This window comes from Pseudomonas syringae (assembly GCF_001698815.1).
Taxonomy (GTDB): domain Bacteria; phylum Pseudomonadota; class Gammaproteobacteria; order Pseudomonadales; family Pseudomonadaceae; genus Aquipseudomonas; species Aquipseudomonas syringae_A.
The window spans coordinates 57,672-113,271 of the sequence record NZ_LGSI01000016.1 but is presented as its reverse complement, the minus strand read 5'-3'; the positions used below and the strand labels follow the sequence as shown (position 1 = coordinate 113,271).

General features: G+C 59.5%; 58 protein-coding genes and 1 riboswitch (2 of these 59 only partly in view). Of the genes, 37 read left to right on the top strand and 21 right to left on the bottom strand.

What is annotated here, in order from left to right:
• From relA to AFK24_RS04330, 3 genes are all read left to right on the top strand, one after another.
• On the top strand, positions 1–47 hold the 3' end of the coding sequence (gene relA, locus AFK24_RS04340) for a GTP diphosphokinase (RefSeq protein WP_065832067.1). It extends 2,197 nt beyond the left edge of the window; only the last 47 of its 2,244 coding nucleotides appear in the window; its start codon lies off the left edge, out of view; the stop codon is at positions 45–47.
• 114 nt (positions 48–161) lie between these two features.
• Complete coding sequence (gene mazG, locus AFK24_RS04335) at positions 162–995, top strand: nucleoside triphosphate pyrophosphohydrolase (RefSeq protein ID WP_065832066.1); 834 nt, start codon at positions 162–164, stop codon at positions 993–995.
• A gap of 30 nt (positions 996–1,025) precedes the next feature.
• Positions 1,026–1,565 (top strand): DUF2058 domain-containing protein, encoded by a 540-nt coding sequence (locus tag AFK24_RS04330; protein ID WP_065832065.1) that lies wholly within the window; start codon positions 1,026–1,028, stop codon positions 1,563–1,565.
• Positions 1,566–1,628: 63 nt separating this feature from the next.
• Here AFK24_RS04330 and AFK24_RS04325 read toward each other — a convergent pair whose 3' ends face one another.
• The 4 genes from AFK24_RS04325 to purM form a co-directional block, all read right to left on the bottom strand.
• On the bottom strand, positions 1,629–1,808 hold the full coding sequence (locus tag AFK24_RS04325) for a hypothetical protein (protein WP_020289123.1): 180 nt from the start codon (positions 1,806–1,808) through the stop codon (positions 1,629–1,631).
• A 508-nt stretch (positions 1,809–2,316) separates the two neighbouring features.
• Complete coding sequence (locus tag AFK24_RS04320) at positions 2,317–3,030, bottom strand: DUF3108 domain-containing protein (protein WP_065832064.1); 714 nt, start codon at positions 3,028–3,030, stop codon at positions 2,317–2,319.
• A gap of 8 nt (positions 3,031–3,038) precedes the next feature.
• Positions 3,039–3,689, bottom strand: coding sequence for a phosphoribosylglycinamide formyltransferase (purN, locus tag AFK24_RS04315; RefSeq protein ID WP_065832063.1), 651 nt, complete (start codon positions 3,687–3,689; stop codon positions 3,039–3,041).
• Positions 3,689–4,747, bottom strand: coding sequence for a phosphoribosylformylglycinamidine cyclo-ligase (gene purM, locus AFK24_RS04310; RefSeq protein WP_065832062.1), 1,059 nt, complete (start codon positions 4,745–4,747; stop codon positions 3,689–3,691). The genes purN and purM overlap by 1 nt, the downstream gene beginning before the upstream one ends.
• 346 nt (positions 4,748–5,093) lie before the next feature.
• On the opposite strand from purM, the gene AFK24_RS04305 reads away from it, so the two are divergent.
• From AFK24_RS04305 to AFK24_RS04280, 6 genes are all read left to right on the top strand, one after another.
• On the top strand, positions 5,094–6,161 hold the full coding sequence (locus AFK24_RS04305; protein ID WP_065832061.1) for a DUF2066 domain-containing protein: 1,068 nt from the start codon (positions 5,094–5,096) through the stop codon (positions 6,159–6,161).
• A gap of 52 nt (positions 6,162–6,213) precedes the next feature.
• Positions 6,214–7,287, top strand: a complete 1,074-nt coding sequence (locus AFK24_RS04300) for an AI-2E family transporter (protein WP_065832060.1) — start codon at positions 6,214–6,216, stop codon at positions 7,285–7,287.
• 218 nt (positions 7,288–7,505) lie between these two features.
• Positions 7,506–8,210 (top strand): DnaA regulatory inactivator Hda, encoded by a 705-nt coding sequence (gene hda, locus AFK24_RS04295; protein ID WP_065832059.1) that lies wholly within the window; start codon positions 7,506–7,508, stop codon positions 8,208–8,210.
• Complete coding sequence (locus tag AFK24_RS04290; RefSeq protein WP_065832058.1) at positions 8,204–8,968, top strand: NAD-dependent deacylase; 765 nt, start codon at positions 8,204–8,206, stop codon at positions 8,966–8,968. The genes hda and AFK24_RS04290 overlap by 7 nt, the downstream gene beginning before the upstream one ends.
• A 74-nt stretch (positions 8,969–9,042) precedes the next feature.
• Positions 9,043–9,723 carry a C40 family peptidase gene (locus AFK24_RS04285; RefSeq protein WP_080482035.1) on the top strand — a complete coding sequence of 227 codons (681 nt, stop codon included), beginning with the start codon at positions 9,043–9,045 and terminating at the stop codon, positions 9,721–9,723.
• A gap of 94 nt (positions 9,724–9,817) precedes the next feature.
• Complete coding sequence (locus AFK24_RS04280; protein WP_065832056.1) at positions 9,818–10,354, top strand: C40 family peptidase; 537 nt, start codon at positions 9,818–9,820, stop codon at positions 10,352–10,354.
• A 108-nt stretch (positions 10,355–10,462) separates the two neighbouring features.
• On the opposite strand, the gene AFK24_RS04275 is transcribed toward AFK24_RS04280, so the two are convergent.
• Positions 10,463–11,782, bottom strand: a complete 1,320-nt coding sequence (locus AFK24_RS04275; RefSeq protein WP_065832055.1) for a PQQ-dependent sugar dehydrogenase — start codon at positions 11,780–11,782, stop codon at positions 10,463–10,465.
• A gap of 107 nt (positions 11,783–11,889) precedes the next feature.
• Positions 11,890–12,110, top strand: a riboswitch (cobalamin riboswitch).
• Positions 12,111–12,209: 99 nt separating this feature from the next.
• Between AFK24_RS04275 and cobO the strand changes: the two genes are divergently transcribed.
• The 12 genes from cobO to AFK24_RS04215 all read left to right on the top strand — a co-directional run bounded on the left by cobO (position 12,210) and on the right by AFK24_RS04215 (position 23,303).
• On the top strand, positions 12,210–12,821 hold the full coding sequence (gene cobO, locus AFK24_RS04270; protein ID WP_065832054.1) for a cob(I)yrinic acid a,c-diamide adenosyltransferase: 612 nt from the start codon (positions 12,210–12,212) through the stop codon (positions 12,819–12,821).
• Positions 12,818–14,113: a cobyrinate a,c-diamide synthase gene (locus tag AFK24_RS04265; RefSeq protein ID WP_065832053.1), complete on the top strand. Its 1,296-nt coding sequence runs from the start codon at positions 12,818–12,820 to the stop codon at positions 14,111–14,113. The genes cobO and AFK24_RS04265 overlap by 4 nt, the downstream gene beginning before the upstream one ends.
• Positions 14,110–14,760 (top strand): 5,6-dimethylbenzimidazole synthase, encoded by a 651-nt coding sequence (gene bluB, locus AFK24_RS04260; protein ID WP_065832052.1) that lies wholly within the window; start codon positions 14,110–14,112, stop codon positions 14,758–14,760. The genes AFK24_RS04265 and bluB overlap by 4 nt, the downstream gene beginning before the upstream one ends.
• The gene (cbiB, locus tag AFK24_RS04255; RefSeq protein ID WP_020289138.1) at positions 14,757–15,665 is read left to right on the top strand and encodes an adenosylcobinamide-phosphate synthase CbiB; all 909 of its coding nucleotides are present in this window, start codon (positions 14,757–14,759) and stop codon (positions 15,663–15,665) included. Before bluB ends, cbiB begins: the two co-directional genes overlap by 4 nt.
• On the top strand, positions 15,658–16,662 hold the full coding sequence (gene cobD / locus AFK24_RS04250) for a threonine-phosphate decarboxylase CobD (RefSeq protein ID WP_065832051.1): 1,005 nt from the start codon (positions 15,658–15,660) through the stop codon (positions 16,660–16,662). The genes cbiB and cobD overlap by 8 nt, the downstream gene beginning before the upstream one ends.
• Complete coding sequence (locus tag AFK24_RS04245) at positions 16,659–18,119, top strand: cobyric acid synthase (RefSeq protein WP_065832050.1); 1,461 nt, start codon at positions 16,659–16,661, stop codon at positions 18,117–18,119. The genes cobD and AFK24_RS04245 overlap by 4 nt, the downstream gene beginning before the upstream one ends.
• 177 nt (positions 18,120–18,296) lie before the next feature.
• A complete protein-coding gene (gene cobU, locus AFK24_RS04240; protein ID WP_065832049.1) occupies positions 18,297–18,818 on the top strand; it encodes a bifunctional adenosylcobinamide kinase/adenosylcobinamide-phosphate guanylyltransferase in 522 nt (173 codons plus the stop codon).
• Positions 18,815–19,867, top strand: a complete 1,053-nt coding sequence (gene cobT, locus AFK24_RS04235) for a nicotinate-nucleotide--dimethylbenzimidazole phosphoribosyltransferase (RefSeq protein WP_065832048.1) — start codon at positions 18,815–18,817, stop codon at positions 19,865–19,867. The genes cobU and cobT overlap by 4 nt, the downstream gene beginning before the upstream one ends.
• Positions 19,864–20,436, top strand: a complete 573-nt coding sequence (gene cobC, locus AFK24_RS04230; protein WP_065832047.1) for an alpha-ribazole phosphatase family protein — start codon at positions 19,864–19,866, stop codon at positions 20,434–20,436. The genes cobT and cobC overlap by 4 nt, the downstream gene beginning before the upstream one ends.
• Before the next feature lies 1 nt (position 20,437).
• Positions 20,438–21,163, top strand: a complete 726-nt coding sequence (locus AFK24_RS04225) for an adenosylcobinamide-GDP ribazoletransferase (RefSeq protein ID WP_065832046.1) — start codon at positions 20,438–20,440, stop codon at positions 21,161–21,163.
• Between the two features lie 141 nt (positions 21,164–21,304).
• Complete coding sequence (locus AFK24_RS04220; RefSeq protein WP_065832045.1) at positions 21,305–22,513, top strand: MFS transporter; 1,209 nt, start codon at positions 21,305–21,307, stop codon at positions 22,511–22,513.
• A 238-nt stretch (positions 22,514–22,751) separates the two neighbouring features.
• Positions 22,752–23,303, top strand: coding sequence for a glutathione peroxidase (locus tag AFK24_RS04215; protein WP_065832044.1), 552 nt, complete (start codon positions 22,752–22,754; stop codon positions 23,301–23,303).
• Positions 23,304–23,391: 88 nt separating this feature from the next.
• On the opposite strand, the gene AFK24_RS04210 is transcribed toward AFK24_RS04215, so the two are convergent.
• The 4 genes from AFK24_RS04210 to AFK24_RS04195 all read right to left on the bottom strand — a co-directional run bounded on the left by AFK24_RS04210 (position 23,392) and on the right by AFK24_RS04195 (position 26,608).
• On the bottom strand, positions 23,392–24,666 hold the full coding sequence (locus tag AFK24_RS04210; RefSeq protein ID WP_065832043.1) for an OmpP1/FadL family transporter: 1,275 nt from the start codon (positions 24,664–24,666) through the stop codon (positions 23,392–23,394).
• Between the two features lie 150 nt (positions 24,667–24,816).
• Positions 24,817–25,296, bottom strand: a complete 480-nt coding sequence (locus AFK24_RS04205) for a hypothetical protein (protein ID WP_044901118.1) — start codon at positions 25,294–25,296, stop codon at positions 24,817–24,819.
• A 294-nt stretch (positions 25,297–25,590) separates the two neighbouring features.
• Entirely contained in the window at positions 25,591–25,815 is a 225-nt protein-coding gene (locus tag AFK24_RS04200; RefSeq protein ID WP_020289155.1) for a hypothetical protein, read from the bottom strand.
• Positions 25,816–26,299: 484 nt separating this feature from the next.
• Positions 26,300–26,608: a hypothetical protein gene (locus AFK24_RS04195; protein WP_065832042.1), complete on the bottom strand. Its 309-nt coding sequence runs from the start codon at positions 26,606–26,608 to the stop codon at positions 26,300–26,302.
• Between the two features lie 530 nt (positions 26,609–27,138).
• On the opposite strand from AFK24_RS04195, the gene AFK24_RS04190 reads away from it, so the two are divergent.
• The 4 genes from AFK24_RS04190 to AFK24_RS31795 all read left to right on the top strand — a co-directional run bounded on the left by AFK24_RS04190 (position 27,139) and on the right by AFK24_RS31795 (position 30,470).
• Positions 27,139–27,561, top strand: coding sequence for a tetratricopeptide repeat protein (locus AFK24_RS04190; RefSeq protein ID WP_065832041.1), 423 nt, complete (start codon positions 27,139–27,141; stop codon positions 27,559–27,561).
• 236 nt (positions 27,562–27,797) lie between these two features.
• A complete protein-coding gene (gene rmuC / locus AFK24_RS04185) occupies positions 27,798–29,162 on the top strand; it encodes a DNA recombination protein RmuC (protein ID WP_170826284.1) in 1,365 nt (454 codons plus the stop codon).
• 50 nt (positions 29,163–29,212) lie between these two features.
• A complete protein-coding gene (locus AFK24_RS04180; protein ID WP_065832039.1) occupies positions 29,213–30,142 on the top strand; it encodes a DMT family transporter in 930 nt (309 codons plus the stop codon).
• A gap of 196 nt (positions 30,143–30,338) precedes the next feature.
• The gene (locus AFK24_RS31795; protein WP_276204929.1) at positions 30,339–30,470 is read left to right on the top strand and encodes a PA1414 family protein; all 132 of its coding nucleotides are present in this window, start codon (positions 30,339–30,341) and stop codon (positions 30,468–30,470) included.
• Between the two features lie 80 nt (positions 30,471–30,550).
• Here AFK24_RS31795 and AFK24_RS04175 read toward each other — a convergent pair whose 3' ends face one another.
• From AFK24_RS04175 to speB, 4 genes are all read right to left on the bottom strand, one after another.
• Complete coding sequence (locus AFK24_RS04175; protein ID WP_065832038.1) at positions 30,551–30,853, bottom strand: hypothetical protein; 303 nt, start codon at positions 30,851–30,853, stop codon at positions 30,551–30,553.
• Positions 30,854–31,071: 218 nt separating this feature from the next.
• Complete coding sequence (locus AFK24_RS04170) at positions 31,072–32,595, bottom strand: purine-cytosine permease family protein (RefSeq protein WP_065832037.1); 1,524 nt, start codon at positions 32,593–32,595, stop codon at positions 31,072–31,074.
• Between the two features lie 44 nt (positions 32,596–32,639).
• Positions 32,640–33,026 carry a YybH family protein gene (locus AFK24_RS04165; protein ID WP_065832036.1) on the bottom strand — a complete coding sequence of 129 codons (387 nt, stop codon included), beginning with the start codon at positions 33,024–33,026 and terminating at the stop codon, positions 32,640–32,642.
• A gap of 115 nt (positions 33,027–33,141) precedes the next feature.
• On the bottom strand, positions 33,142–34,092 hold the full coding sequence (gene speB, locus AFK24_RS04160) for an agmatinase (RefSeq protein WP_065832035.1): 951 nt from the start codon (positions 34,090–34,092) through the stop codon (positions 33,142–33,144).
• A 273-nt stretch (positions 34,093–34,365) separates the two neighbouring features.
• Between speB and AFK24_RS04155 the strand changes: the two genes are divergently transcribed.
• Both AFK24_RS04155 and AFK24_RS04150 read left to right on the top strand, forming a co-directional pair.
• Complete coding sequence (locus tag AFK24_RS04155) at positions 34,366–35,259, top strand: LysR family transcriptional regulator (protein WP_065832034.1); 894 nt, start codon at positions 34,366–34,368, stop codon at positions 35,257–35,259.
• A gap of 26 nt (positions 35,260–35,285) precedes the next feature.
• Entirely contained in the window at positions 35,286–35,876 is a 591-nt protein-coding gene (locus AFK24_RS04150) for a tRNA-uridine aminocarboxypropyltransferase (protein ID WP_065832033.1), read from the top strand.
• A 3-nt stretch (positions 35,877–35,879) separates the two neighbouring features.
• On the opposite strand, the gene AFK24_RS04145 is transcribed toward AFK24_RS04150, so the two are convergent.
• Entirely contained in the window at positions 35,880–36,092 is a 213-nt protein-coding gene (locus AFK24_RS04145; protein ID WP_065832032.1) for a DUF6316 family protein, read from the bottom strand.
• Between the two features lie 159 nt (positions 36,093–36,251).
• On the opposite strand from AFK24_RS04145, the gene AFK24_RS04140 reads away from it, so the two are divergent.
• The gene (locus AFK24_RS04140) at positions 36,252–37,214 is read left to right on the top strand and encodes a DMT family transporter (RefSeq protein ID WP_065832031.1); all 963 of its coding nucleotides are present in this window, start codon (positions 36,252–36,254) and stop codon (positions 37,212–37,214) included.
• Between the two features lie 23 nt (positions 37,215–37,237).
• Here the strand turns inward: AFK24_RS04140 and AFK24_RS04135 are convergent, their stop codons facing one another.
• Positions 37,238–37,852, bottom strand: coding sequence for an NAD(P)H-dependent oxidoreductase (locus AFK24_RS04135; protein WP_065832030.1), 615 nt, complete (start codon positions 37,850–37,852; stop codon positions 37,238–37,240).
• Positions 37,845–39,239 carry a class II fumarate hydratase gene (locus AFK24_RS04130; RefSeq protein ID WP_065832029.1) on the bottom strand — a complete coding sequence of 465 codons (1,395 nt, stop codon included), beginning with the start codon at positions 39,237–39,239 and terminating at the stop codon, positions 37,845–37,847. The genes AFK24_RS04135 and AFK24_RS04130 overlap by 8 nt, the downstream gene beginning before the upstream one ends.
• Positions 39,240–39,417: 178 nt before the next feature.
• On the opposite strand from AFK24_RS04130, the gene AFK24_RS04125 reads away from it, so the two are divergent.
• The 7 genes from AFK24_RS04125 to AFK24_RS04095 all read left to right on the top strand — a co-directional run bounded on the left by AFK24_RS04125 (position 39,418) and on the right by AFK24_RS04095 (position 47,321).
• Positions 39,418–39,942, top strand: coding sequence for a DUF2059 domain-containing protein (locus tag AFK24_RS04125; RefSeq protein WP_065832028.1), 525 nt, complete (start codon positions 39,418–39,420; stop codon positions 39,940–39,942).
• Between the two features lie 24 nt (positions 39,943–39,966).
• Complete coding sequence (locus AFK24_RS04120; protein ID WP_065832027.1) at positions 39,967–40,260, top strand: BolA family protein; 294 nt, start codon at positions 39,967–39,969, stop codon at positions 40,258–40,260.
• A gap of 134 nt (positions 40,261–40,394) precedes the next feature.
• Positions 40,395–41,348 carry a rhodanese-related sulfurtransferase gene (locus AFK24_RS04115; protein WP_020289174.1) on the top strand — a complete coding sequence of 318 codons (954 nt, stop codon included), beginning with the start codon at positions 40,395–40,397 and terminating at the stop codon, positions 41,346–41,348.
• A gap of 36 nt (positions 41,349–41,384) precedes the next feature.
• Complete coding sequence (locus AFK24_RS04110) at positions 41,385–41,987, top strand: DsbA family protein (protein WP_170826282.1); 603 nt, start codon at positions 41,385–41,387, stop codon at positions 41,985–41,987.
• Positions 41,980–43,800 (top strand): ABC transporter ATP-binding protein, encoded by a 1,821-nt coding sequence (locus AFK24_RS04105; RefSeq protein WP_065832025.1) that lies wholly within the window; start codon positions 41,980–41,982, stop codon positions 43,798–43,800. Before AFK24_RS04110 ends, AFK24_RS04105 begins: the two co-directional genes overlap by 8 nt.
• A gap of 235 nt (positions 43,801–44,035) precedes the next feature.
• Entirely contained in the window at positions 44,036–46,498 is a 2,463-nt protein-coding gene (locus AFK24_RS04100; protein WP_065832024.1) for an EAL domain-containing protein, read from the top strand.
• Positions 46,499–46,535: 37 nt separating this feature from the next.
• Positions 46,536–47,321 (top strand): TenA family transcriptional regulator, encoded by a 786-nt coding sequence (locus AFK24_RS04095; RefSeq protein WP_065832023.1) that lies wholly within the window; start codon positions 46,536–46,538, stop codon positions 47,319–47,321.
• A 3-nt stretch (positions 47,322–47,324) separates the two neighbouring features.
• On the opposite strand, the gene AFK24_RS04090 is transcribed toward AFK24_RS04095, so the two are convergent.
• From AFK24_RS04090 to AFK24_RS04070, 5 genes are all read right to left on the bottom strand, one after another.
• Positions 47,325–48,266 carry a GGDEF domain-containing protein gene (locus AFK24_RS04090; RefSeq protein WP_065832022.1) on the bottom strand — a complete coding sequence of 314 codons (942 nt, stop codon included), beginning with the start codon at positions 48,264–48,266 and terminating at the stop codon, positions 47,325–47,327.
• A gap of 233 nt (positions 48,267–48,499) precedes the next feature.
• Positions 48,500–49,240 carry a YciK family oxidoreductase gene (locus AFK24_RS04085; RefSeq protein WP_065832021.1) on the bottom strand — a complete coding sequence of 247 codons (741 nt, stop codon included), beginning with the start codon at positions 49,238–49,240 and terminating at the stop codon, positions 48,500–48,502.
• A gap of 160 nt (positions 49,241–49,400) precedes the next feature.
• Complete coding sequence (gene mupP / locus AFK24_RS04080; RefSeq protein WP_065832020.1) at positions 49,401–50,072, bottom strand: N-acetylmuramic acid 6-phosphate phosphatase MupP; 672 nt, start codon at positions 50,070–50,072, stop codon at positions 49,401–49,403.
• 3 nt (positions 50,073–50,075) lie between these two features.
• Entirely contained in the window at positions 50,076–50,774 is a 699-nt protein-coding gene (gene ubiG / locus AFK24_RS04075) for a bifunctional 2-polyprenyl-6-hydroxyphenol methylase/3-demethylubiquinol 3-O-methyltransferase UbiG (protein WP_065832019.1), read from the bottom strand.
• A 69-nt stretch (positions 50,775–50,843) separates the two neighbouring features.
• Positions 50,844–52,184, bottom strand: a complete 1,341-nt coding sequence (locus AFK24_RS04070) for a TRZ/ATZ family hydrolase (RefSeq protein ID WP_065832018.1) — start codon at positions 52,182–52,184, stop codon at positions 50,844–50,846.
• Positions 52,185–52,303: 119 nt separating this feature from the next.
• On the opposite strand from AFK24_RS04070, the gene mtnA reads away from it, so the two are divergent.
• Positions 52,304–53,380, top strand: a complete 1,077-nt coding sequence (mtnA, locus tag AFK24_RS04065; RefSeq protein ID WP_065832017.1) for an S-methyl-5-thioribose-1-phosphate isomerase — start codon at positions 52,304–52,306, stop codon at positions 53,378–53,380.
• Between the two features lie 305 nt (positions 53,381–53,685).
• Positions 53,686–55,600, top strand: partial view of a DNA gyrase subunit A gene (gyrA, locus tag AFK24_RS04060; protein ID WP_065832016.1) — the 5' portion only. 890 nt of this gene lie beyond the right edge of the window; the window shows 1,915 of its 2,805 coding nt (coding positions 1–1,915); its start codon is at positions 53,686–53,688; its stop codon lies beyond the right edge, outside the window.

Below are 55,600 nucleotides of genomic sequence, written 5' to 3'. Positions count from 1 at the left end.
CGCAGTTGCCGAATATTATCGAGACGCGGCGTAATCGGACGCCTTGAGTCATATGAGCGGCCCATTCGCGAGCAAGCTCGCTCCCACAGAAATCACCTGGCACCTGTGGGAGCGAGCTTGCTCGCGAAGGACGTTCAATAAATAAAGACCTGGAAACCCCAATGCACACTCTCGACGACCTGCTCCACCTCATGGCCCGGCTGCGCGATCCGCAGTTCGGTTGCCCGTGGGACGTGCAGCAGAATTACGCCAGCATCGTGCCGCACACCCTTGAAGAAGCCTATGAAGTGGCCGACGCCATCGAGCGCGGCGACTTTGATGATTTAAAGGGTGAACTCGGCGATTTGCTATTTCAGGTGGTGTATTACAGCCAGCTGGCCAGGGAAGAAGGGCGCTTCGAGTTCGCCGGTGTGATCGATGGCATTACCCGCAAACTGATCCGCCGCCATCCCCATGTGTTTCCTACCGGCGATTTGTATGCGCCGCTGGAAACCCCGCGCTTGAGTGAAGATCAGGTCAAGCAACGCTGGGAAGAGATCAAGGCTGAAGAGCGCGCCGACAAGGCCGCAGCACCCGAGCAGCTGTCCTTGCTCGATGACGTGCCAGCGGTGTTGCCAGCCTTGTCACGTGCCGCGAAGTTGCAAAAGCGCGCCGCGCGGGTCGGTTTTGACTGGCCTGCCGCATTGCCGGTGGTCGACAACGTTCGCGAAGAGCTGGATGAAGTTCTTGAAGCCATGGCCAGCAACGACGCCGAGGCGATTGCCCAAGAAGTCGGTGATCTGCTGTTTGCCGCCGTCAATCTGGCCCGGCATTTGAAGGTCGATCCAGAAAGTGCGTTGCGTTCGGCCAATACAAAATTCGAGCGTCGCTTCCGATTTATCGAACAGGCATTGCGCCAGACCCATCGTCCCATCGAAGATTGCACCCTCGAAGAATTGGACGCTCTCTGGGGCGAAGCCAAACGTCAGGAAAAGAACGCGCCCAGCTGTGGCTGAGCCCGGTGTATCTGCATAAGTGAGTAGACAATGAGCCTTTCCCTTCGCGACCAGTTGCTCAAGGCAGGTCTGGTCAACCAAAAGCAGGCCAAACAGGTCGGCAAAGACAAGCAGAAAGAACAACGTCTGGCCCACAAAGGCCAGATCGAGATCGACGACTCGCAAAAGCGTGCCGCCCAGGAAGCCATGGCCGAAAAGGCCAAGCGCGATCAGGAGCTCAATCGCCAGCAGCAGGAGAAGGTCGAGCAGAAGGCCCGTGCCGCACAGATCAAGCAATTGATCGAAGTGTCACGCCTGCCGAAGCTGACCACCGAGGATTATTACAATTTCGTCGATGACAAAAAGGTCAAACGCCTTTCGGTCAACAGCCTGATGCGCAGCAAGCTCAGCAGCGGCTCGCTGGCCATCGTGCATCATGCCGGCGGCTACGAAGTCATTCCCCGGGAAGCGGCGCTGAAGATCCAGGAACGCGATCCACGGCGCATCGTGCTGCTCAGTGAACCGACCGAAGAAGCCGATGGCGATGATCCGTATGCGGCCTACAAGATCCCTGATGATCTGATGTGGTAAATGCAAAACAAACAAAACCCGCCAAGTGCGGGTTTTGTTTTGAAGCGATTCTGAAAGTGCGTCTTACTGGTTGCGTCTGCTTTCCAGTTCTTCGAGCTCAGCCTTGTAACGCTGGGCGTCGGACTCGACATGAAACATCCCTACCAACTGATCTTGCTGGTGTACATCCCAGATCTGAATGCCATCAGCGATGGTTTCGTGAGAGATATGGGCGTCGTCGCGTTCAGTAACTCGTACGGTCATGGTTCAGGCTCCTGACTTGAGGCTGCGGCGATGTGTCGCAGGTCTCTGTTATAGGATTTGTTAGGTTCCTAAGTAAATAGCCAGGGCGGTAAAGCGTTTGTTGCGCGAATGGAGGAAATACCGCAGGCCTTGAGTTGTCTGGGTTGCAGGGGGTTTTTGGCTAAATGAAGGTTTTTTCATGTACTCGTTGCGCGCTCGAAACCGTAGACACTGTCTTGATCCTCATCACGCAACCCGTAGGACCGGCTTTAGCCGGGAGGAGGCCGGTACATTCGCAGCGGTTGCGTCGTCAGACCTTCCGCCCTCCCGGCTAAAGCCGGTCCTACGGNCCGGTACATTCGCAGCGGTTGCGTCGTCAGACCTTCCGCCCTCCCGGCTAAAGCCGGTCCTACGGATCCAATGTGCTGGCCGACATCGCGGTGTAAGCGACATGGTGAGATACGGGTATCCGCCCATAAAAAACCCCGCTAAAAAGCGGGGCTTGGTGCAGCGTTGAAGGGCTGACGAATCAGCTGCCTTTGACCGCTTTACCATTCACCGTGCCGTCTTGCAGCATGATGTTGTATTCCTTGCCGTCGGTTTCAACCTGTTGCAGGCGAACCAGCAGGTAATCCCAATCCTTGGCGAACCAGAGGACGGTGATGCGCTTGCTTTGTGTCGGGTCGCGTACGCGCTCGACCTTGATGGCATCGACCTGGCCGGCTTTGGTAGCGACCTTTTCCGAGCCCAGCACGCGGAAGTCATAGGTGTCGACTTCATCGCCGTCAACGACCTGGTAGCTCATGCTCTTCTTGCCTGCGGCCACATCATGTTGCAGGGCCAGCTGGTAAGTCGATTTGTCGAGAATGCCGCGATTGAGCGGCAGCTTGATCGCATCACCGCGGTCGGTGCCGGTCACGAACTTGGTAGACCAGTCGAACACCAGGTCGACCTTCTTGGATTTGCCCAGGCCGCCACGCTCAAAATTGTAGGTTTGTGGCAGCAGTACGTCTTTGTCAACCTTCAGCGTGCTGACTTCGGTCAGGCTGGCAATCATCATGGAAGCCTTGAAATTCAAGGTCCAGGTGCCGTTCGGACCCGCTGCCAGGCTGCGCTCGGCAGTGCCGCTCATGGGCAATTGCTTCCAGTCGGCGGTATAGCTGGCGGAGAACGGTTGCAGGTCTGCGGCATGAGCGGCAGGCAGTGCGAGCAGAGCGAAAGCGAACAGCAAAGCGCGACGCATAATATCTCCTAGGTTCGTATCAAGTGGCCATGAGCCGCGAGTAACTGACCGTCCAATAATGCACCTTCTTCGCCAAGGCTCAAGCGGCCTTCGGCAAACCAGCGGACGGCCAGCGGATAAATCTGATGTTCCTGGGCATGAACGCGTTGCGCCAGACTTGCCGCAGAGTCGTTGGACTCTACCGGAATCACTGCCTGTACGACCAGCGGTCCTCCATCGAGTTCCTCGGTGACGAAGTGCACGCTGCAGCCGTGCTCGGCGTCGCCAGCCTCCAGCACCCGTTGATGGGTGTGCAAGCCTTTATAGAGAGGAAGCAGGGAAGGGTGGATGTTCAGCAGGCGACCCTGATAATGCCGGACGAATCCGGCACTGAGGATGCGCATGAAACCGGCCAGCACCACGAGTTGCGGCTGGAAGGTGTCAATCAGCTCGATCAGCGCGGCGTCGAACGCTTCGCGACCGTCATAAGCCTTGTGGTCAAGTACGCAGGCTTCGATACCCGCATCGCGGGCGCGCTGCAGACCGAAAGCATCGGCGCGGTTGGAGATCACCGCGCGGATGCGGACGGGATGATTCCCGCCCTTGAAGCTGTCGATCATGGCTTGCAGGTTGCCGCCGGTGCCGGAAAGCAGCACCACCACATCACAGGTTGCAGGCATCAGTGCGCCTTGAGGTTTTTCAGCTCGACTTGTGCAGCACCTTCGGCAGCGGTGGCGATCTGACCGATCACCCAAGGCTGCTCGCCGGCTTCGCGCAGTACGTTCAGTGCAGTTTCAACGTGCTCTTGAGCGACGCAGATGACCATGCCTACGCCGCAGTTCAGCACGCGGTGCATCTCGTTTTCGGCAACGTTGCCTTGCTGCTGCAACCAGTCGAATACCGCTGGACGCTGCCAGCTGGCGACGTCCACCACGGCTTGCGCGCCTTCAGGCAGTACGCGCGGGATGTTGTCCAGCAGACCGCCGCCGGTGATGTGGGCCATGGCTTTTACCGCGCCAGTGTCCTTGATCAGCTTCAGCAGGGATTTGACGTAGATGCGGGTTGGCGCCATCAGCAGTTCGGTCAGCGGCTTGCCGTCGAGCTGGATGTTTTCGATGTCGGCACCGGCCACTTCGATGATCTTGCGGATCAGCGAGTAACCGTTGGAGTGCGGACCGGAGGACGGCAGGGCGAGCAGGGCATCGCCAGCTGCGACCTTGGAACCGTCAATGATGTCGGCTTTTTCTACGACGCCAACACAGAAGCCGGCCAGGTCGTAGTCTTCGCCTTCGTACATGCCAGGCATTTCAGCGGTTTCGCCGCCTACCAGCGAGCAGCCCGCCAGTTCACAGCCAGCGCCGATGCCGGTCACTACCTGGGTAGCGGTTTCGACGTTGAGCTTGCCGGTGGCGTAGTAATCAAGGAAGAACAACGGCTCTGCGCCGCACACCACCAGATCGTTGACGCACATGGCGACCAGATCGATGCCGATGGTGTCGTGCTTGTTCAGGTTCAAGGCCAGGCGCAGCTTGGTGCCGACGCCGTCGGTGCCGGAAACCAGCACAGGCTGCTTGTAGCCAGCCGGGATTTCGCAGAGGGCGCCGAAGCCACCCAGACCGCCCATGACTTCCGGGCGCTTGGTGCGCTTGGCAACGCTCTTGATGCGTTCGACCAATGCTTCGCCGGCGTCGATGTCTACACCGGCGTCTTTGTAGCTCAGGGAGGGTTGCTTGCTCATAATCCAGGCCTTTAGGGGGGATTCGGGTGGGATCGACGGAAACGGCGGGGCCACTGGAAAACTGCACCTGCGTGCAATGCAGTTTTTCGGGCCGCCACCATCGCCAGTCTGCGAAGGCGCGCGATTTTATCAGGCTTGGGCGGCAGCGGCCATCCTTAGGCCGACGGGCAGGCTTGATCGATACAAAATAAACCGGGTCCTGAGCGCTCTGGCTCGTTTGGCGAGGCCTCTATAAGGTGTAGCCTGCATCTTGAATTTGAATGAATGGCCTTGCTCTGCGGTCTCAGACAAGCCAGCCATCTAGTTACGGTTATTTTTCTGCCGCTTTTCTGTTCGGGAACTGTCTATGGGTCTCTCAAAAATATTCTTCGCCAGCTGCCTGTCGTTCATCTGTTTGCCGAGCTTCGCCGAAACCGTCAACAATCTCTATCAGGTGCGCGAGCCCGTCAGCGGCCAGACGCCGGATGAGCGCACCCGCGCCACCCAGGCCGCGCTGGATACGCTGGTGTTGCGTCTGACCGGCGACACCAAGTCAGTACAAGGCCCGGCGCTGGCCGAGCTGCGCAAGAATCCGCAACAAATCATCAGCCAGTTCGGCTATGAGGCCGGTCCGCCGGAATCGCTGCTGGTGGATTTCGATCCCGCCAGCACCGACCGTTCGCTGCGCCAGGCCGGTCTGCCGATCTGGGGCAGCAACCGGCCGACCATTCTTGGCTGGTGGCTGAATGACGCAACCGATGGCTCGAATTTGGTGGGTGATGGTCAGAGCTCGGCCGAACCGCTGCGACGTGCGGCCCAGCATCGTGGCTTGCCGTTGCGCCTGCCGCTGGCCGATCTTGGCGAGCAAGGCGTGGGTACGGCGAAAAATCTTGAAGGCACTGATGCGACGCCGCTCAAAGAAGCGTCCGAGCGCTATGGCGCCGATGCGTTGCTGGCGGTGCACGCCAAGGAAGAAGGCGGCCAATGGCAGGGCAAATGGCGTTTATGGCTGGGCGATCAACGCGAACAAGGCACCGCCACGGGCGCGACGTCCGACGCATTGGCCGATGCCGTGCTGTTGGCGGTAAGTCAGCGTCTGGCGCCGCGCTTCGTGGTCAAGCCCGGCGCGGCCAGCGGTTTGTTGCTGGAGGTGCAGGGCATGAATCTGGAGCGTTACGCGCAACTGATGCGTCTGCTTGAGCCTTTTGGTGCACGTCTCAAATCCGTCGATGGCGAGCGAATCACTTATGAAGTCAGCGCCAACGCCGATCAGCTGCGTTCGCAGTTGTCCCTGGCCAAGTTGCAGGAAGTCCCGGCCGGAGAGGTCGCGCCAGTACCGGTAGCTGCCGCGCCAGTTGACGGTACGACCGCTGCACCGGGCGCCGCGCCGCTGATCGTGCCAGCGACGGGCCCACAATTGCACTTCCGCTGGTAAGCGGAGGTCATGTTTCAAACACTGCTGCATTTTATGAAGTTGAGGGACTTTAATGACTGATACACGGCGCTGGTTTTGGCTCGGCGGGATTGTCCTGCTGTTCCTGTTTGTTTACCTGTTGCACGCGATTCTGACGCCGTTTCTGGTTGCGCTGCTGCTGGCGTATATGGGCGACCCGCTGGCGGATCGCCTGGAAAAGGCCGGATTGTCGCGGACCTTGAGCGTGGTTGCGGTGTTTACCCTGTTCACCTTGATTCTTCTGGCGCTGCTGTTGGTCCTGGTGCCGATGCTGGCCAAGCAATTGTTCCGTCTGTATGAGCTGGCGCCGCAAATGCTCGACTGGTTGCAGCACACGGCGCTGCCGTGGGCGCAGGCCAAATTCGGGCTTGCCGACGGTTTCTGGAAGTTCGACAAGGTCAAGGCGGCGATCTCCGAGCACATGGGCCAGACCGGCGACATCGTCGGTATTGTCCTGTCCAAGGCGACGGCCTCGAGTCTGGCGCTGATTGGCCTGATCACCAATCTGGTGCTGATCCCGGTGGTGTGCTTTTACCTGCTGCGCGACTGGGACGTGATGATGGGCAAAGTGCGCAGCCTGCTGCCGCGTCATCGCGAAGGCCAGGTCGTCAAGCTGGCGGGCGAATGTCATGAGGTACTGGGCGCGTTTATCCGTGGCCAATTGCTGGTGATGGTGGCGCTGGGCGTGATCTACGCGGCGGGCCTGATGCTGGTTGGGCTGGAACTGGGCCTGTTGATCGGGGTAATCGCCGGTCTGGCTGCCATCGTTCCTTATATGGGCTTCGTGATCGGTATTGGCGCGGCATTGATTGCCGGGCTGTTCCAGTTCGGCGGCGACCTGTACCCGATGATAGGCATCGTTGCGGTGTTCATGGTCGGCCAGGCGCTGGAAGGCATGGTGCTCACGCCGCTGTTGGTGGGGGATCGCATCGGCCTGCATCCGGTGGCGGTGATTTTCGCGATTCTCGCCGGTGGCGAGCTGTTCGGTTTTACCGGCATCCTCCTCGCGCTGCCGGTGGCGGCGGTGATCATGGTTCTGGTGCGACATGTTCATGACCTTTATAAGGACTCGGACATCTACGGCGGCATGGGCGACCCTGAGTTGTAGGGCAAATAGCTGCATCGCGAAGGACGTGGCGCACGACAAGTGCCCACGTCCTTTTTTATTGCAGGATTTGTCCCGGCAATCGTTCGGCTACCTTGCAAAGCACGCAAACCTTTGATTTTCCTTATGGTCTCGCGCATTGTGTGCCCAGCGTCACGGGTATAAACTTTGCACACTTTACACAGAGGCCCCTAACGGCTCACATGAGCTGTTCAGCCAGCATGAAACCGATTCAGCTGCCCTTGGGTGTGCGTCTGCGTGATGACGCCACCTTCATCAATTATTATCCAGGCGCCAACGCCGCCGCACTCGGCTACGTGGAGCGGCTGTGCGAAGCCGACGCAGGCTGGACCGAAAGCCTGATTTATCTCTGGGGCAAGGACGGCGTAGGGCGCACGCATCTGTTGCAGGCTGCGTGCCTGCGCTTCGAGCAGATGGGCGAGCCGGCGGTTTATCTGCCGCTGGCTGAAGTCATTGATGAAGGGGTCGAGCTCCTCGACAACCTCGCGCAATACGAACTGGTGTGCCTGGACGACCTGCAAGCGGTCGTGGGCAAGCCCGAGTGGGAAGAAGCCTTGTTCCACTTGTTCAACCGTCTGCGAGACAGCGGACGTCGCCTGTTGATTGCGGCTTCGCAATCGCCTCGTGAACTGCCGGTCAAACTCCCTGATCTCAAATCGCGCCTGACCATGGCCCTGGTGTTCCAGATGCGTGGCCTGTCGGACGAAGACAAATTGCGCGCCCTGCAACTGCGTGCCTCGCGACGCGGGCTGCACCTGACCGATGAGGTCGGGCATTTCATCCTGACGCGCGGCACACGCAGCATGAGCGCGTTGTTCGAGCTGCTTGAGCGGCTCGACCAAGCGTCCTTGCAGGCGCAACGCAAGCTGACCATTCCGTTCCTCAAAGAGACGCTGGGGTGGTAGATCAGGCGTTGGTGTTGCAGGTTGCAGCAGCGTTGCGACATGCCCAACGAATTCTGATCATCACAGGCGCCGGGCTGTCTGCCGATTCCGGTCTGCCGACTTATCGTGGTGTTGGCGGTTTGTACAACGACAAGACTGCCGACGGTCTGCCGATCGAAATGGCTCTGTCCGGCCCGATGCTGCGTCGCGATCCTGCGCTGTGCTGGAAATACATCGCGGAACTCGGCAAGGCCTGCCTCGGCGCGCAGCCCAATGAAGCGCATTACGCCATTGCCCAGCTGCAACGCAAGAAGCCCGAGTGCTGGGTGCTGACGCAAAATGTCGATGGTTATCATCGCGCTGCGGGCAGCCCGCCGGAACGTCTGATCGAAATTCACGGTCAGCTTGCTCCGTTGTTTTGCCAGTCCTGTGGTGCAGATGATCCCGAACTGAGTGAACATTTACAGCGTCCATTGCCGCCGCTTTGCCGAAAATGTGGTGGCGTTTTGCGACCATCCGTCGTTTTGTTTGAAGAAATGTTACCGGAGTTGGCGCTCGAAACGCTGTACGAGCAGATGGCGAAAGGCTTCGATGCGGTGCTCAGTATCGGTACCACCGCAAGCTTCCCCTACATCCATGAACCCCTATTCAGGACAAGGGTTTGCGGCGGTTTTACGGCGGAGATAAATTTGACGCCTACTGACCAGAGTCCACAGATGGACGCTTTTTTGCAGTGCCGAGCAGTACATGTCATGGCGGAACTGGTAAGTCACATTTAGTTCGATTGAATTTGCAAATGAGGATCATAGTTGGCATAGTCTCACCACCTTAACAGTCAGCCACGGTTGTGCCCATGCTAGCTCGCTTCGCACCCCTCGTGCCTCTCGCACTCGTATCACTACTGTTCGGTTGCTCGGCCAATATGCCGGTATCTCAACAAGATACGCAGCAACAGCAGTACAAGACGCAGATTGCTGCGCAGTCCTCCGTAAGCCGCTCCGATCGCTCGGTGTTGCAGGAAGAGCTGGCCACTGAAGCCGAACTGGCTCAGTTTGCCGACAACAAGCCTTATCAACTGCCAGCCCTGGCTGACAGCATCCTTGAGCGTGGCAAATCCCTGATCGGTACGCGCTACCGTTTCGGCGGCACCTCAACCAGCACCGGTTTCGACTGCAGCGGTTTCATCGGTTATCTGTTTCGCGAAAAAGCCGGCCTGAGCTTGCCGCGTTCTTCCCGCGACATGATCAACATCGATGCGCCGCTGGTTAAACGCAATGACCTTGAGCCGGGTGATTTGCTGTTCTTCAGCACTGCCGGTCGCGGTCGCGTCAGCCATGCAGCTATCTACCTGGGCGACAATCAGTTCATTCACTCTAGCAGCCGTCGCAGTGGTGGTGTTCGCGTCGACAGCCTGGACGATGTGTACTGGAGCAAGACGTTCATCGAGGCCAAGCGTGCCCTGGCGATGGAATCGCCAAATATCGCGCCGCAGACGACTGCAATGACCACGACTACGCTCAAGCGCCGTCACTAATCACTACCGTGTTGTGCAAAAACAGGCTATAAGCCTGTTTTGCGCATTTTGCGCCTTCGGCAAGCAGCCGCATCCAGCTCAGGTTGTTGTATCCATGTCGATTACGATACGCCTTGCGGTCATTACTCTTGCTGCCTTGCTCGGCGCTTGCGCCAGCGCGCCGCCGCCTCAGCCCCGGATCGTTCAGCGCCCGGTGCTGGCTGCCCCTCCTGAAAGTTTTTCCCCGGCGATTGAAGACGTGATGTTTCGCGCCCTCGGTCTGGTCGGCACGCCTTATCACTGGGGCGGCAACACCCCTGATTCCGGTTTTGATTGCAGCGGTTTGATCGGTTATGTCTACCGTGACGCGGCAGGTATTGCGCTGCCGCGATCGACTCGCGACATGATCGGCATGCGTGCGCCGAACGTGGGCCGTGAACAATTGCAGACCGGCGACCTGGTGTTCTTCGCCACTGGCGGTGGCTCGCAGGTCAGCCATGCGGGGATTTACGTCGGGGAAGGGCGTTTCGTGCATGCGCCGGCCACGGGCGGCACGGTCAAGCTGGACAGCCTCGACAAGCCGTATTGGCAGCGGGCTTACCTGAACGCCAAGCGCGTGATCCAGCCGTCGAGTCTGGCGCGTAATCCGTAGCTGTAAGCCAATTCGTTGGAGCGAGGCTTGCCCGCGAAGAACGATAACGCGGTGGGAATGATCCACCGCGGCGCCTGATTCGCGGGCAAGCCTCGCTCCAACGGGCCCTTACTTGGCTCCCGTCACCCGCCAGATCTTGTTCCCCACGTCATCCGCGACCAGCAAACCACCCTGATGATCATTGACCACGCCGACCGGGCGACCTTGGGCTTTTTCGTCGGCATTCAGGAAACCGGTCAGCAGGTCAATCGGTGCGCCGCTTGGCTTGCCGCCGCTGAATGGCACGAACAGGACTTTGTAGCCGCTGTGCGGTTTGCGGTTCCAGGAGCCGTGCTGGCCGATGAACACGCCTTCGTTAAATGGCGCCGGCAAAGTCTTGCCATCGGCGAACACCAGGCCAAGTGACGCGGTATGCGGACCGACCGCGTAGTCCGGTGCGATGGCCTTGGCCACCAGTTCCGGATTCTGTGGGGTTACGCGCACGTCCACATGCTGGCCGTAATAACTGAACGGCCAGCCGTAGAAAGCCCCGTCTTGCACCGAAGTGATGTAATCCGGCACCAGATCGCTGCCGATTTCGTCACGTTCGTTGACCGCCGTCCAGAGTTTGCCGGTGGTGGGTTCCCAATCCATGCCGTTGGGGTTGCGCAGGCCTGAAGCGAAGATGCGATGGGAGCCGCTGGCGGCGTCCACTTCCCAGATCGCCGCGCGACCTTCTTCAGCGGCCAACCCGTTCTCGGCGACATTGCTGTTGGAGCCGACCGTCACATACAGCTTGCTGCCGTCCTTGCTGGCGATGACGTTTTTGGTCCAGTGGTGATTCAGCGTGCCGCCGGGCAGGTCGACGATTTTGGTCGGTTGCGCGCTGATCGAGGTCTGGCCGTCCTGATACGGGAAGCTGATCAGGCGGTCGGTGTCGGCCACATACAGCTTGTTGCCGACCAGCGTCATGCCGAACGGCGAGTTGAGGTTTTCCAGGAATACCGTGCGGGTTTCGGCGATGCCGTCGTGATCTTTGTCGCGCAACAACGTGATGCGATTCGGGCTGGGAACACCGGCGCCGGCGCGGCCCATGACCTTGCCCATCACCCAGCCGCGAATGCCTTTATTGTCGTCAGGCTTGGGCGGCGAATTGGTTTCGGCCACCAGTACGTCACCATTTGGCAGCACGTACAGCCAGCGCGGGTGATCCAGATGCTCGGCGAAAGCGGCCACTTGTGTGCCTTTGGCGGCGATGGGCTTGGCGTCTTTTTCCCAGCCCACCGCCGGCGCTATGTTGACGGTCGGGATCATCGTCTTGTTCGGTTCCGGCAACTTGGGCGACGGCCCGGTGCCGTCGGTGACTTGCAGGGTCGAAGATTCGCCGCAGGCCGCCAGGCCTCCCGCAACCAGTAGCAAAACCGCGAACTGTGGTCTAAGCGTGAACATGATCGATCTCCATAACAGGCAGTGGTCCAGTAATAGATAGAGAAGCCTGGGCTTTCGAGGTTCAACCTGTTGCTGAGTTGATTGACGCTCAAACCCCAACGCTCTAACCTGCGCCCTTTGTTTCAGGTGCTCAAAATCCCCGGATTGTTTGAGTGAAACAGGGAAACCGGTAAGGACGCCCATGGCGACCAATCCCGGTGCTGCCCCCGCAACGGTAGATGAGTGAAGCTGTGCTTCATGCCACTGTGTCCGCAAGGACATGGGAAGGCGCACAGTCGGGATTTTTCCGCTCATGAGCCCGGAGACCGGCCTGATCCATTCAATAGCATCACGGCGGGCGATGCTCTGGGCATGACGAAAGTCGTGCTGCCAGTCATTTGCTGTTGCCTGCCGTCTGCTTTCGCGTGCCCTCAAGCGGAGAGCTGAGATGAACGAATCCCCCGAACGCAACGCACGCCATCTGGCGCGCATGCTGCGCAAAAAACTCGTGATGGACGAGCGCATCGCCAGCGCACCCAATGAATGCGGGCTGTTGCTGGTCCTGACCGGTAACGGCAAAGGCAAAAGCAGTTCTGCATTCGGCATGTTGGCCCGGGCGATGGGTCACGGCATGCAGTGCGGCGTCGTGCAGTTCATCAAGGGCAGCAACAGTACGGGCGAAGAGTTCTTTTTCCGACGCTTCCCCGAGCAGGTTCGCTATCACGTGATGGGCGAGGGCTATACCTGGGAAACCCAGGATCGCCAGCGCGACATCGCCGCCGCCGAAGCCGCGTGGGAAGTTTCCCTGGAAATGCTCCGTGATCCGGCCATCGGCATGGTGATCCTCGACGAACTGAATATCGCCCTCAAGCACGGTTATCTGGACATCGAGCGGGTGCTCGGCGACCTGCAAGCCCGCCCGCCGATGCAGCACGTGATTGTCACTGGCCGTGGTGCGAAACCGGAAATGATCGACATGGCCGATACAGTGTCGGAAATCACCGTGGTCAAACATGCCTTCCAGGCCGGTATCCGCGCGCAAAAAGGCATCGAGTTGTGAGTGAACCGCGTCATTGTCCGGCGGTTCTGATCGCCGCACCGGCCTCCGGCCAGGGTAAAACCACCGTCACCGCCGCGCTGGCCCGCTTGCATCGCAATCAGGGCCGCAAGGTTCGCGTGTTCAAGTGCGGCCCGGACTTTCTCGACCCGATGATTCTTGAGCGCGCCAGCGGTGCGCCGGTGTATCAGCTCGATTTATGGATGGTCGGTGCCGATGAAAGCCGCCGCCTGTTGTGGCAGGCGGCGGGTGAGGCCGATCTGATCCTGATTGAAGGCGTGATGGGCCTGTTCGACGGCACACCTTCCAGCGCCGATCTGGCGCGTTATTTCGGCGTGCCGGTGCTGGGCGTCATCGACGGCACGGCCATGGCCCAGACCTTCGGCGCGCTGGCGCTGGGCTTGGCGCGTTATCAGCCGGACCTGCCGTTCGCAGGCGTATTGGCCAACCGGGTCGGCACCGTGCGTCACGCGCAATTACTGGAAGGCAGCCTCACCGAAGGCCTGCGTTGGTACGGCGCGTTGTCCCGGGAAACCGGTATCGAACTGCCGAGTCGGCATTTGGGACTGGTGCAGGCCAGCGAGCTCAATGATCTTGATGTGCGTCTGGATGCCGCCGCCGCAGCGCTGGCCAGCACCTGCGAAGTCGAACTGCCACCGGCGGTGACCTTCGCCGCGCCGGACCTGGTTCCGGCCGAACCTTTGTTGGAAGGCGTAACCATTGCCGTCGCCCACGACGAAGCTTTTGCGTTCACTTACGGCGCGAGCCTCGATCTGCTGCGCGCCATGGGGGCCGAGCTGGTGTTCTTCTCGCCGATCCGCGATTCGGTGCTGCCGCCTGCCGACAGCCTGTATTTGCCCGGTGGTTACCCGGAACTGCACCACCTGGCCTTGAGCCAAAACACATCAATGCTCAACGCGATTCGCCAGCATCATCAGGCGGGCAGACCCCTGCTGGCCGAGTGTGGCGGCATGTTGTATCTGCTCGACGCCTTGACCGATGTCGACGGCCAGCGTGCCGAGCTGGTGGGCTTGCTCGCCGGTGAAGCGGTCATGCAAAAGCGCCTGGCGGCCTTGGCACTGCAAACGGTCGCGTTGCCGGAAGGCGAACTGCGCGGCCACACCTATCACCACTCGCTGACCAGCACCCAATTGCAGCCCATCGCCCGTGGCATCAGCCCCAACGGCGGGCGCGGCGCGGAGGCGGTCTATCGCGAAGGGCGCATGACTGCGTCCTACGTGCACTTCTATTTCCCTTCCAATCCTCAAGCGGTTGCGGCGCTTTTCAAACCATGAATGACCAAGCGTTCAGCGCCGATGAGCGGGCGGCGGTGTATCGAGCCATTGCCGAGCGCCGGGATATGCGCCACTTCAGCGGCGGCACGGTCGCGCCGGAGTTACTCGCGCGGCTGCTCGGCGCGGCGCATCAGGCGCCCAGCGTCGGTTTGATGCAACCGTGGCGTTTTATTCGCATCACCGACCGGACCTTGCGTTCGCAGATCAAGGTGCAGGTCGAGCAGGAACGGATGCGCACCGCCGAAGCGATGGGCGAGCGCGCCGACGATTTCATGAAGCTCAAGGTCGAGGGCATCGACGATTGCGCGGAAGTGCTGGTCGCAGCACTGATGGATGATCGTGAGAAACACATCTTTGGCCGCCGCACGTTGCCGGAAATGGACCTGGCTTCATTGTCCTGCGCGATTCAGAACCTGTGGCTGGCGGCGCGAGCCGAAGGGCTCGGCATGGGCTGGGTGTCGTTGTTCGAACCCCAGGCGCTGGCCGATCTGTTGAACATGCCGGCCGGTGCCAAACCGCTGGCGGTGCTGTGCCTGGGGCCGGTCAGCGAATTTTACCCGACACCCATGCTGGTCATGGAAGGCTGGACGCAAGAACGTCCGCTCGACGAAATGCTCTACGAGAATCAATGGGGAGTCAGTCAATGAGTGTGGCGCTGTTGAGCGTCGCCGGTGTGGCGCTGGATGCGTTGCTGGGCGAGCCGAAGCGGTCGCATCCGCTGGTGGCCTTTGGGCGGTTTGCCGATCGTATCGAGCGGCGCTTCAACTCTGGCGGACGCGGTTGGCGCAGCCACGGCGTCACGGCATGGTTTCTCGCCGTGGTGCCGTTGACGTTGCTGGCCACGCTGTTGAGCTGGTTGCCTTATATCGGCTGGCTGGTGGAAATCCTCGCGCTGTATTGCGCGCTCGGCCTGCGCAGCCTTGGCGAGCACGTCGAGCCGGTGGCCCAGGCGTTGCGCGCCGACGATCTGGACGAAGCGCGGCGGCGGGTCGGCTATCTGGTCAGCCGCCAGACTTCGGAACTGGATGCGACTGAAGTGGCCCGTGCGGCCACCGAATCCGTGCTGGAAAACGGCAGCGACGCCGTGTTTGCCGCGCTGTTCTGGTTTGCCGTCGCCGGTGCACCGGGCGTCGTGTTGTATCGATTGAGCAATACCCTGGATGCCATGTGGGGCTATCGCAACGAGCGCTTCGAGCGTTTCGGTTGGGCTGCAGCCAAAATCGATGATTTGCTTAACTACATTCCTGCGCGTCTGGTCGCTTTGACCTACGCGCTATTGGGCAAGACCCGACTCGCGTTGCGCTGCTGGCGAACCCAGGGTCCGACCTGGGACAGCCCTAACGCTGGCCCGGTGATGGCGGCTGGCGCGGGTGCGCTGGGTGTCGAGCTCGGCGGTGCGGCGATTTATCACGGCGAACTTCATCAACGTCCGCAGTTGGGCGAAGGCGTACCCGCCGACGCGCAATCTATCGACCGGGGCTGGCAACTGGTGCAGCGCGGCGTCTGGCTTTGGTTGCTGATTTTGTGTGTGGGAGCTGAATTCTATGCTTGAACACGGTGGGCGACTGCGTGTTGCTGCACGCGATTACGGCATTGCCGAAAGTGAGTGGCTGGATCTTTCCACGGGCATTGCGCCCTGGGCCTGGCCGATTGCGCCGATTGCCCCGCAAGCCTGGGCGCGGCTGCCGGAAACCGACGATGGCCTGGAACAAGCTGCCTGCGCTTATTACGGCGCTCCCCAAGTGTTGCCGGTGCCGGGCTCCCAGGCGGCGATTCAAGCCCTGCCGCGCTTGCGTGGCGCCGGTAAGGTCGGCGTGTTGTCGCCTTGTTATGCCGAGCATGCCCAGGCCTGGCGCAGCGCCGGATTTCTGGTCCGGGAAGTGCTGGAGCACGAAGTCGATTACTTTCTCGACAGCCTCATCGTGCTGGTGGTGGTCAATCCCAACAATCCCACCGGGCTGAACCTGTCGCCCGAGCAACTGCTCAAGTGGCATGCACGGCTGGCGGAGCGGGGCGGCTGGCTGGTGGTGGACGAAGCCTTCATGGACAACACGCCGGGGCTGAGCCTGGCGGCCGAGACATGGCGCGCCGGGCTGATCGTTCTGCGCTCGTTCGGCAAGTTTTTCGGTCTGGCCGGGGCGCGGTTGGGTTTTGTGCTGGCTGAACCGCATCTGCTCAAATTACTGGCCAGGGATATCGGACCCTGGGCAGTCAGCGGCCCGACCCGGGAACTCGGTGCGGCTTGCCTGAGAGATACCGAAGGCCATCACCAGCAACGCCAGCGCACCGATCAGGCCAGTCAGCGTCTGGTGCAATTGCTGACGCGGCACGACCTGGCGCCACACGGCGGCTGCGCGCTGTTTCAATGGCTGGTCACGCCCCGTGCGTCAGCGTTGTATGAGTTCTGCGCCCGGCGCGGCATCCTGCTGCGCCTGTTTCTCGATGACGGCCCGCACCACAGCAGCCTGCGCTTCGGCCTGCCCAGCGATGAAGCGGATTGGCAACGCCTCGATAGCGCCCTTGGCGAATTCAATCAGGAAAATTCATGACCACCTTGATGGTGCAAGGCACCACGTCGGATGCCGGCAAAAGCACACTGGTAACGGCCTTGTGCCGCTGGCTGACACGTCAGGGCGTCAGCGTCGTGCCGTTCAAGCCGCAGAACATGGCGCTCAACAGCGCAGTCACCGCAGACGGCGGCGAGATCGGCCGCGCCCAGGCGGTGCAGGCCCAGGCGTGCGGCCTGCAACCGCACACCGACATGAATCCGGTGCTGCTCAAGCCCAACAGCGACACCGGCGCGCAAGTGATTATTCATGGTCGCGCCGTCACCACCATGAACGCGGTGGCCTATCACGGCTACAAAGAAATCGCGATGCGGGCGGTGCTGGAGTCCCATCAACGGCTGGGCGAGCAGTATCCGGTAATCGTCGTCGAGGGCGCCGGTTCGCCTGCCGAGATCAATCTGCGCGCGAACGATATCGCCAACATGGGTTTCGCCGAGGCGGTGGATTGCCCGGTGCTGCTGATCGCCGATATCAATCGCGGCGGGGTGTTCGCGCATCTGGTCGGCACCCTTGAATTGTTGTCGCCCAGTGAACAGGCGCGGGTCAAAGGCTTCATCATCAATCGCTTTCGCGGTGATATCGCCTTACTGCAACCGGGGCTGGACTGGCTCGAAGCGCGCACCGGCAAACCGGTGGTTGGCGTATTGCCGTATGTCATGGACCTGCATCTGGAGGCTGAAGACGGCCTCGATCAGCGCCAGACCGACAAGGTTGAGCAGGTGCTGAACGTGGTCGTGCCGATCCTGCCGCGCATTAGCAATCACACCGATTTCGACCCGCTGCGCCTGCACCCGCAAGTCAATTTGCAATTCGTCGGCCCCGGTCAGGCCATTCCACCAGCCGATTTGATCATCCTGCCCGGCTCGAAAAGCGTGCGCAGCGACCTGACCTATCTGCGCGCCAATGGCTGGGACAGCGCCATTGCCCGTCATTTGCGCTACGGCGGCAAGTTGCTGGGCATTTGCGGCGGTTTGCAGATGCTCGGCGAGCACCTGCACGACCCGCTGGGGCTGGAAGGTGAGGCGGGTTCAAGTCCCGGCTTGGGCTTGCTGGCTATGAGCACTGTGCTTGAGGAAGAGAAACAGCTGCGCAATGTGCGTGGCCGATTGCTGCTGGAAGGTGTCGAGGTCAGCGGCTACGAAATTCATGCGGGTGTGACCACCGGGGCGGCGCTGGAAAATCCGGCGGTGCAGCTGGATGACAATCGTTGCGACGGGGCGCAAAGCGCTGACGGGCAAATCCTCGGTACTTACCTGCACGGCCTGTTCGAAACGCCTGAGGCGTGCAGCGCGCTGTTGCGTTGGGCGGGACTGGAAAACGTGCAGCAAGTGGATTATCACGCCCTGCGCGAGCGGGACATCGAGCGGCTGGCGGATCTGGTCGAAGAGCATCTGGACGGCGCGCTGTTGCGCGAGTTATGTGGTTTGGGATGTACCTGACATTGCGGGTGGTGCAGGAAATCCACGGCTCGTGGGAGCGAGCTTGCTCGCGAAGGCGCTGTTTCAGGCTCCGCGAAGGTATCGGATGGGCTGGCCCTTTCGCGAGCAAGCTCGCTCCCACAGGGCATATCGCGCCAGACAAGTAGTTCCGAGTTTTCTAAGAAGAGGCGCACACAGATGCTGCAACTGATCCTCGGCGGGGCGCGTTCCGGCAAGAGTCGTCTGGCGGAAAAACTGGCCAGCGAGTCGCGGCTGAACGTCATTTATATCGCCACCAGCCAACCGGTGGACGCCGAGTTGAACCAGCGTGTTGCGTTGCATCGCCAGCGCCGTCCGGACCACTGGGGGCTGATCGAAGAACCGCTCGAGCTGAGCCGGGTGCTGCGGGAAAACGCTGCGCCGGATCGTTGCCTGCTGGTGGATTGCCTGACGTTGTGGCTGACCAATTTATTACTGCTGGAAAACCCCGAGCGCCTGACGCTGGAGCGCGAGGCGCTGCTCGATTGCCTGGCGCTGCTGCCGGGTGAAATCATTTTTGTCAGCAATGAAACCGGGCTGGGCGTTGTGCCCCTCGGTGAGTTGACCCGCCGTTATGTCGACGAAGCCGGCCTGTTGCATCAAGCCCTGGCCGAACGTTGCCAGCGCGTGGTGTTGACCGTTGCCGGCTTGCCACTGACGTTGAAAGGATCCGCATTATGAATAATTCCTGGTGGCTCAAGCCCGCGCAGGCCAGCAACGTAGCAACACGTGAAGAAGCCTTGGCGCGACAGCAGCAATTGACCAAACCCACCGGTTCCCTCGGCCAGCTTGAGCGCGTTGCTGTGCAGCTCGCCGGTTTGCAGGGACGCGTCAAACCCAGGGCCGACGTGCTGTGGATCGCGATTTTCGCCGGAGATCACGGCGTGGTGGCCGAAGGTGTTTCGGCTTATCCCCAGGAAGTGACCGGGCAGATGCTGCACAACTTCGTCACCGGCGGCGCGGCAATTAGCGTGCTGGCGCAGCAACTGGCTGCGCAACTGGATGTGGTGGATCTGGGTACCGTCGCACCGCTGGATTTGCCGGGCGTGCGCCATTTGCGGATTGGTGCGGGCACGGCCAACTTTGCCAAAGGCCCGGCGATGACTCAGGAACAGGGTTTGCTGGCCCTGCAAGCCGGACGCGACAGCGTGTTGCGCGCCAAGGCGGTGGGTAGCGAGCTGTTTGTCGGTGGCGAAATGGGCATCGGCAACACCGCTTCGGCCAGTGCCGTGGCCTGCTCGTTGCTGGAATGCGCGGCGCAGCTGTTGGTCGGTCCCGGTACTGGCTTGAATGCAGCGGGCATCGCGCGTAAAACCCAGGTGATTGAGGCCGCGCTGGTGCTGCATGCCGAGCATGCCGGCGATCCTCTGCAAAGCCTGTTCAGCCTGGGCGGTTTTGAAATTGCGGCGCTGGTCGGCGCGTATCTGGCCTGCGCTCAGGAAGGCATTGCGGTGCTGGTCGATGGCTTTATCTGTAGCGTCGCCGCGTTGGTGGCGGTGCGCTTGAACCCATCGTGCCGCGAATGGCTGCTGTTCGGCCACCGTGGTGCGGAGCCGGGGCATCGTCATTTGCTGGAAACCCTGCAAGCCGAACCGCTGCTGGATCTGGGCCTGCGCCTGGGCGAAGGCAGCGGCGCGGCGCTGGCGGTGCCGCTGGTGCGTTTGGCGTGTCAGCTGCATAGCGGCATGGCGACCTTCGCCGAAGCCGCCGTCGCAGACCGTCCGGCATGACCTTGCACCTGGACCTGCTGCGCCATGGCGAAACCGAACTTGGCGGCGGCATGCGCGGCAGCCTTGATGATGCCCTGACCGATATCGGCTGGGCGCAGATGCGCGCGGCGGTGGTCGAAGGCGGTCCGTGGGATCGTATCGTCAGCTCGCCGTTGCAACGCTGCGCGCGTTTTGCCGAAGAACTGGCTGAACGACTGACGTTGCCGTTGAGCCTCGAATCCGCGTTGCAGGAATTGCACTTCGGCGACTGGGAAGGCCACAGCGCCGCACAGCTCATGGAAACCGACGCCGAAGGGTTGGGACTGTTCTGGGCTGATCCCTACAGTTTCACACCGCCCAATGGCGAGCCGGTGCTTGAGTTCTCGACGCGGGTTCTGGCCGCTGTGCAGGGCCTGCAGCAGGCTTATGCCGGCGAACGGGTGTTGCTGATCAGCCACGGCGGCGTCATGCGTTTGCTACTCGCTCAGGCTCGGGGTTTGCCTCGCGAACAGTTGCTGCAAGTCCAGGTCGGGCACGGTGCGCTGCTGGCGATCACAGTCGCGGCGGGCGGTTTGCTCACGGAGGTTTGAGATGTTGCCGTTCTGGATAGCCCTGCAATTTCTCAGCAGCCTGCCGATTCGTCTGCCCGGCATGCCGCAGCCACAGGAGTTGGGCCGGTCGTTGCTGTTCTATCCTCTGGTCGGCGTGCTGTTCGGCGTGCTGTTGCTGGCGTTGAATGCACTGCTCGACGGCGCGCCGCTGATGCTTCACGCGGCGTTGCTGCTGACCGCCTGGGTGTTGCTCAGTGGCGGCCTGCATCTGGACGGCCTGGCCGACAGCGCCGACGCCTGGCTTGGCGGTTTCGGCGACCGCGAGCGCACGCTGACCATCATGAAAGACCCGCGCAGCGGACCGATTGCGGTGGTGACGCTGGTGCTGGTGCTGCTGCTCAAGTTCAGCGCGCTAATGGCGTTGATCGAAAATCATCATCCACTGGGCTTGCTGCTTGCGCCGTTGATTGGCCGCGCGGCAATGCTGGGCTTGTTCCTCGGCACGCCTTATGTGCGTGCTGGTGGTCTGGGCCAGGCCTTGGCGGACCACTTGCCGCGCAAAGCCGGTCAGCAGGTCTTGCTGGTCAGCGCTTTGGTGTGCGTGCTGATCGCGGGAGTCTCCGGCGTGCTGGTGCTGTTGGTAGCAGCGGTCGGCTTCTTCTGGCTGCGGCATTTGATGCTTCGCCGACTTGGCGGCACCACCGGCGACACTGCGGGTGCGATGCTGGAGTTGCTGGAAGTGGCGGTATTGGTGGCGATTTTATAAACCCGTGGGAGCCGAGCTTGCTCGCGAAGAACGATGACGCGGTGGATCGGGCCGGCAACATTGACACCATCATCTCTTGCACACATCCTGTTACGGGTATGTCCGCGTACCCCATTTAACGGCCCTGCCTGGAGAATAACAATGACATCGGTTTGGCGTACCAGTGGCTGGATCCTGTTGGGCAGCGCGCTGATTCTCGCGCTGTCGTTGGGTACGCGACACGGCTTCGGCCTGTTTCTGGCACCGATGAGTGCCGACTTTGGCTGGGGTCGTGAAGTATTCGCTTTCGCCATTGCCTTTCAAAACCTGATGTGGGGCCTGGCGCAGCCGTTTGCGGGCGCATTGGCTGACCGTTTTGGCGCCGCCAAAGTGGTGTTTATCGGTGGGATTCTCTATTCGATTGGCTTGCTGACCATGAGCATGGCCGACTCGCCGCTGAGCCTGTCCTTGAGCGCGGGCCTGCTGATTGGCATCGGTCTTTCGGGCACTTCGTTTTCGGTGATTCTCGGTGTGGTCGGGCGTGCGTTGCCTGCGGAAAAACGCAGTATGGGCATGGGGATCGCCAGTGCCGCCGGGTCGTTCGGTCAGTTCGCCATGTTGCCGGGCACGCTGGGATTGATCAGCTGGCTGGGCTGGTCCAGTGCCTTGCTGGTATTGGGCGTGTTGGTCGCTTTGATCCTGCCCCTGGTAATGATGCTCAAGGACGTTCCTACCGCCTTGGTCGGTGGCGAGCAGACCCTGCGCGAGGCGCTGCATGAAGCCTGTTCGCATTCCGGCTTCTGGCTGCTGGCCCTGGGCTTCTTCGTTTGTGGCTTTCAGGTGGTGTTCATCGGCGTGCATCTGCCAGCCTATCTGGTGGATCAGCATTTGCCGGCCAGGGTCGGCACCACGGTGCTGGCGCTGATCGGCCTGTTCAATATCTTCGGTACCTATACGGCGGGCTGGCTGGGCGGGCGGATGTCCAAGCCGCGCCTGTTGACCAGTTTGTATTTGCTGCGGGCGGTGGTGATTGCACTGTTCCTGTGGGTGCCGTTGAGCGAGACCACGGCGTATCTGTTCGGTGTGGCGATGGGCTTGTTGTGGCTGTCGACGGTGCCGCTGACCAATGGCACGGTCGCCACGCTGTTTGGCGTGCGCAACCTGTCGATGCTCGGTGGCATTGTGTTCCTGTTCCATCAGTTGGGCGCTTTTCTCGGCGGTTGGCTGGGTGGCGTGGTGTATGACCGGACCGGAAATTACGACTTGATCTGGCAAGTGTCGATCCTGCTCAGCCTGCTGGCGGCCGCGCTGAATTGGCCGGTTTGCGAGCGTCCCGTGGCGCGGTTGCAAATGCAGGGGAGCGCGGTGTGAACAGATTCTGGACCTGGGGCGTCGGCTTTGGCATTGCGCTGTTGCTGACGCTGGTCTGGTGGGCGTGGCAAGGCGTCGGCCTGGCTGCGTTGCAGTTGGGTATGGGTGCTTGCTGAGCCGAGCTGTGAAAGGGGATCTGCCCGGCCGACGCTATCCGTTCGACTAGGCATTTGTTGCAACGACGGGTAGCGTGTCCACAGACAATAACTATCGCGCCGTTCGTGCGCTCAGGTGCCGTATGACCATTCGCTGGCTTTCTCTTCCGTTTCTGATGTTGGCCATGGCCGGCCCGGCTCTGGCTGCCGAATGCCCATCTTTGTTGCAGGGCGAGCTACCTAAACTGCGCGCCAAGGAAAATATCGACCTATGCCAGCGCTTCGCCGGCAAGCCGATGCTGGTGGTCAATACCGCCAGTTTCTGTGGCTTCGCGCCGCAGTTCAAAAGCCTGGAGGCACTGAATCAGCGCTTCAAGGGGCAAGGGCTGGAAGTGGTCGGTGTACCGTCCAACGACTTCAAGCAGGAGTCCAGGGATGGGGAAGAGACGGCCAAGGTCTGCTACGTGAACTACGGCGTGACCTTCACCATGACTGAGCCGCAGATTGTCAAAGGTCCGGAGGCGACGCACCTGTTCAAGGTGCTCGCCGAGCAAAGCAGTGCGCCGCGCTGGAACTTCTATAAATATGTCATTGATCGTCAGGGCAAGGTCATCGCCAACTTCTCCAGCCTGACCGCGCCGGATGATCCGGAGCTGATTGCGGCCGTCGAAAAGGCAATTGCCTCCAAGCCTTGATCCGTTTGCCATGCAGCAAAAAGCCCCGCAATTGCGGGGCTTTTTGTGAGCCGGACGGTAGCTTTTTCAGCCTACCGGGTTCGCAGCATCAGAAGCGATAGGTGACCGAAGTACCCAGGCCGTGTGCGCTGTTCTGGAAGTCAGCGCTGTACGCGCCCTTGGTCGAACTGGCATCACGAATCTTGGCTTTGTCTTCGTGCAGATACGAATACGCCACGTCGATGGTCATGTTGTCGGTCGGGCTCCAGCCAGCGCCCAGGCTGAGTACCTTGCGGTCGCCGGTCGGGATGCGTGGCGAACGGTTGGTGTTGTTGGTCGGCGACTGATCCACCGAGAAACCGGTTCGCAAGGTCCACTCTTTGTTGACCTTGTACGAGGCACCGATAGCGTGTGCCCAGGTGTCGTGCCAGTTCTGCTCTTCGGTGATCGTGCCGATGGCGCCAGTCGAACCACCCAGCTGACGTGGAACGCCATCGTTGTTTACGGTGATGTCTTCCAGGCGGCTCCAGCGGGTCCAGGTGCTGCCTGCGTAGACAGTCCAGTTCTCGTCCAGCTGTTGCGTGATCGAGAAGTCGACCGATTCAGGCGTGGTCAGATCCAGCGAAGCGTCGTATTTCTGGCCGCTGAACGGGCCGAAACCGGCGCCCTGGATCTTGGTGTCGCCGTCGAGTTTGAAATCGACCTTGGAGTGATAAGTCAGGCCCAGACGCGTGGTGTCGGTCGCCTGCACCAGGATGCCGACGTTGAAGCCGACCGCGGTGTCGTCGCCTTTGATCTTGACCTTGCCATCGTTGCGACCCGGTGTAGCGGCGGTCAGCGTGGAGGAAGTCAGTTCACCGTCGATGCGGTTGATGGTCGGGCCAAACCCGATGGAAACCTTGTCGTTGAAGGCGTAGCTGACGGTCGGTTGAAAGGTGACAACCTGAACGTGGCTCTTGTCGCCCCAGTAACGGCCCGCGAAGCCGCTTTCATAGTCGGTAACCAGACCGAAAGGAACATAGACACCAACGCCAAATGCCCAGTGATCATCGATAGGTTTTACGTAGTAGCCCATCGGAACGCCGACGACCGGTACCATATCGCCATCGTTACTGCCGCCGAAAGTGCCTTGGCCGTGCTTGATATCGGTCTTGGCGATGATGGCGGCTGCGCCAACACTCACTTGCTCGCTCTTCAGGCGGGACATCCCGGCAGGGTTGCCGAAGACAGTGCTGGCATCATCGGCAGAAGAAGAGCGGCCGGCAAAACCAGTCCCCATCCCGCTGATGCTCTGTTCGTTGATTGCGAAACCGGCAGCGAACAGTTGAGAAGAGACCAGGCTGACTGCGAGGCTAAGTGTGGTCTTGAGCATTACTTTTTTCATTATTAGAACTCCGTGTTGATCACCGCGCGGAAATTACCAACATTTTTAGCAATGCGCTATAGCCTGAATGCCGCGAGTTAGAGCGATTCTTGTAGGACAATCCTCGTAATGTGGTGGGATCTTACGCTAACGTGATTTTCCAGAGGCCGCTCACACGGGATAGGAAAGCGGTGCGACGCAACTTTGCCATGCGCTGATAAAGTCTCTCAAGCGCCCTTGGGGCTCGAAGATTTCTCGCCAGATTCTGGCCATCAACAGCGGGTTTTCATCGCTGGGCAGAAAAACGCCATGGGCTTCGACCATCAACCAGGCGATGGCGGTGGAGTAGCGCAGGTTGACGGTCAGCTCCAAGTGCGGTCCGGTGAGAAACGCATGCTGGCTGGCAAGACCGCGCACCCGGCTGGCCAGTTCAGGATCTAGGGCCAGGTAGTTATCCCAGATCTGTCGGTGGCGCAGTTCAGGGATGCAGTACAGGCCGTGGCCGCGTCGGCTGTCGAGGGCGGCGCCCAGGGCTGACTGGCTGGCGGCAACACCAAGCAGGAAGGATTCGGCGCAAGCGCTATGACGATCGAGATACATCAATGTCGGCCGAATAACGTGTCGAGATAGATCACCGGCTGCAATTCCCATGACACCCTCGGGAGCTAGTGGCCAACGAGCCTGGCGCGTGGCAGCGATGAATCGGATCAGGCTCGCCGGAAGCGGCATCGCCGCTCAAGTTGAAGTGTAGTGTCATCTATTGCGTCTAATATCCTGTTTTTAAATTATTTCCCGTCTAGTACTGCTCTCTATATATCCCTTGGCGATAGGCAGCGTGGATTTTCGACTGACTCAGAAAGCCGAAAAACAGACGAAAAAAAGCCCCGCCTTTCTAGGGGCGGGGCTTTCTTGACCGGTTGAGCGGCGCTCAGTGGTCGGTCTCTATCAGGCAACCAGTGCCTGACGGGTACGCTCGATCACGGCCTGCAGCGGCTCGGCGCTGGAGTATTGATCGGGGTACAGGCGTTCGCTGTGACGAGCGATGCCGTGTTCGTTGACGATGGTGAAGCTGAAGCAGCCTTTGCGAGCAGCCATGATCAGGCAGTTCATTGGTGCGAAAGCGTGAGTAAGGGTGCGGATGGCATCCTGAGTCTGGGTATGAGTAGTCATGGTTATGGTGTTCCTGAACAACACGGAATAAGGCCGTGCAAAAATAAAACGTCCCAGTAAACGCGGGCCAACACCTGTTATTTTCAGGTAGGGCAGGGCGAAGAACCTGACTGGAACAAAGCAGACAGTTGAAGCGCGCTGGATAGTATGGCGCTCGGGCTGACCGGTAGGTACTTAGGAGGGCAGGCAACACAACAAGAGCAAAGGTTCGCCGCTCTGGGTGAAGATCCTGATCAATTGCAGGCTGGTTCTATCAGGCCATGAAACTTTTTACGCTACAGCTCCCGTTCGTGGGTAATCAGCGCGTAGGGTTCATGTCTGGAAACCATCGAGGTGGTCGATCCCTTTTTGGCAACAACACCTTCGAATCGGAAGGATGTTTGTCGGGGGGATTATTCGACCAGAATTGACTTTCAGCTTGGTACTAACGATGGCAATGCTAACTGATCATCGAGCGCGATGGAAGGGGCAGTATCAAATAAAATCACTGCGCACGAAAAACCCCGTCGTAGACCAGCACCATCGTCGCGGCCACCAGCGTGCAGCCCAATAGATACGCGGCAAGCGTGAGACGCCTGGATTGGCGGGTTTCGATGGCGCGCATGATTTCGCCCGCACCATTGATCCGGCCTTCGCTCAATTCGATGCTGATGATCAGCGCCAGCGCGATGGCTGGCAGCAGCACTGCAGCGGCGAACACGGCGTTATCAGGCATGGGCAGCGCCAGAGTAACCGCTACGGCAACGGTGCAGACGAACAAAAACAGGGCAATAAATTTGAAAACTTCACGCACGCAGAGGCGACCGTCGCTGGAAAATGGCCGCGTATATTCTACTGCCGTGACCAGATTGGAAAGTTGAATGCCGGATTTTGCGATACCTGTGCCGTGGTAGCGCCCGATCTGCGCACATACGACTGCCTCGCAGAAGCTGTTCTGCTTGAAATCGTGTGTCGCTCAAGGCGGATTTGCGATGAGGGGAAGCGTGTCTCATAGCGGTTGGAAATGGAGTTGTGCACATTGCGCGACGATGCTGCCACATCACTGTCACAACCGCTCCTAAGAGCTTGATTTACCGTGGTGAATTATTAAGTCAATGAAAAACATCGTTTTTTTTAACTGGTGAAAAAATCGTCAGTTTGAGCGCAGGCCCCATTCTGCCTACGTTTGCGAGAGTTAAAGTACGGTTGTCCACTGAGTTATCCACAGGTTCTGTGGATTGTCCCAAGCGCTTGCTCTATTTCGGGCATCTCTGGTTTCGGGACTTTACCTCAGCGAGAAAAAGTGTAGAGTTGCGCGCCTCCTGATTTGCCCCCGTAGTGTTTATGAAGCTTCGCCCTGATCCGTCCCAAGAGCCTCGACCTGCCTCACACGAACTGCCGCGGTTTTCGTTGCGCGTTGCCTTGTGGCTGTTGGACAGTCCGCGTCTGGGCAGCAGGCCGAGCATCAAGCATTTTGCCGGTCGCCTGCTCAAGCAGCCGGCTCGCCAAGGGGTAGTGGTGGCGCAGAGCCGGTTGGGCAGAATGCTTTGTCACGATTGTGGCAACGCCCGTGATCGGCGCATCGGTCACGAACTGCTGCGTCAGGCCGCTCGGGCTGGCGATTGCAATGCGCAATACGAATACGGCCGCCTGTGTACGCAGGCCCCCATCAGCGAACCTCGCCAGGCCCGGCACTGGCTCGAACTGGCATCGGCCAAGGGTTCACTCGACGCGCAACGACTGCTCGGCCAGCTGAACCGTTACTGAGTCGCAGCATTTGTCATGACAACCGATGTCTGGCGCAAACCGCTGTTCTGCGCATAATGCCGGGAATATGAGTTCGGCATGCTTTTACTGTCAGTGGCTCGAGACAGACACCAGGAGTCTCTATGGCGATGGACTTGACCAGCCTTTTACTGGGGCTTGGTGCAGCGGCGATACCTTTACTGGCCTTGGCCTGGCAGCTCCAGCGCAAACTGGTTCGCCAGCAGGCTGAAAGCGCATTGCTGGACGAGCGTTTGAGCACTGCGCAAATGGCTCAGGACGGGCTCAGCGCTCAGCTGGACGCCAGTCGCGATGAAATCAGCGATCTGAGCCAGGCCAATGCGCTGAAGCAGGCCGACCTTGCTGCGCTGCGCCGGGAAGTGGAACTGCTGCGTCAGGAACGCGACAGTGCTCATGACGCGGCGCAGGCCTGGAGCGTCGAACGCTCCGCCAAAGAAGCCGAGTTGCGCCAGTTGGACGCACGCAGTGCTTCACTGGCCGCCGAGCTGCGTGAGCAACAGGAAAGCCATCAGCAGCGTCTGGATGACCTTCAGGGTTCCCGGGACGAGCTGCGTGCCCAGTTCGCCGAGCTGGCCGGGAAGATTTTCGATGAGCGTGAGCAGCGCTTCGCCGAAACCAGTCAGCAGCAGCTCGGGCAATTGCTCAATCCGCTCAAGGAACGCATTCAGTCGTTCGAAAAGCGCGTCGAGGAAAGTTATCAGCAGGAGGCCCGAGAGCGATTCTCCCTCAGCAAGGAACTGGAGCGTTTGCAGCAGCTCAATCAGCGCTTGAGCGATGAAGCGACCAACCTGACCCGCGCGCTTAAAGGCCAGAAGACCCAAGGCAATTGGGGCGAGCTGATTCTGGAGCGAGTGCTGGAACACGCCGGTCTGGAAAAAGGCCGTGAATACCAGACGCAAGTCAGCCTCAAGGGCCCGGACGGCGAGCGTTTTCAGCCGGATGTATTGATCATGCTGCCGGGCGACAAGCAGGTGGTGGTCGACGCCAAAGTCAGCCTTACGGCGTACCAGCAATACGTCAGCGCCGACGACGAAGTGATCGGCCAAGTGGCGTTGAAGCAGCATGTATTGTCACTGCGCAACCACGTCAAGGGCTTGTCCGGCAAAGACTATAAACGCCTGGAAGGCTTGCACAGCCTGGATTTCGTGTTGTTGTTCGTGCCAATCGAGGCAGCGTTTTCCGCCGCTTTGCAAGCCGAGCCCAATCTGTTTCAGGAAGCCTTCGACCGCAACATCGTGATTGTCAGCCCGACGACGCTTCTGGCGACCTTGCGGGTGATCGACAGCCTCTGGAAACAGGAACGCCAGAGCCAGAACGCCCGTGAAATTGCCGAGCGTGCCGGCTGGCTTTACGACAAATTCGTGTTGTTCATTCAGGATCTGGATGAAGTCGGCAATCGCTTGCAGCAGCTGGACAAGGCCTACGGCGCGGCGCGCAACAAGCTGACAGAAGGGCGGGGGAATCTGGTCAGTCGCAGCGAGCAGCTCAAGTTGCTTGGCGCACGTGCCAGCAAGAACCTGCCAGCGGATCTGCTGGAGCGGGCGATGACCGACGACGAAGGTCTGGTGCAGTTGCCTGAATAGAAGGTGTGAGATGATCCGCCGCTTTTCTTTTCCTGAACGGACTCGTTGATATGAGTGTCACGCGCAAAAGCGCCGATGGTTTCGCCCTGCGAGTCATGCTCGTGCTTTGCGTGATATGGGGCTTGCAGCAAGTGCTGATCAAGTGGGCTGCGCCGGACATTGCGCCGATCATGCAGGCTGCGGGACGTTCCGGCATCGCCGCGCTGATCGTCGGCATTGCGCTGTGCTGGCAAGGCGGTCTGAACAAGATCAGCAGCACCTGGCGCGCCGGGCTCTTGGCCGGATCGCTGTTCGGCCTGGAGTTTTTATTCATCGCCCAGGGCCTGGCGCTGACCAGTGCTGCGCACATGTCGGTGTTCCTTTATACCGCGCCGATCTTCACCGCGCTGGGGCTGCACTGGCGCCTGCCCAGCGAGCGGCTGCGACCGCTGCAGTGGCTGGGCATTTTTCTCGCCTTCGCCGGTATCGCTACGGCCTTTGTTGGTGGCCTGTCGCTGACCGGCATCGACCGCAACATGCTCATCGGCGATGGCCTTGGCGTACTGGCGGGGATGGCGTGGGGCGCGACCACGGTGGTAGTGCGCGCATCTCGACTGTCCGAAGCGCCGGTAACCCTGACTCTGTTTTATCAATTGATGGTTTGTCTGGTCGGACTGCTGCTGATTGCTGCGCTCAGCGGCCAGATCACCCAGGTTGAGCTGACCCCGGTCGGCATTGGCAGCGTGCTGTTTCAAGGATTGGTGGTGTCGTGCGCGAGCTATCTCGCCTGGTTCTGGCTGTTGCGCCGTTACCTGGCGTCGAATCTGGCGGTGTTTTCGTTCATGACGCCGCTGTTTGGCGTGACCTTCGGCGTGCTGTTGCTGGGTGAACCGTTGAGCTTCAACTTTGTGATCGGGGCGATTCTGGTTTTGCTCGGGATCACCCTGGTCAGTGGCGAACAATGGATTCGGCGCAAGTTGCGCGGGCTGGTCCGGTCCTAAACTGTGTCCGCGCATGTCCTGCGCTGCCGTTGGTCGTTTAAATACGTGGGATCAGCCTCAGAGCTGTCACATTGGGCACATCGGGAAAAATGTTTTTCCGCGACACTCGGTAGCAGGCGTAAAGTGTGAAATAGCACTATTCTGTTGAAGCGGCTTGAAGATGTCGGTCGTCGAGTATTTCCCTGAAGGGGGCTTTATGAATACCAAACTGCAAGAATGGCTTCACGATCTGGGCGTTGCCTTGGGTCTTATCGAACGGCCCAAACTGCAACCGATTCCGGTGCGCAGCAACGACAAGAACGATAAACAACGCCGTCCACGTCGGTAGTCGAAACGGCGTCTTCTGCCGGGGCGCGCCCGCGTCCCGTCGCTGATAACAGGCCCTGAATGGCGGCCTGATCTTTCTTTTTATTCCTTGCTTGTGCCCTCGGTTTTTTCGCCCGAGCGCTTTGGCTGGTCTTTTTTCAGCATCAGGATCAAGTCCACCAGCATGGGCAGGATCAACTCTTCCGGTTTTTCGACGGCCCGCAGTTTGACGGCGGCCGGGAATTCAAAGCCGTAGTCATCCTGCAATTGTTTGAACAGCTCGTTTACATCGTCCTCATCGAGCATCAAATCCTTGAAGCTGGAATCTTCATGAATCTCTGACTTGTCGACCAGAATTCTGCCTATCGTGTTGAAGACGTGTTGCTGGATTTCGTTGCGATTCATGAAAGCCCCTGTTATCCGTCATTTAGAGGATCAGCCCCAACTTCCATAAAACAGGGTGTTTCCAAATCGATCCATGCGCATGTGGTTTGCATGCATCTCTTGCCACTGCATCCTCAAGGCTAGCTCAAATCCGCCGTAACTCAGGGCGTAGAAGGCTCCAGATGTAAAAAAGGATGTCCACGGACATCCTTTTTTTGTGCGCCGACTATCGGCAGCCTTCAGACAACCGTCTGTTCCGCTACCGGCGCGGCTTCAAGGGGTTTCAGGCTGCGTGGATCGTTGGGGCCATACACAGCGGCAGGTTCCGGGAACAGGCTCAGCAGCGCCAGATACACCAGCGACGCCAGGCCTAGGGTCACCGGCAGACTGATGTCGATGCCTTGGGCGAGATTGCCCAGCGGGCCGACGAACTGCCCCGGCAGGTTCACGAAGCACAAGCCGACCAGTGCGCTGGGAATCCAGGCACCCAACCCGCGCCAGTTCCAGCCGTGACTGAACCAGTAACGACCGCCTTTTTCGCCACGGGTGAAGACTTGCAGGTCATCCGGGCAATAAAAGCCGCGCCGCACCAGCAGGCCGATGATCATGATCACCATCCATGGCGTGGTGCAGGTGATGATCAGCACAGCAAAGGTCGAAACGCTCTGTACCAGGTTGGCGGCGAAGCGGCCGATGAAGATGAACGCGATGGACATCACGCCAATCAACAGCGTTGCCTTGACCCGTGACAACACGCGTGGGAACACGCTGGACATGTCCAGCCCGGTGCCATACAGCGACGTAGTGCCGGTGGACATGCCGCCGATTACCGCGATCAGGCAAACCGGCAGGAAGAACCAGGTGGGCGACACCGCCAACAGGCCGCCGACGTAGTTATTGGCGGCGATGTAGTCCGGCGCCTTGATGGCGACGATGGTCGCGGTGGCCAGGCCGAACAGGAACGGAATCAGCGTGGCCGTCTGGGCGCCGATGACGGCCAGCATGATCTGCCGCTTGGGCGTATCCCGTGGAATGTAGCGCGACCAGTCGCCGAGGAATGCGCCGAACGATACCGGATTGCTCATGGCAACCAGCGCCGAGCCGATGAACGCCGCCCAGAAACCTTCCTGGCCCATGGCAACTGTCCCGGCGAAGCCCGCATCAAGCGCCCCGGCAAACGCGAAGATCCCCAGCAGGAACAGCAAACTGGCCGCCCAGACTGCGATCTTGTTGACCCACAGCATGAATCGAAAGCCATAGATGCAGACGGTCAGCACCAGGATGGCGAACAGGCCGTAGGCGAGGCCGAGGGTCAGATCGGTTTCCGGCAGGTTGATCAGGCGTTTCGCGCCGCCGATCAATGCATCGCCCGAACTCCAGACCGACAGCGAGAAGAAGGCAATTGCGGTGAGCAACGACAGGAACGAACCGACGATTCGGCCATGCACACCGAAATGCGCGCCGGACGATACCGCGTTGTTGGTGCCGTTGAGTGGGCCGAACAGGCCCATTGGCGCGAGGATGATCGAGCCGATCAATACGCCGAGAACAATCGCCCAGACGCCTGCTTGAAAGGACAAGCCGAACAACACCGGAAAACTGCCCAGCACTGCGGTGGCAAAGGTATTGGCGCCGCCGAAAATCAGTCGGAACAAATCGTGGGGAGTGGCACTGCGGGCGTGATTGGGAATCTGTTCTACGCCGAAGGTTTCGATGCTGCTGGTGGGACGTTGTGTGGGGGCACGCTGTTTATTGTTATCCATGATCTGCTCCGATCATTTGGTGCTTGTGGAATACTGCTTTTTTATTAGGGAATAGCCGACAAATGTTCGTGAACGGCGAGCCAGCTTCCGGACATCTGGCGGGCAAACACGATAGTTTCGCGTTCCTGACTGATGCTTTGCTCGCCTGCTACGCGCAATTCGGTGGTCACGTCGTGGAGAAAAATCGCTACATCGCCATACACGCTGACATCGGCGTTGCTGGATGCGCACGACAGCACTTCAAATCCATCTTCCCGCCAGCTGTCCCACAGCGTCTGATAAGCGCTGCGGCTGAGCAGCGGTTTTTCCAGGGTGTAAAACACAAAGGTCGCATCCGGGCTGAACGCCTCGAAATACGTTTGGCGGTTATTGCTGGCAAACGCCGTCACCAGATCGGCGGCGGCTTGCAGTACGTTGTTGTGGTCGCTCATGTATCACCTCTGTTGGAGCGCGGCTTGCCCGCGAAGAACGCTAACGCGGTGTCTCTGGCAAAACGCGGCGGTTCATTCGCGGGCAAGCCTCGCTCCAACGGTTCGTCGTTTGTTTTTAGCGGTGGGTCACACCCGGCAAGACACACAGCATTTCGTACAGCAGGTTAGCGCCCAGCAGGGAAGTGTTGCCGGTGGTGTCGTACGGTGGCGAGACTTCCACCAGATCGCAACCGACCAGATCCAGGCCCTGGCAGCCGCGAATGATCTCGATACCCTGAATGGTGGTCAGGCCGCCAATTTCCGGGGTGCCGGTGCCTGGTGCCCAGGCCGGATCGATACCATCAATGTCGAAACTCAGATACACCGGACCGCCGCCGACTTTTTCGCGAACTTCGGCCATCAACGGGGTGAGGGATTTGTGCCAGCACTCTTCAGCCTGAACCACGCGGAAGCCCTGTTTGCGGCTCCAGTTGAAGTCCTCGGCGGTATAGCCCTGAGCGCGCAGGCCGATTTGCACAACACGATCACAGTCCAGCAAGCCCTCTTCAACCGCGCGGCGGAAGGTGGTGCCGTGGGCGATTTTCTCGCCGAACATGTGATCGTTGACGTCGGCGTGGGCATCGATATGCACCAGGCCAACCTTGCCGTATTTCTTGTGAATGGCGCGCAGGATCGGCAGGGTAATGGTGTGATCACCGCCCAGCGTCATCGGCACCACGTCATGGGTAAGGATTTCGTCGTAGGCTTCTTCGATGATGCGCACGGCGTCCAGCAGGTTGAACGTGTTGATCGCCACGTCGCCGATATCGGCCACTGACAGCGAGTCAAACGGCGCAGCGCCGGTTGCCATGTTGTAGGGGCGAATCATCACCGATTCAGCGCGAATTTCACGCGGGCCGAAACGGGTCCCGGCGCGCAGCGAGGTGCCGATATCCAGTGGCACGCCGACAAAAGCAGCGTCCAGACCGGCCGCGGATTGCAGGTGCGGCAAGCGCATCATGGTGGCAATGCCGGCGAAGCGCGGCATTTCGTTGCCGCCCAGTGGTTGGTGAAAAATCTTTTCCACGGGATTGCCTCATCGTTGGTTTGAATGCGTCGATTCTGGGAAGTGGGGCAGCAGGGAACAATCGCTGCGGCGAAATACTTAGTTTAGAGATTTCGAAACTAATGCGGTTTTGAGCTAAGCTGCGCGGCCTTGGGTTTCATTTATTGGAGCGAGGCTTGCCCGCGAAATCTACCTTTGTGACTCCGAGAATATTTTGCCTATACCGGCCCCTTCGCGGGCAAGCCTCGCTCCTACGGGGCCGTGATTCAACACATAATGTCTACCGGAACCCCCATGGCCAGCGCGTTACCCGATCTCAAACTTCTGCGTATTTTCGCCAGCGTGGTGCGCCACCAGGGCTTTGCCAGTGCGCAGCAGGAGCTCAATCTTTCCACGTCGGCGATCAGCACTTACATGAGCCAGCTGGAAGCGGCGCTGGGCATCGTCCTGTGTCATCGGGGGCGGGGCGGGTTCAGTCTGACCAGCAAAGGCGAGCTGTTTCATCAGGAAACCCTGCGTCTGCTGGGTGAGCTGGAAGGCTTCGAGCTGTACGCCGCTGCACTCAAGGGCGAGCTGCGCGGTACGCTCAACCTCGGCGTGCTGGACTCCACGGTGAGCGATCCGGCCTTGCCGTTCGCCGAAGTCATCGGTGCCTACAGTGAAGAACATCCCGCCGTGCATTTGCATCTGTCGGTGATGAGCCCTTACGAGTTACAGCTCGGCGTGCTGGATAACCGTCTGGATCTGGCCATCGGTTCGTTCTCCACACGCATGAATGGCTTGCTTTACCAGCCGCTGTATCGCGAACAGCATTGGCTGTATTGCAGCAATCGCCACACCTTGTTTGCCGAGCGGCGTATTCCCGAGCCGGTGATCGCCCAGCAGCGCATGGTCGGACGCGGTTACTGGAGTCAGGCGGAACTGGCCCGGCATGGTTTCAAACACAGCGCCGCAACCGTGGAAAGTATGGAAGCGCAGCTGATTCTGGTGCTGTCCGGCGCCTATATAGGCTATTTGCCGGAACACTATGCGCATTCCTGGGTGGATTCGGGGCACTTGCGTGTGCTGCTGCCGGCGACCTTCGGTTATCAGGCGCCGTTTTCCATGATTGTGCGTCGGGGTCGCAGCCGCGAACCGTTGATTCAAACTTTCCGTGATCTGCTGAAAGCGCAGCTCAATCCTGTTTGACCCCATCCTTTCTGAGGAACGCTTCTATGTCCCGCCCGCGCTGTGAACGTTGCCTGCGTCCCGAAAGCCACTGTTTGTGCGGGTTGATTCCGCAACTGGACAGTCGCACTCGGGTGCTGGTGTTGCAGCACCCCAGCGAAGTTCAGCATGCATTGAACACCGGGCGGCTGGCGGCGCTGGGCTTGAACAACGCACAGTTGGTCGTCGGTGAAGTTTTCCAGGGCATGCACGAGCTGCTCAATCCGCCGGGTTATCAGGCGCGACTGTTATTTCCTGGCGACGATGCGCAGCCATTGGTCATGCAGGACAAGGACGCATTGCCGATGCTGCTGGTCGTGCCGGACGGCACCTGGCGCAAAGCGCGCAAATTGCTGCATCTCAATCCTTTGCTGGCGGCGTTGCCACGGGTCACGCTGGGGCAAGTGCCCGAGTCCCGTTACCGACTGCGCAAGGCACCTGGCCCGGACGCGTTGTCTACCCTTGAAGCGATCACGCACGCCTTGCAAACCCTGGAAGCACCGCAGTCATTTGCCCCTTTGCTTACCCCATTCGAAGCCTTGATCGAAGGGCAGATCAAGGCGATGGGCGCTGACACTTTCGCGCGCAATCACGGCTGAACATCAACTGTTCAGCGACGCTTTCCAGCTCCCGTTCAGGGCTTGCATGCGCTGAATATAAGCCTCGGTTTCGCGCTCGGCTTCAGTACGGTTGGGGTACGGACCTTCAAGGGTATTTTCCCGCGTGCTGAAAAAATATTCGCCATTGACCCGCGTTACACGGTCACTGCGATAGTGGACGGTGGGGGTCGGGTCCTGCTCACGCTTGCCAAACATGATCTTCTCCTGCTGAAAAATGAATCTGGGGAACTGCACGGCGCGAAGTCCGACTAAAACAGTTATGGCCGTATCGCGCGCTCAACTGCAACTGTGTCGAGTCGCAATCCGCGCCTACAATGATCGCCTGCACTCTTTGCACTTGCCTGGGAATTCTTCATGCACATCTCGTCTGGCCGATGGATTTACGGCCTGTGTCTGGCGCTGTTGACCGCGCTGCTCTGGGGCATCCTGCCCGTCAAACTCAAACAAGTGCTGCAAGTAATGGACCCTGTCACTGTGACGTGGTTCAGACTTTTGGTGTCCGGATCGCTGCTGTTCATATGGCTGGCATCAGTCAAGCGCCTGCCGAGCTTCAAGGTACTGGGCCGTAAGGGGAAAGTCCTGGTCCTGCTGGCGGTATTGGGGCTGGTGGGCAACTACGTGCTGTATCTGATCGGCCTGAACCTGCTCAGCCCCGGTACTGCGCAGCTGATGATTCAGATGGGGCCAATTCTGTTGTTGATCAGCAGTATTTTTCTGTTCAAGGAGCGCTTCAGTATTGCTCAGGGTTTTGGTCTTGCAGTCCTGCTGATCGGTTTTGCGCTGTTCTTCAATCAGCGACTTGGCGAATTGCTGACGTCCATGAGCGAATACACCGCAGGCGTGCTGACGGTGTTCCTGGCTGCGGTGGTCTGGACGTTCTACGGCTTGAGCCAGAAGCAGTTGCTGACCGTGTGGAATTCGGTGCAGGTCATGATGGTGATCTATCTGTTCTGCGCGCTGTTGGTTACGCCGTGGGCGCATCCTGCCGAGGCATTGCATCTGAGCCCGTTGCAAGGCTGGCTGTTGCTGGCCTGCTGCCTGAACACGCTGGTGGCGTATGGCGCGTTCGCCGAAGCGCTGGCCCACTGGGAAGCTTCGCGCGTCAGTGCGACGCTGGCGCTGACCCCGCTGGTGACTTTTGCCTGCGTGGCAATCGCTGCCTGGCTATGGCCCGAGTACGTGCAAGCCGAGCAGATCAACCTGCTGGGCTACGGCGGCGCGGTGCTGGTGGTGGCCGGTTCGGCACTGGTTGCACTCGGCCCTTCGATGCTTGCCGGATGGCGCGCAAGGAAGGCGAGGCTGGCACTGCCATCCTGATGCTGTTCTGAAGTGACTTCAGGCTATTTGCGCCCGAGCATTTCGGCCTGGCGCAGCCATTGCTGGCGCTGTTCTTCGCTCGATATGCGTACGGGAGCGAATTCAGTCAGGCGTTTGGTCTTGATCCCGCAGAACGCCAGCACGGTACGCACCATCTGCCGATGCGCCGGTGCGCCGTACACCCAGCGGAAATAGCGCGGCGGGGTGTCCATGGTCACCAATAGCTCAGCCGTGCGGCCTCTGAGCAGTTCGTTGGAAATGTGCTTGCGACCGTGCGTCTTGAAGGCGAAACCGGGCATCAATACCCGGTCGAGAAAACCGCTGAGTACGCTGGGCAAACCGCCCCACCAGACCGGGTAGACGAACACCAGATGCTCGGCCCAATGGATCTCCCGTTGGGCTTCGAGCAAATCATGCTCCAGGTTCTGGCTTTGTTCGTAACCGTTATGCAACACGGGGTCGAAATCCAGTTCTCCCAGCTTGAGCATCCGCACCACATGCCCTTCGCTGCGCGCGCCCAAGGCATAAGCCTCGCCCAGCGCGTGCCCGAAGCTTGCGGATTTCGGCGTACCGAAAATCATCAGGATGCGTTTGCCATACCCTTCCAGGGGTGTCGCGCCGCTTTTCGGATCAACCATTGCTGCCAGCCTCGAGCATTTTTTCCGGGCGGACCCAGGCGTCGAACTCGGCATCGGTCAGATAGCCCAGGGCCAGCGCCGCTTCGCGCAACGTCAGCCCCTCACTGTAGGCCTTCTTGGCGATCTGTGCGGACTTGTCATAGCCGATGTGCGGGTTGAGCGCCGTCACCAGCATCAGGCCGCGTTCGAGGTGTTCAGCCATTTTTTCCGCATCCGGCTCCATGCCGGCGATGCAGTGTTCGTTGAAGTTGCTGCAGCCGTCGCCGAGCAGGCGAATGGATTGCAGCAGGTTATGAATGATCACGGGCTTATAGACGTTCAGTTGCAGGTGACCCTGGCTCGCGGCGAAACCGATGGTGACGTCGTTGCCCATGACCTGGCAGGCCAGCATCGACAGCGCTTCGCACTGAGTCGGATTGACCTTGCCGGGCATGATCGAACTGCCGGGTTCGTTGGCTGGCAGTTTGACTTCAGCCAGGCCGGCACGTGGGCCGGAGCCCAGCAGACGCAGGTCGTTGGCGATTTTCATCAAGGTCACGGCCAGGGTTTTCAGGGCCCCGGACAACGCCGTCAGCGGCTCATGACCGGCCAGCGCAGCAAACTTGTTGGGCGCGGTAACGAAAGGCAGGCCGGACAATGCCGCCAGCTCAGCGGCGACCGCTTCGGCGAAACCATGAGGCGAATTCAGGCCCGTGCCGACCGCTGTGCCGCCCTGGGCCAGTTCATAAACGGCGGGCAGGGTGGCGCGAATGGCTTTCTCGGCGTAATCGAGCTGCGCGACGTACGCGGAAAGCTCCTGGCCAAAGGTGATCGGCGTCGCGTCCATCATGTGCGTGCGGCCGGTCTTGACCAGTTTCATATGCCGCGCCGACTGCTCGGCGATGCCGTTGGACAGCTCGGCGATCGCTGGCAGCAGCTGCTCTTTCACTGCCTGGGCGGCAGCGATGTGCATCGCGGTCGGGAAGCAATCGTTGGAGCTTTGTGAGCGGTTGACGTGATCGTTCGGGTGTACCGGCGTCTTGCCGCCACGGCCTTGTCCGGCCAGCTCATTGGCGCGCCCGGCAATCACTTCGTTGACGTTCATGTTGCTCTGCGTGCCAGAGCCGGTTTGCCAGACCACCAGCGGGAACTGGCTGTCGTGCTCGCCGGCCAGCACTTCGTTGGCGGACTGCTCGATCAGTCGGGCAATGTCGGCGGGCAGGTCGCCATTGCGGTCATTGACCCGGGCCGCAGCCTTCTTGATCAGCGCCAGGGCGTGCAGCACCGGCACCGGCATACGCTGATCGCCAATCGCAAAATTGATCAGCGAACGTTGAGTCTGTGCTCCCCAGTAGGCGTCATCGGGGACTTCGATCGGGCCAAGGCTGTCAGTTTCAGTACGACTCACGGGTTCACTCCTCAAAGTTCAGTGCGCATCAATGCGAAGTTTAGGCTTTGGTATCCATATTGGGTTCCCTAATTAGCGTTTTTAACCGCTCGGCGTGTCAGGGGTTGAGCCAAAAGCGGACATGGGCGCAGAATGGTCGGCCTTGAGGTATTGCCTCGCCTGCTAGAAAGGAAACTCGATGACCCGTCTTCGTGCCATTTGTACTGCGGTTGTACTGGTTTGTGCCAGCGGCCAGGTTCTTGCCGATACCGCCAGCCATAACGCCAGTGCCGAAACGTTCCTCAAGCTGGCTCATGCTGACAAGCTGGGCACCCCGGTCTACATGCAAGTGCAACAGATGTTTGCTCAACGCTTTGCCGAAACCAAAGCCCCTGAAGCGAAAAAAGCGTTGCTTGAAACCTATCAGGCCAAAGCTAACGCAGCGCTGGATCAGGCGATCGGCTGGAACAAGCTGAAACCAGACATGATCAAGCTCTACACCGCCAACTTCACCGAAAGCGAGTTGAAGGATCTGGTCGCGTTCTACCAGTCTCCACTGGGCAAGAAAGTATTGACCAAGATGCCTGAGATGACTCAACAGTCGGCTCAACTGACCCAGAGCAAACTGGAAAGCGCAGTGCCTGTCGTCAACAAGCTGCTGGCTGACATGACTGCGGAACTGGAACCTGCCAAGGCAGCTCCTGCTCCAGCCAAAAAGCCTTAACCGACTGATCGGGCGAGACCTGTCATGACCATGCAAAAGCGAATCGAATCGGCATTGGCCGTGTTTCAGCCACTGCACCTGCAAGTGCTCGACGAGAGCCACATGCACAGTCGCGGTGAGCAGACTCACTACAAGGCGATTATCGTCAGCGAGCAATTCGAGGGGCTCAACGCCGTCAAGCGTCACCAGAAGGTCTACGGCATTCTGGGCGGCCTGATGGGTGAGTTCCACGCGTTGGCGTTGCACACCTTTACCCCGCAAGAATGGGCTAAGACCGGTGCGGCGCCTGCCTCGCCGACCTGCGCGGGTGGTCATTGACCGTCGCCTGACGGGGGTTACCGGATTAACCCTGATTTTTGCTAGAATCCGCACGCGCCGCTCTGTCGGCGCGTTTTTCATTCCGAATTTTGATCCGGTAGGCCCTTTGCGAGGGTCGCCACCTGGAGAAACACATGACACAACAGCCGATGACTCAACCGATCGTCGTGGCCGCGCTATACAAGTTTGTCACGCTCAGCGACTACGTTGCCCTGCGCGAACCGCTGCTGCAGGCGATGGTCGACAATGGCATCAAAGGCACGCTGCTGATTGCCGAAGAAGGCATCAACGGCACCGTCTCCGGTAGCCGTGAAGGCATCGACGGGCTGATGGCCTGGCTGAAGAACGACCCGCGCATGGACGACATCGATCACAAGGAGTCGTACTGCGACGAGCAACCCTTCTACCGCACCAAGGTCAAGCTCAAGAAAGAGATTGTCACCCTGGGCGTCGAAGGCGTGGACCCGAATAAATCCGTGGGCACCTATGTCAATCCGCAGGACTGGAACGCGATCATCAGCGATCCGGAAGTGCTGGTGATCGACACTCGCAACGATTATGAAGTGTCCATCGGTACCTTCGAAGGCGCCATCGACCCGAAGACCACCAGCTTTCGCGAGTTTCCCGAGTACATCAAGGAACACTTTGACCCGGCGGTGCACAAGAAAGTCGCCATGTTCTGCACCGGTGGTATCCGCTGTGAAAAAGCCTCGAGTTATATGCTCGGCGAAGGATACGGCGAGGTTTTCCACCTCAAGGGCGGGATTCTCAAGTACCTGGAAGAAGTGCCTCAGGAAGAAAGCCTGTGGCGTGGCGAGTGTTTCGTTTTTGATAATCGCGTCACCGTGCGCCATGACCTGACCGAAGGCGACTACGATCAATGTCACGCCTGCCGTACGCCGATCAATGCCGAAGACCGCGCCAGCGAACACTACACCGCTGGCATCAGCTGCCCGCATTGCTGGGACACGCTGAGCGAGAAAACCCGCCGCAGCGCCATCGATCGCCAGAAGCAGATCGAACTGGCGAAGCAGCGCAATCAGCCACACCCTATCGGCCGTAACTATCGTCTGCCAACCGAGGCTTGATCCATGTCTGCTCGCCTGCTCTATGTAATGGACCCGATGTGTTCCTGGTGCTGGGGCTTTGCCGACGTGGCCAAGGCGTTGGTCGAGCAGGCGCAGGCGGGGGGCATGACCTTGCAACTGGTGGTGGGCGGGTTGCGCACCGGCAGTGGCGCGGCGCTGGACCCGTCGACCCGTCGGTACATCCTCGAACACTGGCAGGCGGTGGCGCAAACCACCGGGCAACCTTTCCGTTTTGACGATGCGTTGCCCGATGGCTTTGTCTACGATACCGAGCCCGCCTGTCGGGCGGTGGTGGCTGCGCGCAGCCTCGATCCGGACAGCGCGTGGCGCCTGGTCAGACTCATTCAACAAGCGTTCTATCTTGACGGCCGCGATGTGACCCAGGCAGCGTTGCTGACCGAACTGGCCGAGCAGGCTGGCTTGCCACGCATTGAATTCGCCGAGGCGTTCGACAGCGCTGAGCAACATGCCGCGACGGCTGCCGATTTTGCCTGGGTTCAGGACCTCGGTATCGCCGGGTTTCCTACCTTGCTGGCTGAACGCAACGGTCAGTTGGCGTTGCTGACCAATGGTTATCAATCCCTGGAAGATCTCTCGCCGCTGCTCGGTCGATGGCTGGAGCGTGCCGCCAGTGCATGAACCTGAACAAGGCGCGAGCGACCGGTCCGGGCGCATCGATCGGCTGAGCTGGGCAGAAATTCGACGCTTGGCAGTGCGCCATAAAAAAGCCTTGTGGATTGCCAATGGTGTCGCCGTGCTGGCGACCTTGTGCAGCGTGCCGATTCCATTGCTGCTGCCGCTGCTGGTGGACGAAGTGCTGCTCGGCCATGGCGACAGCGCCCTCAAATTCATGAACCGCTTCCTGCCTGACAGCCTGCAAACCTCGGTCGGCTATATCGGCCTGATGTTGCTCGCCACGGTGTTTCTGCGCCTGGGTGCGCTGGTGTTCAACGTCATTCAGGCGCGGCTTTTCGCCCGGTTGTCCAAGGACATCGTCTACCGGGTTCGCATCCGGCTGATCGAGCGGCTCAAGCGGATATCCCTGGGCGAGTATGAAAGCCTCGGTGGTGGCACCGTGACCACGCATCTGGTCACCGACCTCGACACCGTGGACAAATTTATCGGCGACACCCTCAGTCGCTTTCTGGTCGCCATGCTGACCCTGGCCGGAACCGCCGGGATTCTGGTGTGGATGCACTGGAAGCTTGCCCTGTTGATCATGCTGTTCAACCCGCTGGTGATTTATGCCACGGTCAAGCTGGGCAAGCGGGTCAAGCATCTGAAGAAGCAGGAAAACGACAGCACCTCGCGCTTTACCCAGGCCCTGACTGAAACCCTGGACTCGATCCAGGAAGTTCGCGCCGGCAATCGTCAGGGTTATTTTCTCGGTCGGCTTGGCTTGCGCGCTCAGGAAGTTCGCGATTACGCCATCGCCTCGCAATGGAAAAGCGATGCTTCGAGTCGTGCCAGCGGGCTGTTGTTTCAGTTCGGCATCGATATCTTTCGTGCCGCGGCGATGCTCACCGTGTTGTTTTCCGACTTGTCCATCGGGCAGATGCTCGCGGTATTCAGTTACCTGTGGTTCATGATCGGTCCGGTCGAGCAATTATTGAATCTGCAATACGCCTGGTACGCCGCTGGCGGCGCGCTGACGCGGATCAACGAGTTGCTGGCCCGCGCCGACGAGCCGCAATATCCGGGCGGTGTCGATCCGTTCGCGGAGCAGGAAACCGTCGGCATCGAAATTCGCGGCCTGAGTTTCGCCTATGGCGAGGAGAATGTTCTGGACCAACTGAACCTGACGATCGCCCCTGGCGAGAAAGTCGCCATCGTCGGTGCCAGTGGCGGCGGTAAAAGCACGCTGGTGCAGCTGCTGCTGGGGTTGTACACGGCGCAATCCGGCACGATCCGTTTCGGTGGGGCGAGCCTGGAGGAGATTGGTCTGGAAACCGTCCGGGAAAACGTCGCAGTGGTTCTGCAACATCCCGCGCTGTTCAACGATACCGTGCGCGCCAACCTGAGCATGGGTCGCGAGCGCAGCGACGAAGCCTGCTGGCGGGCCTTGGAGATTGCTCAACTGGCGCCGACGATTCGCGCCTTCCCCGATGGGCTGGACAGTATCGTCGGGCGTTCCGGGGTGCGCTTGTCCGGCGGGCAGCGTCAGCGACTGGCCATCGCCAGAATGGTGTTGTCCGATCCCAAGGTGGTGATCCTCGACGAAGCCACGTCGGCGCTGGATGCCGCTACTGAATACAGCTTGCATCAGGCCTTGTCGCGCTTCCTTCACGGGCGCACGACGCTGATCATTGCGCATCGCCTGTCAGCGGTTAAACAGGCGGATCGGGTGCTGGTGTTCGATGGCGGCAGAATTGCCGAAGAGGGTGATCATCAACAGCTGATTGCCGATGGCGGGCTGTACGCCAGGCTTTACGGCCATCTGCAACATATCTGACGGACGCTGATTCAGAATCAGCTCAGAATTTCCCGAAAACTACCGAGAACTAACGTTCTCCTGATCCGTCTTCTTATAGGCGCTGCGTCATGATCACGACGCAGCGCCAGTCTGTTTCATCGTTGAGAAAATCCTCCGACCTTTTCATGGAATTAGCCTAGTCTGAGGCAAGGATGAAATTGATCAGGCCGCTTGTTGAGCATCTGGCAACGCTAACGCTTATGAAAGGGAAACCATGAGGCAAAAGCGGATACTCGAAAAGCCCCGCTTGCTGGGGATTGTCTGGCCATTTATTGCTGTTGCGTTGTTCCAGGCTTTGCTTGGCTGCGTCAGCTTGTACACGCTGTCAGCCGTGCGCAGCTATGTCGCCGGCGAGAGCCTTTGGTCCAAAGGGCAAAAGGACGCCATCTATTACTTGAGTCTTTACGCCAACAGCCGTGACGAACTCGACTATCTCAACTATCAACAAGCCATCGCCGTACCCAAAGGCGGCCATCTGGCCCGACTGGCACTGGACCAACCCAAGCCGGCGCTCGATCTTGCGCGGCAAGGCATCCTGCAGGGCGGTAATCACCCCGACGATGTTTCCGGAGTCATCTGGCTGTACCTGAACTTTCAGCACTACGGCTATATGCAAAAGGCCGTGGATCTGTGGGTTCAGGGCGACGAGTACTTGATGCGGCTGGATGATATTGCGCGCCAGATGCATGGGCGCATCAACTCGGGCGAAGCAACTTACGGCGATGCAGTCCGCTGGCGTGCTGAGATCAATACGATCAATGAAGACGTGACGCCTACGGCGAAAGCCTTCAGCGACGCACTGGGTGCAGGATCAAGGAGCATTCTGCGGCTGTTATTGATCGTCAACCTTGCGACTGCCGTGGTCTTGATCATTCTGGCTTTGTTGCGAACCTACAAGCTGCTCGCCCAACGTCACGCATTCGCCGATGCGTTGCAGATCGAGAAGGAGCGGGCGCAAATTACCCTGGAATCCATTGGCGAAGGGGTCATCACGACTGACGTCGAAGGCTCGATCGTCTACATGAACCCGGCGGCTGAAAGGCTGACGCACTGGAAGAGTGCTCAGGCCAGCGGATTGCCTTTGGCTGCTTTGTTCAGCCTGCTTGACGAAAATGATCAGAAGGACAGCCATAGCCTGATCGAGCGCATCCTCAGCGGCAAATTGATTGGCGGCAGCGAACATTCCAAGTTGATTCAGCGGCTCGACGGCAGCACCGTCTCGGTCGCTCTGGTGGGGTCGCCGATCCAGACCGATGGCAAGATCAGCGGTACCGTGCTGGTGCTGCACGACATGACGCAAGAGCATCAATACATTGCCAATCTGTCCTGGCAGGCCACCCACGATGCGTTGACCGGGCTCGCCAATCGACGGGAGTTCGAGCAGCGTCTGGATCTTGCGCTGATCGGTCTTACCCGTCAGCCGAGTCGGCATTCGGTGATGTACCTGGATCTCGATCAATTCAAATTGGTCAACGACACCAGCGGGCACGCGGCGGGTGATGAGTTGTTACGACATATCTGCGCGTTGTTGCAGCAAGGTCTGCGTGAAGGTGACACCTTGGCCAGACTGGGCGGCGACGAGTTCGGCATATTGCTGGAAGACTGCCCGCCGCACCTGGCGGAAAAGATCGCCGAAACCCTGCGTCAGACGGTGCAAAGCCTGCATTTTGTCTGGAAAGGCCGACCATTTGTCACCACCGTCAGCATCGGCCTGGTGCATATCTCCCATGTTCCGACCACCCTTGAGGCTTCGCTGCGCGCCGCTGACATGGCGTGCTACATGGCCAAGGAGAAGGGCCGCAATCGCGTGCAGGTCTATCACGCCGACGATTCAGAGGTTTCCGTGCGCTTCGGCGAGATGGCCTGGATCCAGCGCCTGCATCTGGCCCTGGAAGAAAACCGCTTCTGCCTGTATGCCCAGGAAATCTCCGACATCAGCCATGGCGGCGGGCAAGCGGGACATATCGAAATTCTGCTGCGCCTGCGTGACGAGTCCGGGCGGATGATCCAGCCCGACAGTTTTATCCCGGCCGCCGAACGCTATGGCTTGATGACCACGCTGGATCGCTGGGTGGTGCAGAACGTGTTCAAGATCATCGCGCAATGTGCCGAGGATAAAAGTTACGACGGCCCGCTGGTGGTCTGTGCGATCAATCTGTCCGGTTCGAGTATTGGCGACGATGCGTTCCTCGAATACCTGAAGCTGCAATTTCGCACCTATGAGATCGCGCCTTCATCGATTTGCTTCGAAATCACCGAAACCAGTGCCATCGCCAACCTGGGAAGTGCAATTCGATTCATTAATGAATTGAAAAGCCTGGGATGCCAGTTTTCACTCGATGATTTTTGTGCCGGTATGTCGTCGTTTGCATACCTCAAACACTTGCCCGTGGACTTTTTGAAGATCGATGGAAGTTTTGTCAAAGACATGCTCGACAATCCCATCAATAGAGCTATGGTCGAAGTGATCAATCACATTGGTCATGTCATGGGCAAGCGCACCATTGCCGAGTTTGTCGAGACGCCGGAAATTGAAGAGGCGTTGCGGGAAATTGGAGTGGACTTTGCTCAAGGATTTCTGATCGAGCGTCCAGCATTGTTTACGTGTGAAAGTCTGCGGCCCCGGCCGGTACGGACCAAAACATTGCTGTTCAGCACGCCCGGAATATTTCGCTGACCAATACTGAAACCTACACCAAAAAAGGAGCCACACAGTGATCGAAGCTTTCAGCAGAAACGGTCCACTTATGGAAGCCAGTAGTTATCCAGTTTGGGCGCAGCAGCTAATCCAGGACTGCAGCAGTGCCAAGGCAAAAGTCGTCGAACATGAGCTGTATCAACGCATGCGTGACGGCCAGCTTAGTCCGAAGATCATGCGTCAGTATTTGATTGGCGGATGGCCGGTAGTTGAACAGTTCGCGGTATATATGGCCAACAATCTTGCCAAGACCCGTTTCGCCCGTCATCCCGGTGAAGATATGGCGCGGCGCTGGCTGATGCGCAACATCCGGGTGGAACTCAATCACGCCGATTACTGGATCCACTGGAGTGAGGCCCACGGCGTTTCTCTGGATGACCTGAAGGCGCAGCGGGTATCGCCGCACTTACATGCGTTGAGTCATTGGTGTTGGCATACCAGCTCGGCCGATTCGCTTATCGTGGCAATCGCGGCGACGAACTACGCCATCGAGGGCGCCACGGGGGAATGGTCGGCCGTGGTGTGTTCCAGTGGTGAGTACGCGGAGTCGTTTCCGGAAGAATCAAGAAAGCGCGCCATGAAGTGGCTGAAGATGCACGCGCAATACGACGATTCGCATCCATGGGAGGCGCTGGAGATCATCTGTACCCTGGCGGGTAGCAACCCGAGTCAGCACTTGCAGGCTGAGTTGCGGCAGGCAGTCACCAAGAGTTATGACTATATGTTCTTGTTTTTGGAGCACTGCATGCAACTGGACAAGACGGCGACGCATCGTACGCGGGCGGCCGAGCTTGAAAGCTGAGGATTAACTTGCCATGGCCAGCCGATTACGGCCTTCGCGCTTTGCGACATAGAGCGCGGCATCGGCACGACGCAACAGACTGTCGGCGGACTCCGCCGGCAGCAGTGTCGAACAGCCGAGGCTGACGGTCAGCTCCAGCGGATGGTCCAGAATCGGGTAGATCAAGTCATGTGCAGCCTGACGCAGGCGTTCGCCGATCATTGCCGCGGATTCGCGGCCGGTGTTCGACAACACAATCAGGAACTCTTCACCACCGTAGCGGAAGACCCGGTCGATATTGCGCAGCTGTCCCTTGATCGCCAGGGAGATCGCCTTGAGCACTTCATCACCTGAAGAATGCCCATAAGTATCGTTGACCTGTTTGAAGTGGTCGATGTCCAGCATCAGCAACGACAACGGCTGCTTGTGGCGACGGGCAACCTCGATTTCCCGAGACAGGGTCTGGTCCATTGCAATCCGGTTACCCGCTCCGGTCAACGGATCGCGCAGGGCGCTCTGCGTGGCGGAGCGGTACAGCAGCGCATTTCGCATCGGGAACAGCAGGCAGGCCAGCAGCGACTCAAGGTCTGCGAGCTCTTGCTCGGTAAACCGTTGGTTACGCTGGAACAGCAGGGTTCCCAGGTATTCGCCTTCGTTACTCAGGCTGTAGTTCGCGCTGTGATGCGAGCGCTCGCCGAGCTGCAGATGCAAATCGCTGTCGCGGTGGTCATAGGTCAGTGCACTGAGGGACATCCAGCGCTGCACACCTTGAAAAAAGATCGAGAGAACCCGTTCCACTTCCAGACTGGTCTGTAAATGCAGGCCGAGTTGATGTATCAACTGGGACAAGTCGACAGGCGGCGGTACGATGTGTTGACTTTGCCTATTACAAAAACCCAGTCGTTGCAATTTGGCGGCGTCGAAATCAATAGCGTTGGTATTGTTGGTCTGGGTAGGAGAAATCATGGTCTCACTCCTCAGCACATATTGCTGGCTTGGCTCGGTTAGAGCGAAACTTGTGCAATCAAGTTCATTTATATATATGCCTTTGAGTTCAGATAGATATTGAACCGAATTGCCAAAGGCTGGTCGTCGGGCGACAGTTAAATGACAGAAAGAGTGAGCCAGTTATTTGACTGGCACTTGCCCGGGTGACTTTTACCCTGGCAAATGCCTGTATTCATTGTTGATCAAACGGTTTATTGGGCGTTGTAAGCCTGACCGTTTACCCCTGTGCTATCGGGACCCATCAGGTACAGATAGACCGGCATGATTTCATCCGGCGTAGGGTTGTTCAGCGGGTTTTCAGCGGGGTAGGCATGGGCGCGCATGCTGGTGCGGGTAGCGCCGGGGTTGATGCTGTTGGAGCGCACCGCCGCGACGGTGTCGAGTTCGTCGGCGAGGGTTTGCATCAGGCCTTCAGTGGCGAACTTGGATACCCCGTAAGCGCCCCAGTAAGCGCGCCCCTTGCGTCCGACGCTGCTGGACGTGAACACCACCGACGCGTCCGTGGACAGTTTGAGCAGCGGCAACAGCGTGCTGGTCAGCATGAACATCGCGTTGACGTTGATCTGCATGACGCGCATGAAGTTCTCGCCGGACAGCTGCTCCAGTGGCGTGCGTGGGCCAATGATCGATGCATTGTGCAGCAGGCCGTCCAGATGACCGAATTCAGTTTCGATCATCGCCGCCAGTTCATCGTATTGATGAGGCTGTGCGGTTTCCAGGTTGAACGGGATAACCACCGGCTGAGGATGGCCAGCCGCTTCGATTTCGTCATAGACCTGAGTCAGATTGGCTTCGGTCTTGCCCAGCAGCAACACGGTCGCGCCGTGGGCTGCGTAGGTTTTGGCAGCAGCAGCACCAATGCCGCGACCGGCACCGGTAACCAGAATTATCCGACCGGTCAGCAGGTCAGGACGAGGGGTGTAATCGAACATGGGTTACCTCTTGAAAATAATCCTGCAAAGGCGTGAGCGAGCTTTTTGTGGGAGCGAGCTTGCTCGCGAAAGCCGCGCCAGAGTTTCAAAACGTGTCGAATGTCCCGGCGTCTTCGCGAGCAAGCTCGCTCCCACCAAGCTCATTCCTGCAAGTCAGGTCTCAGCACCCGCACAGCGCGTTATCCAGCACTTTGCGCAGGTCCAGCGGATGATCGACCACCACATCCGCACCCCAATGATCGGGATTGTCGTGAGGATGGATGTAGCCGTAGCGCACGGCAGCGGTCTTGGTGCCGGCATCGCGGCCGGACTCGATATCGCGCAGATCGTCGCCGACAAACAGCACACTGGCCGGGTCCAGGTCGAGCATCTTGCAGGCCAGGATCAATGGCTCCGGGTGCGGTTTGCTGTGGGTCACGTGGTCCGGGCAGATCAGCAGCGCCGAGCGTTCTGCCAGGCCGAGCCGTTCCATGATCGGCTGAGCAAAACGTACTGGCTTGTTGGTAACTACGCCCCAGATCAGATTGGCCTTCTCGATATCCGCCAACAGCTCGGCCATGCCATCGAACAGTTTGCTGTGGACCGCGCAGTCGCGCTGGTAGCGCTCGAGGAACTCCAGGCGCAGCGCCTCGAATTCTTCGGCGTTGGGGGAAAGGGCGAACGTTGCGGCAACCATCGCCCTGGCGCCGCCGGAAACCTCGTCACGAATCAGCTTGTCATCTACCGCCGGCAGGCCGCGTTCCGCCAACATCGCCTGACAAATGGCGATGAAGTCCGGAGCGGTGTCGAGCAGGGTGCCGTCCATGTCGAATAGAACCGCTCTCAAACGCATGGCTTACGCCTCCCGAAGGGTCTGGATCATGTAGTTGACGTCGACATCCGACGCCAGCTTGTAATGCTTGGTCAGCGGGTTGTACGTCAGGCCGATGATGTCCTTGACCTGCAGGCCGGCAGCACGGCTCCAGGCACCCAGTTCGGAAGGACGGATGAATTTCTTGAAGTCGTGGGTGCCGCGCGGCAGTAGGCCCATGATGTATTCAGCGCCGACAATGGCGAACAGATACGCCTTGGGGTTGCGGTTGATGGTCGAGAAGAACACCTGGCCGCCGGGTTTGACCATGCGGAAACAGGCGCGGATCACCGAAGATGGATCAGGCACGTGCTCCAGCATTTCCAGGCAGGTCACCACGTCGAACTGCTCCGGCAGCTCCTCGGCCAGGTCTTCGGCGGTGATCTGCCGATATTCGACGCTGACCCCGGACTCCAGTTGGTGCAGTCGAGCCACCGCCAGAGGCGCTTCGCCCATGTCGATACCGGTAACCGTCGCGCCGCGAAGGGCCATGGCTTCACTGAGAATGCCGCCGCCACAGCCGACGTCGAGAACCTTCTTGCCCGCCAGATTGACGCGCTCGTCGATCCAGTTCACGCGCAGTGGATTGATATCGTGTAGCGGCTTGAACTCACTGTTGCGATCCCACCAGCGATGGGCCAGGGCTTCGAATTTGGCGATTTCAGCGTGGTCGACGTTGCTCATGGGAAGTCCTCTTAAACTTGAAAAATCGTGTCGCCAGGCTGGCAAATGTGTGCCAGCGCAGCTCAGCTTTTATTCCGTGTTGCCGGTTTGGCCTGAAATGCGCTGGCCCCAGGCTTTGGCGGTTTCGCACAGCGCCTGTTCATCCATGCGCGTCAAGCGGCGGTTTGCCAGCAACTGCTTGCCGGCCACCCAGACATGGCTCACGCAGTCGCGGCCGGTGGCATATATAAGCTGCGATACCGGATCGTAAATCGGTTGCTGGGCCAGGCCGCTCAGGTCGAAGGCGACGATATCTGCCGCCTTGCCGATCTCCAGCGAACCGGTGACTTGCGCAATGCCCAGCGCCCGCGCGCCATTCAGCGTGGCCATGCGCAAGGCACGATGGGCGTCCAGCGCCGTGGCAGAGCCAGCGACCGCTTTCGCCAACAGCGCTGCGGTGCGTGTTTCGCCCAGCAAATCCAGGTCGTTGTTACTGGCCGCGCCGTCGGTACCCACTGCTACATTGACGCCAGCCTGCCACAGACGTTCGACCGGGCAGAAGCCGCTGGCAAGTTTCAGGTTCGACTCAGGGCAATGAATGACGCTGGAGTTGCTTTCTACCAGCAAAGCCAGGTCCTCATCGCTGATTTGGGTCATGTGCACTGCCTGAAAACGCGGCCCGAGCATGCCCAGGCGATTCAGGCGGGCCAGCGGTCGCTCGCCGGTCAGCTCTACAGCTTGACCGACTTCAAAGGCCGTTTCGTGAACGTGCATCTGAATCATCGCGTCGAGCTCATCGGCGATGACCCGGATCTTCTCCAGGTTGCCATCGCCGACGGTGTACGGCGCGTGAGGACCGAATGCGACTGTTATACGCGGGTGATGGATCAGGTCGTTGAACAGCTCGACGCCCGTATGCAGCGCTTCGTCGGTGGTGCGGGCGCCGGGAATCGGGAAATCCAGCACCGGCACGGTAATTTGCGCGCGCATGCCGCTGACATGCACGCGATCGGCGGCAACTTTCGGGAAGAAGTACATGTCCGAGAAACAGGTGATGCCGCCCTTTATCTGTTCGGCAATCGCCAGATCCGTGCCGTCGCGAACAAAGTCTTCGTTAACCCATTTGCCTTCGGCGGGCCAGATGTGTTCTTCCAGCCAGGTCATCAGCGGCAAATCGTCGGCCAGGCCACGAAACAGCGTCATCGCCGCGTGGCCGTGGGCGTTGATCAGGCCGGGGCTGAGCAGCATGCCCGGCAATTCCAGGGTTTTCAGCGTCGCTTGCTTGACCGCCTCGGCGCGTGGACCGATATAAACGATACAGCCATCGCGAATACCCAGGCCGTGCTCCTTGAGAACCACGCCAGCAGGTTCGACCGGCACCAGCCAGGTGGGCAGGAGCAGGAGATCGAGGGGGGCTGAAGGGTTGGGCATGACTGGGTTTCCAGAGCTTATTACAGGGACGGCGAAGTATACCCGAGCGTCTTCGCGGGCGGCTCGCTATAATCGGCGGCTTTTGGTATCCGGCATTGGTTTTTAGTATGGGGTGTGCAATGCGCGATCGACTTATGGCTGCGGAGAAGGTGAAAGCCATCGATTGGCGGGATGACGCTCTTCATCTGCTGGATCAGCGGGTTCTGCCGTTCCAGGAAATCTGGCTGGCCTATACCAGTGCCGCGGGCGTCGCCGAGGCGATTCGCTCGATGGTGGTACGCGGCGCGCCGGCAATCGGTATCAGCGCCGCCTATGGTGTCGTGTTGGGCGCGCGTGCGCGGATTGCGGCGGGCGGCGATTGGGTGGCTGCGCTGGAGGAAGATTTTCAGGTGCTGGCGGATTCGCGGCCTACGGCAGTCAATCTGTTCTGGGCGCTGAACCGCATGCGTGATCGTCTGCAGCGCGTCAAAGACAGCGATGATGCGCTGCGAGCGCTGGAAGCCGAGGCGGTGGCGATTCACCTGAGCGACCGGGAAGCCAACCTGACCATGGCGCAACTGGGCGCCGATCTGATTCGCAAGCATCAAGGCAATCTGCAGACCGTCCTGACTCACTGCAATACCGGCGCACTGGCCACGGGTGGTTTCGGTACGGCCCTGGGTGTGATTCGCGCGGCGTACCTGGAAGGCATGATCGAACGTGTCTACGCCGATGAAACCCGGCCATGGCTGCAAGGTTCGCGACTCACTGCCTGGGAGCTGGCCAACGAAGGCATTCCCGTGACGCTCAACGCCGATTCCGCCGCAGCGCACCTGATGCGCACCAAAGGCATCACCTGGGTGATTGTCGGCGCGGACCGGATTACCGCCAATGGCGATGTGGCGAACAAGATCGGCACCTATCAACTGGCCGTGGCCGCCATGCATCATGGCGTGCGCTTCATGGTCGTGGCACCGAGTTCGACCATCGATATGGACACCGCCAGCGGCGAAGACATCGTCATCGAAGAGCGCGAGGGTCGCGAACTGCTGGAAATAGGCGGGCAGCGAGTTGGCGCGGACGTCGATGCGTTCAATCCCGTTTTTGATGTGACCCCGGCTGACCTGATTGACGCGATCGTTACTGAGAAGGGCATCGTCGAGCGTCCGGATGCCGCGAAAATGACTCAATTGATGTGTCGTAAACGCCTGCATTGAGTGCTTTGTTGCGCCATCAGTCGTTTGTCAGGAGGGTGCTATGCGGTCCTGTAAGCGTTTCTCAGGCGTCTTACAGAGCCGTGGCTCATTTTCAGGGCTTTCAAAGGATAGGTGCGTAGCGGCGTTTGTGGTAACATCCGGCGGTTTCCAAGGGCGCTATTCGTAGCCGTCCTTACTGCGCAGATCCAGAGCTTAACTCGTTGATTTGTCGTAAGTCGTTGCCAGGCAAATGCCAGCAGCGGCGAGCTTCGTTCGTCCCGCATGGATGTGACGAAGTTTCACCAGAAAAAGGAATCAGGCTTCTCATGGGCGAACTGGCCAAAGAAATCCTCCCGGTCAATATCGAAGACGAGCTGAAACAGTCCTACCTCGACTACGCGATGAGCGTGATCGTCGGTCGGGCACTGCCGGATGCGCGCGATGGCTTGAAGCCCGTGCACCGGCGTGTGCTGTTCGCGATGAGCGAGCTGGGTAACGACTGGAACAAGCCGTACAAGAAATCCGCCCGTGTGGTCGGTGACGTTATCGGTAAGTACCACCCGCACGGCGACACCGCTGTCTATGACACCATCGTTCGGATGGCGCAGCCGTTCTCGCTGCGCTACCTGCTGGTAGACGGCCAGGGCAACTTCGGTTCGGTGGATGGCGACAACGCCGCTGCCATGCGATACACCGAAGTGCGCATGACCAAGCTGGCGCACGAGCTGCTGGCTGACCTGCACAAAGAGACCGTGGACTGGGTGCCGAACTACGACGGCACGGAAATGATCCCCGCGGTCATGCCGACGCGTATTCCCAACCTGCTGGTCAACGGTTCCAGCGGTATTGCCGTGGGCATGGCGACCAACATTCCGCCGCACAACCTCGGTGAAGTCATCGACGGTTGCCTGGCGCTCATCGACAACCCCGAGTTGTCGATTGACGAGTTGATGCAGTACATCCCCGGCCCCGACTTCCCGACAGCCGCGATCATCAACGGTCGCGCTGGCATCGTCGAAGCCTACCGCACCGGTCGTGGCCGCATTTATATGCGCGCCCGCTCGATGGTGGAAGACATCGACAAGGTCGGTGGCCGCCAGCAGATCGTCATCACCGAACTGCCGTACCAGCTGAACAAAGCCCGCCTGATCGAGAAGATCGCCGAGCTGGTTAAAGAGAAGAAACTCGAAGGTATCACCGAGCTGCGTGACGAGTCCGACAAGGACGGTATGCGCGTCGTGATCGAGCTGCGTCGTGGCGAAGTGCCTGAGGTGATCCTCAATAACCTCTACGCCCAGACTCAGCTGCAAGCGGTGTTCGGCATCAACATTGTTGCGCTGATCGACGGTCGCCCGCGAATCCTGAACCTCAAGGATTTGCTCGAAGCCTTCGTTCGTCACCGCCGCGAAGTGGTTACCCGTCGTACCGTTTTCGAACTGCGCAAAGCCCGTGAACGTGGACATTTGCTCGAAGGTCAGGCCGTTGCCCTGTCGAATATCGACCCGGTTATCGCCCTGATCAAGGCCTCGCCGACGCCGGCTGAAGCCAAGGTCGGGCTGATTTCCACCGCCTGGGAATCCAGCGCCGTAGTGGAAATGGTCGAGCGCGCCGGTGCTGATTCCTGCCGCCCGGACAACCTTGATCCGCAATACGGCCTGCGTGACGGCAAGTATTTCCTGTCGCCGGAACAGGCTCAGGCGATTCTTGAACTGCGTCTGCACCGCCTGACCGGTCTGGAACACGAAAAACTGCTGACTGAGTACCAGGAAATCCTGGCCCAGATCGGCGAGCTGCTGCGCATCCTCAACAGCGCCACGCGTCTGATGGAAGTCATTCGCGAAGAGCTGGAGCTGATCCGCGCCGAATACGGCGATGTGCGCCGCACCGAGATTCTCGATGCGCGTCTGGATCTGACGCTGGGTGACTTGATCACCGAAGAAGAGCGCGTCGTCACCATTTCCCACGGCGGCTATGCCAAGACCCAGCCATTGGCGGTCTATCAGGCGCAGCGTCGCGGCGGTAAAGGCAAGTCGGCTACCGGCGTCAAGGATGAGGATTACATCGCTCACCTGCTGGTTGCCAACAGTCACACCACGCTGCTGATGTTCTCCAGCAAAGGTAAGGTGTACTGGCTCAAGACTTACGAAATCCCTGAAGCATCCCGTGCTGCGCGCGGACGTCCGCTGGTCAACCTGCTGCCGCTCAGTGAAGGTGAGTACATCACCACCATGCTGCCGGTAG

Coding starts and splice junctions, on each gene's coding strand:
- AFK24_RS04280 (WP_065832056.1), top strand. CDS start 9,818: ATGTCGATTACGATACGCCTTGCGGTCATTACTCTTGCTGCCTTGCTC.
- purN (WP_065832063.1), bottom strand. CDS start 3,689: ATGCCTGCAACCTGTGATGTGGTGGTGCTGCTTTCCGGCACCGGCGGC.
- mupP (WP_065832020.1), bottom strand. CDS start 50,072: ATGCGTTTGAGAGCGGTTCTATTCGACATGGACGGCACCCTGCTCGAC.
- AFK24_RS04320 (WP_065832064.1), bottom strand. CDS start 3,030: ATGCGTCGCGCTTTGCTGTTCGCTTTCGCTCTGCTCGCACTGCCTGCC.
- AFK24_RS04275 (WP_065832055.1), bottom strand. CDS start 11,782: ATGTTCACGCTTAGACCACAGTTCGCGGTTTTGCTACTGGTTGCGGGA.
- AFK24_RS04200 (WP_020289155.1), bottom strand. CDS start 25,815: ATGACTACTCATACCCAGACTCAGGATGCCATCCGCACCCTTACTCAC.
- AFK24_RS04110 (WP_170826282.1), top strand. CDS start 41,385: ATGTGTTCCTGGTGCTGGGGCTTTGCCGACGTGGCCAAGGCGTTGGTC.
- AFK24_RS04085 (WP_065832021.1), bottom strand. CDS start 49,240: ATGTTCGATTACACCCCTCGTCCTGACCTGCTGACCGGTCGGATAATT.
- AFK24_RS04090 (WP_065832022.1), bottom strand. CDS start 48,266: ATGATTTCTCCTACCCAGACCAACAATACCAACGCTATTGATTTCGAC.
- AFK24_RS04245 (WP_065832050.1), top strand. CDS start 16,659: ATGACCACCTTGATGGTGCAAGGCACCACGTCGGATGCCGGCAAAAGC.
- AFK24_RS04170 (WP_065832037.1), bottom strand. CDS start 32,595: ATGGATAACAATAAACAGCGTGCCCCCACACAACGTCCCACCAGCAGC.
- AFK24_RS04225 (WP_065832046.1), top strand. CDS start 20,438: ATGTTGCCGTTCTGGATAGCCCTGCAATTTCTCAGCAGCCTGCCGATT.
- AFK24_RS04140 (WP_065832031.1), top strand. CDS start 36,252: ATGCACATCTCGTCTGGCCGATGGATTTACGGCCTGTGTCTGGCGCTG.
- cobO (WP_065832054.1), top strand. CDS start 12,210: ATGAACGAATCCCCCGAACGCAACGCACGCCATCTGGCGCGCATGCTG.
- AFK24_RS04190 (WP_065832041.1), top strand. CDS start 27,139: ATGAAGCTTCGCCCTGATCCGTCCCAAGAGCCTCGACCTGCCTCACAC.
- AFK24_RS04180 (WP_065832039.1), top strand. CDS start 29,213: ATGAGTGTCACGCGCAAAAGCGCCGATGGTTTCGCCCTGCGAGTCATG.
- AFK24_RS04205 (WP_044901118.1), bottom strand. CDS start 25,296: ATGGGAATTGCAGCCGGTGATCTATCTCGACACGTTATTCGGCCGACA.
- cbiB (WP_020289138.1), top strand. CDS start 14,757: ATGAGTGTGGCGCTGTTGAGCGTCGCCGGTGTGGCGCTGGATGCGTTG.
- AFK24_RS04070 (WP_065832018.1), bottom strand. CDS start 52,184: ATGCCCAACCCTTCAGCCCCCCTCGATCTCCTGCTCCTGCCCACCTGG.
- AFK24_RS04220 (WP_065832045.1), top strand. CDS start 21,305: ATGACATCGGTTTGGCGTACCAGTGGCTGGATCCTGTTGGGCAGCGCG.
- hda (WP_065832059.1), top strand. CDS start 7,506: ATGAAACCGATTCAGCTGCCCTTGGGTGTGCGTCTGCGTGATGACGCC.
- AFK24_RS04100 (WP_065832024.1), top strand. CDS start 44,036: ATGAGGCAAAAGCGGATACTCGAAAAGCCCCGCTTGCTGGGGATTGTC.
- AFK24_RS04300 (WP_065832060.1), top strand. CDS start 6,214: ATGACTGATACACGGCGCTGGTTTTGGCTCGGCGGGATTGTCCTGCTG.
- AFK24_RS04165 (WP_065832036.1), bottom strand. CDS start 33,026: ATGAGCGACCACAACAACGTACTGCAAGCCGCCGCCGATCTGGTGACG.
- ubiG (WP_065832019.1), bottom strand. CDS start 50,774: ATGAGCAACGTCGACCACGCTGAAATCGCCAAATTCGAAGCCCTGGCC.
- AFK24_RS04330 (WP_065832065.1), top strand. CDS start 1,026: ATGAGCCTTTCCCTTCGCGACCAGTTGCTCAAGGCAGGTCTGGTCAAC.
- mtnA (WP_065832017.1), top strand. CDS start 52,304: ATGCGCGATCGACTTATGGCTGCGGAGAAGGTGAAAGCCATCGATTGG.
- AFK24_RS04285 (WP_080482035.1), top strand. CDS start 9,043: ATGCTAGCTCGCTTCGCACCCCTCGTGCCTCTCGCACTCGTATCACTA.
- bluB (WP_065832052.1), top strand. CDS start 14,110: ATGAATGACCAAGCGTTCAGCGCCGATGAGCGGGCGGCGGTGTATCGA.
- AFK24_RS04215 (WP_065832044.1), top strand. CDS start 22,752: ATGACCATTCGCTGGCTTTCTCTTCCGTTTCTGATGTTGGCCATGGCC.
- AFK24_RS04145 (WP_065832032.1), bottom strand. CDS start 36,092: ATGTTTGGCAAGCGTGAGCAGGACCCGACCCCCACCGTCCACTATCGC.
- purM (WP_065832062.1), bottom strand. CDS start 4,747: ATGAGCAAGCAACCCTCCCTGAGCTACAAAGACGCCGGTGTAGACATC.
- cobU (WP_065832049.1), top strand. CDS start 18,297: ATGCTGCAACTGATCCTCGGCGGGGCGCGTTCCGGCAAGAGTCGTCTG.
- AFK24_RS04175 (WP_065832038.1), bottom strand. CDS start 30,853: ATGAATCGCAACGAAATCCAGCAACACGTCTTCAACACGATAGGCAGA.
- AFK24_RS04125 (WP_065832028.1), top strand. CDS start 39,418: ATGACCCGTCTTCGTGCCATTTGTACTGCGGTTGTACTGGTTTGTGCC.
- AFK24_RS04325 (WP_020289123.1), bottom strand. CDS start 1,808: ATGACCGTACGAGTTACTGAACGCGACGACGCCCATATCTCTCACGAA.
- AFK24_RS04210 (WP_065832043.1), bottom strand. CDS start 24,666: ATGAAAAAAGTAATGCTCAAGACCACACTTAGCCTCGCAGTCAGCCTG.
- AFK24_RS04120 (WP_065832027.1), top strand. CDS start 39,967: ATGACCATGCAAAAGCGAATCGAATCGGCATTGGCCGTGTTTCAGCCA.
- mazG (WP_065832066.1), top strand. CDS start 162: ATGCACACTCTCGACGACCTGCTCCACCTCATGGCCCGGCTGCGCGAT.
- AFK24_RS31795 (WP_276204929.1), top strand. CDS start 30,339: ATGAATACCAAACTGCAAGAATGGCTTCACGATCTGGGCGTTGCCTTG.
- cobC (WP_065832047.1), top strand. CDS start 19,864: ATGACCTTGCACCTGGACCTGCTGCGCCATGGCGAAACCGAACTTGGC.
- AFK24_RS04135 (WP_065832030.1), bottom strand. CDS start 37,852: ATGGTTGATCCGAAAAGCGGCGCGACACCCCTGGAAGGGTATGGCAAA.
- AFK24_RS04150 (WP_065832033.1), top strand. CDS start 35,286: ATGTCCCGCCCGCGCTGTGAACGTTGCCTGCGTCCCGAAAGCCACTGT.
- AFK24_RS04115 (WP_020289174.1), top strand. CDS start 40,395: ATGACACAACAGCCGATGACTCAACCGATCGTCGTGGCCGCGCTATAC.
- cobT (WP_065832048.1), top strand. CDS start 18,815: ATGAATAATTCCTGGTGGCTCAAGCCCGCGCAGGCCAGCAACGTAGCA.
- cobD (WP_065832051.1), top strand. CDS start 15,658: ATGCTTGAACACGGTGGGCGACTGCGTGTTGCTGCACGCGATTACGGC.
- AFK24_RS04155 (WP_065832034.1), top strand. CDS start 34,366: ATGGCCAGCGCGTTACCCGATCTCAAACTTCTGCGTATTTTCGCCAGC.
- AFK24_RS04305 (WP_065832061.1), top strand. CDS start 5,094: ATGGGTCTCTCAAAAATATTCTTCGCCAGCTGCCTGTCGTTCATCTGT.